This window comes from Mesorhizobium sp. WSM4808, assembly GCF_055811675.1.
The window spans coordinates 1-54881 of record NZ_JBVVQX010000023.1 but is presented as its reverse complement, the minus strand read 5'-3'; the positions used below and the strand labels follow the sequence as shown (position 1 = coordinate 54881).

Genomic DNA, 54881 nt, shown 5'->3' with positions numbered 1-54881 from the left:
GCCTGCTTCCATATGTTGCCGGCCAGCTTCCTGCTTGATGGTCTCATAGGCGTCGGCGGCGACCTGCTTGGCTTCATCCAGACCCCTGTCGAGCATGGTTCCGGCGGTGTTGCGAAGCTTGTCGCCATAGGCGCCTAGTTGCTCATCCTCCGTTGCGGTATGGGGCAGCATTGCACCTATGGCGGCGCCGATGGCGAGACCGGCGGCCGCTACGGCCAAAGGTTGGTTCTCAAACAGTTCTTGGGCAGAGCGGGCGGTTTTCGCCGCCATGTCGCCGGTCACCGATCTTGCAGTGGCCGTGCTGCCCGTCAAACCCTCGGCGGCGTTGCTTACCGCGCTCGAAACGGTACCGCTGACGCTGGTAGCAGCCGACGACAGCGATGAGGCGGCATCGGAGAGCGTGCCGCCGAAGCCGCCGCGCTCCCCTTCATCATGTCTTCCCGGCGCTGAAGGCAATGGGTAGCCAGCCGAACCGTGGGCCGTGTTTGAGGTACCGCTGCCGAACATCAGCCAAGCAAGACCCGCGCCGACCATGGTGACCGGCAAAGGATTGTCTCGGACCTGCGTTCTGAGATTGCTGAGCATGGCCGAGCTCTCCCCTCCCGAGAACAGCCCGGTGAACTCATCAAGCAATTGTCCGGGCGTCATCTTGCCTCGAATGGATTCGGCGGTCTCCATCACCCGGGCGCGGGCTGCCTCGGCCTCGCGTTCAAGTTCGGCTGCGGATTTCTCAGTCATCTCACTTGTTCCTTGATCACGCTCGCGTCGCGCTTGAGCTGTTCCTGGGTCCGGTCGGGGGTAAGTTCCGAAGGCGCCATGCTGGCCATCCCGGTCCGCAGCAGGATGACGCCGAGGATCGCCACGACCACACCGACCAGCAGGGAAGACCACCCCGCGCCGAGCCCTGCCCGCGTCAGTGCGATAACGAGTGCCTGCAGCAACACCAATAATGCCGCGAGCAGGCAGATCGCGCCGCCGAGCACTTCAGCGGCACCTGCTCCGGCTTTGGTGAGCTTTTCAGATAGCTCGGCCCGAAACAGCCTGGCTTCGGTTTGCACCAGTGTGGTGACATTCTGGGCCAAGTCGGTGATCAGTCCGGTAAGGCTGGGATTGTCCTGGGTGTTCATCTGTCCTGCTCCGCGTTCTGCGTGGCCCCATCATCGCCGACGAGGCCCGAATCCTGCGAACGATCAACGGACCAACCCTGTGCCTGATCGGTGTGTGATCTGAAGTCTCCAGGATCATCCTGAAATTCGGGCCTTGTCGGCGGAGAAGCCTTGATGAATCGCCCGAGAGCCAATCCGGCCAATACCGACCCGGCAAGCAAGACACCGGGATTTTGCCGGCCAAAGGACTGCACGTCCTCAAGGACCTGGCCGAACGGTTTCTGTTTCAATGACGATGAAAGCCGCTCCAAGCCACCGGCGGCATCCAATGCGAACTTCGATGCGTTCCTTTCATCGTTGTTGGCCAGATGGTCACTGGCCGCGCGCAGTGCGCCGCCCAGCGCCGCCAGACTCGATCCGATGTCGCGCTGAGCTTCCTCCGCCTTGTCGGAAATGACCTCCTTGGCTTCAGATGCATAATCGCCAGCCTTACGGGTCACCGTGTCACGCGCGTCGTGAAGCAACTCGCTGGCACGTTCTTGTTCCTGGCGAAGCCTGTCGGAAACGTCGCTTTTCGCCTTGTCGAAATCGGTGGGCTGTCCGCCCTGATCGTTCTCATGCTGCATGGGCCACCTAGTGAAGACCGAGGAAGGAGAGGACCGCGAGCACGACAACGATAAGGCCGATAAGATAGATGACACTGTTCATGTGCACGTCCTCCGTGGCTTCCCAACTTCGTGGAACCTCCGATGTTCCACTAGGTGAAAGCATTTATGATCAGGCTGAAACGGAGAGCTCGTCCGGGACGCAACAATCACGAATGAGCTGAGCTGCCCCTCGTGCGGAGCTTCAGTGGCTCGAGTACAAACCTTGTGCTCCCGACTGCGCACGGGTCGAGCGGAAGGCCGCCGGTTGCCTCGGCTTTGGCTGACCTTTGTCTATTCGGCTGTCCGCCTGTCGATCATCTGCTCGCTCTGGACGCCCGGCACGTCCCTGCGCTGTTGGACGCCTTCAACGAAGCGAGGATGAAGGCATAGAATACGTGCTGATGCTTCATTCTCCTGCGGGAAGGAGCAGAGATATTCAGTTCGCCCATGTCTTCGAACGCCGCGACTGCTGCATGGTGTCGTGTGCACGCGCTCCGACGGATTGTTCCGTCCGAGCAACACCTAATTCATGCAACCTTGGAAAACAGGGCGACGTCGCATCTGGCCAAGCCGTAGCGCCACCGATGATCGGTCGTGGCGACCCGGCTTTGGTAAAACAGCGAAAGTTGGCCCCCTTCGATCATCACGGTCGAGTGGCCGTTCTCTCCCGGCTGGCCTGGTTCCAGCACCGGTCCCATCGACACATAAGGTCCAGCAACATCATCGGCGATGGCAAAAAACACGCGTTGCCGGTTTCCCCGAAGGCCATTCGGGAGAAAGCAAGTGGCATTGAGAAGCACGCGGCCATCCGGCAATTCGACCAGTTGTGCGCCCTCTATCCCCCATTCGTAGTCGGGATCCTCTCTCGTGTTGTGGTGAGGAACTTCATTATGGTCGAGGATCTTGCCGATCCGCTTCCAGGGACCGAACCATGAATCGGATTGGCTACGCGCGAGATAGATGTCGGGCTGTGGCACCCTGGTGAATTTTGGCATGGCGGAATAGACGAGGTAGCGCCTGCCGCCAATAACTGCGGGATGCGGATCGTAAATGCCATCTTCCTCCGTGTCCGGGATGGCGAGGATTGCCGGGCTAAGAACCACCCAATGGAACCCGTCATTGGAAACCGCATGCTCGCAGCGGCCACCAGACTTCATGAACTCGGTCTGGATGAACATGTGAAAGACGCCACTTTCGTGAATGACCCCCGGAGCCGCAACACCACTCCCATTGATAGGAAGCTCGATCGACTGATGCTCGGTCCACGGCCCATAAAGTTCCGGCGCCGTGGCATGCAGGATCCTCCACGTCTCGCTGGTCACCGTGCCGCTCGAGCCGAAGACGTGCCACAGGCTGCCATCAAAGACGGGGCAAGGGTCTTTGAGATCATCCACGCTTTGCGGATGAAACAGCGGAAAAACATTGGTTGAAAAGTCGATCTTCATATCAGCCCCGGAATTCGCCTGGCACGGACTCGCCAGTGATGCGGGCGAATCAACTTGATGTCCTGCACATTTTATAACCAGCGACTTAAACGCAAATACGGCAGGTCAGTTCTCCACCGACATTCCCCCGTCGCTCACGCTTTCAAAGCCCGGCGACGCGTGGTGGCCATTCTCAGCTCCGCGGAAATATCGTCGCATCCGTCATCCGAGCGGTGACTGAGAGCTCTTCACTTCACCTTGGAACAACTCACGCGATGGAAAGTTAGGAGCTGGTACCGAAGTCTATTTCTCCTCCATCTGCGATTAACAAATGTTAGTCGCAGCATAAATTAAAGATTACAGGAAGGAAAATCTCAATGGAAGCAGCCTTGGGCAGGGTGTCCGCCAGTAAACACGCTGGCAGGGAAAATCTACTGGTTTGCTTCTCCCACTTGCGTTGGAATTTCGTCCATCAACGCCCGCAGCATATTCTCACTCTTGCATCCATGCAGCAGAGAGTGATCTACTTTGAAGAGCCTGTTTTTGAAGAACTGCCACAGCCGCTGATGCGGACGAGCGAGGCATCGCCAAACATTCTAATTGTGACACCAGTGCTTCCGCTCGGCGCGTCGGCCGCGAAATCAGATGCCGTCCAGCGGAGATTTGTTCAGCGGATTATAGCTTCAATGCCGCACAGCCGGCTGATCGCCTGGTACTACACGCCGATGGCTCTTCGCTTCACGGAGTTCCTTGACCCAGACATATGCGTCTACGACTGCATGGACGAACTCTCCGCCTTCAAGAATGCGCCGCCCGAACTGGCGCAGATGGAAAAGGAACTTCTGCGCCGCGCCGATCTCGTTTTCACCGGTGGCCTGAGCCTGTTCGAGACCAAGCGCCGCCTGCATCAGGCCATTTACCCCTTTCCGAGCAGCATCGATGTGAAACACTTTCACAAGGCAAGGCTGCCAGGAAAGGACCCCATCGATCAGGCCGGCATTCCTCACCCGAGGGTGGGGTATTTCGGCGTCATCGACGAGCGGCTGGACGTCGACCTCGTGGCGCTAGCAGCGCGGACCATGCCGGACGTGCATTTCGTCATGATCGGCCCCGTTGTCAAAATCGATCCTGCAATCCTGCCGAAGGCCGACAACCTGCATTGGTTGGACGCGAAGGCCTACTGCGACCTGCCCGATTATCTTCGCCATTGGGATGCCGGGTGGATGCCGTTTGCGCTCAACGAAGCGACCCGGTTCATCAGCCCAACCAAGACGCCAGAGTTTCTGGCGGCGGGTCTGCCGGTGATCTCGACGGCAATCGTTGACGTTGTGCGCAGCTACGGCGCTGCTGGGCTGGTGGAGATCGCCGACGGTGACGACTTGGACAGCAAGCTGCGCTCCCTGCTTTTGCGACCGCGCGAGATGCTGCTGCCGCAAGTCGATGCCTATCTGGCTGACATGTCGTGGGAAAGAACATGGAAGGCCATGGCCGCTCACATTGAGGGCGCCTACCGACGCAAGAAGGTCGTCCCGCTCCGCAGGAGCGCATAGCCATGTTCGATTGGCTGATCGTGGGCGCGGGGTTTGCCGGCAGCGTTCTTGCTGAAAGGATAGCCTCCCAGCGTCATGAAAGCGTTCTCCTGGTCGACCGCCGCAGCCATGTCGGCGGCAACGCCTACGATTGCTACAATGAAGCCGGCATCCTCATCCATCGTTACGGGCCTCATATTTTTCACACCAACAGCCAGTCGATCGTGGACTACCTCTCGCAGTTCACCCAATGGCGCACATACGAGCACAGGGTTCTGGCGGCGGTCGACGGGAAACTGCTTCCCATCCCGATCAATCTCGACACGATAAACCGCCTTTATGGCCTCGAGTTGAATTCCGCACAGTTGGAGGAGTTCTTCGCATCGCGGCGCGAGACGGTAGAGGACGTGCGAACGGCCGAGGATGTTGTCGTCAGCACCGTGGGACGCGAGCTCTACGAGAAGTTCTTCCGTGGCTATACAAGGAAGCAATGGGGCGTCGATCCGAACCAGCTGAGCAAATCAGTGACGGCACGAGTGCCGACCAGGACCAACCGCGATGACCGCTATTTCAGCGACAGCTTCCAGAAGATGCCTGCCGGCGGATACACGAGGATGTTCGAGCGCATGCTCGATCACCCGAACATCAAGGTCATGCTGCAGACCGACTTCCGCGAAATTCGTGACAAGATACCATTCAACCGCCTGATCTATACCGGCCCGATCGACGAATATTTCGGCTGGCAGCTAGGGTGTCTTCCTTATCGTTCGCTCCGTTTCGAGCACGTCACCCTCGACCAAGAGCAGTTTCAGCCGGTTGCCGTCGTCAACTACCCCCAGACGGAAGATTACACCCGCATCACCGAATACAAACATTTGACCGGCCAACGGAGCGTGCGGACCAGCCTGACATACGAATATCCCACCGATATCGGGGACCCGTACTATCCGGTGCCGCGGGCCGAAAACGAAGAGCTCTACAAGCGCTACGAAGCGCTCGCCGCAACCTGTCCCGACGTGTGGTTTGTCGGCCGCCTGGCAACCTACCGCTACTACAACATGGATCAGGTGGTCGGGCAGGCCCTGGCAACCTTCGCACGCATTCAAAAGAGCGTCCCGGAATGGGCGGGCGTGGGGAATGCGTCGTTGGCCGAAGGGGCGCTGTAGCTCCCCCACCTGGACCCGGGAGCATCGGCGCGGGGCCGACAGGCGCTCGCGCAGTCCCTCGTGCAGCTCATGTATTTAACGCGTCGGGTTCGCCGCGAACAAAGCTTGCTGGCGGGCCAATTCGTCCGCGACGGGCTTGTGGACGTGTCGGCTGCCGTCCGCCTGGACGACTGAAAACAATCCCACCTCCGCATGCCGCGAATTGTCCCAGCCCGGATAGGCGGTTACCGGGTAAAGGCAAATACCTTCGATCGGGGCTTTGAGGCTTTCTGCGGCACGCACCTCGTCGCAGACATAGTGGAGCCAAGCCGGCCCGCCAGACCCCTCGGAGCCGGTCTCGGCGATGAACATAGGCTTGCTGTATCGATGCGCGACTTCGATCAGCATCTCCGATAGGGCACGGTACTCGTGATGCCCCATCGGAATCGTCGGCCCGTTTAGGTACCACTGATTGTGTGGATAAAAATTCAAGCCAACGACGTCGACGACATCTTCGCTCCCACCCAGCTCAGGTTCGGCCCGGCCCAGCAGCATGTCGTAAGCTTCGAACTGTCCCTGACGGGCATTTTCGGCCCGGCGCCGTTCGGTGCGGGTCCGGTCGCGAGGAGCGATGTGGATAAGCGGCTCGGCCCAGACAAATGTGCAAGCGGGATCGACCTCCCGCATCGCGCGAACGCCGGCTATTGCTGCTTTCACGAGGTGCCGCTTGAACCATCCCCGCTTCTTCGGGCCGACGCGCGGGAAATAGCCGACCTCAACAGCCCAGGCGAAAAACGAAATTTCGTTGATCGGGCACAACAGAGGCGCTGTACCGGCGATTGAACGATGAACCCTCACAGCTTCCGCGGCGAACGAGGCATAGGCATCGATGAAATGCATCGATCCCTGATCAACATGGTCGGGAGATCCGTAGTGGAAGATGTCCCAGATGATCCGGACACCTGCCGATTGCGCTGCTTCGACCATCGGCGTCCAGCTTGACCAGTCATAGGTTCCAGGAGCGGTTTCGATGAGGTGCCAGCGCAAGCCGTCGCGGATGGTACGAAGACCGAGTTCGGCGCAACTGCGGTAGTCGCCCAGGGCATGCAAATAATGCGACGTCGCGCGGATAAGATCGAGGCGAACGCCGTCCTTGCGCCGGTGCGACGAGCACTCGAAGCCAGCCATGAAAAAACTGGCGAACGGCGACGTGCCCGCAATCGAAGTCACCTCATTGCCTGCGCTGTGTCCTGCTTCGCTCATGCGAAGTCTCCTTAGGGCATTTGGGCTCAATCTCGGCTGCCGAATGCAGATCGGGAACAGCCATAGCAATCCGGCAGCCGTCTCTCATCCGCCAGGCTGCACATTGGTCCTGTGCTTAACGGGATGGTTCCAAACCGGGTGGTCGAGCCTTTGTTCCCGATCGAACCCACCGGAGGGCAGACAGCAGCCAGGGAAGAAGCTGCGCAAGGCAAGTCGGGGGCGAGGCACACAGCCGTCATCGGATCTTCCACCCCTCCGACGAAGGCAGGGAACAGTACGTTCAAATACGACTTCCCGACATCGATCATGCCAGGCGAGAGGATCGCAGCGACGTCGCCTGGAGTATCGCATGAGCCGCTCCGCCGATCTTTCCCGGTAAGCCCGTCATTCGCTTCAAGCGGGAACATTGGTTGCCTCAACAAGTTTGATCGCCATAGCAATGGGCCGCAGCGGGCGGGCGCACAGATGAGACATCTGGTCAAAGATATCCTGATCGAGATCGCTGAAATGCTTCCGGCCATCACTCAAAAGGGCGAAAATTCGGCCGAAGCACTGCCCGTCCATGCGCCGAACTTCCCCCACGATCTGGAGCCGGTGATCCGGGCAGACCCTTCCTACCAAGTGCCATCGCAACGCACCGACGATCGGCATGAATCAGTCGCAGTCCCGAGCAAGCTGCAAGCTGTATGGGGGGATATGGCGCCGGAGGTGATGATCGTACCTTTGCCAGTCACTGTAGATGAAGGCGCGGTCAACGCTCACGCCTCCGACGGGCAGCATGCACGGCGTCGAGTGTCGAGCGAACGGCTTCAACGTTTGAGGCGTGAGGCTGGGCTCACGGCCTGAAGATCAGCGGCCGTTGGCCCTGCGCCACTTCATCGCGCATTGCTTCGGCGCCGACATGAACTTTGCTCACACCCTCTAACCTAGCACTGCAATTGCACTGGTTCTTTTCAGCACCGCCGCGTTGGTGATCGCTATCTTTGACTATGCTGATTTGCGGCTTTTGGCCTTTGGCCGGTCTTGGCCGATGCCTTCCTTGGCGAGGCTCTTTCGAAGAACCGAGGCCAGGTCGACCACGTTCTCCTGGGGCTTTGGCGCCGGTTTCGGGGGTTTTTTGCCCTTGCGTTTGGCGTCGATCATGGCAATCAGCGCATCCTCGTAGGTATCCTCGAATTTCGAAGGATCGAACTTTGTCACCTTCTTGTCGATGAGAAGCCCCGCGATTTCGAGCAGATCCGCATCATACTTTGGGCTTTTCACATCGTCGAAGACGGTGTCTTCCGACGTCATCTCATTGTGGGTCCGTAGCTCGGTCAGCAACATCCCTTTTCCAAGGGGCTGTATCAACACTTCGCGCCCGCGCTGATAGAGTACGACGCAGGAGCGTGCCGCAACGCGCTTCTTGGCCATCGCATCGCGCAGGACGGCAAAGGCCTCCAGAGAGGCACCGTCTGCCGGGATCAAATAGTATGGTTTCTCCAGAAAACGTGTGTCGATCTCGGCAACCGGAACGAAGGAATCGACGTCAAGTGTATGCTGCGACGTCAGTTTCAGTTTCTTTATCTCGTCCGGCTCGACGTGAATGAAATCACCCTTGTCCGCCTCATACCCTTTGATCTGATCCTCGGCTTCGACAACATCGCCGGTCTCTTCATCGACATAGGCGCTTTTGACGGGTAAACCGTCCTTGCGGTTCAAAATCTTGAAGTGGATCTTGGATGCCTCACTTGTGGCACCAACTATCTTCACCCCGCATGACACGGAACCGACCCTCAGAAAGCCCTTCCACACCGCGCGTGGCGCAACCATGCCGTTTCTCCTAGACCTCGATCTCGGCACAACGTCAGGCACACGGTTCTGTTCCGCGACGTGCGCCGGCATCTTTCCACCCGATCGCAGGAGCAGACGTCGCTTTCGCAAGCACACGAGGTGCTTAAGGGTGCTTCAAATGCATCGGAGCTCTGGCTCAGTGCGACAAAAAGCGTTCGCGTAAGGGAGTCGGCAGGATCAAGCGGACCAAGCTCGGGTTGAGTGACCGTGCCGACCTTAACTGGACACAAGCGTGGGCCGAATGACCTGACGCATACGCTACCGGCACAAGGGAAATGCTACAATTAAGACTGGAGGACTTGTTGTGAACATGGCGCTATTTATACCCGAGTTGCAACGGTAATCACGTTCCGGACCGAATAGTATCACGGCGAAGCCGTGCTACTCTGGCGTCCCAAGCCCTGCCAACTATTCCACGTAGGCCATCGGCCGATTCCTCCAAGACATAGCAACTCAGTCGACATTCCGCCCGCAGGATCTCCCCTTGGGCAGAAAGCTCCTTGTGCTGGCGAATAAGATCATCCAGGCGGTCCAGATAAGGTGCGCGGCTCATCAGCCTTCACCCCGCAGCATCTCTTCGAAAGTAGCTTCATCGAAGTAGGCTCCGGAGTGCTGGAACAGCCACATCAGACGGGCGCTCAGTGCCTCGGCCTCGACGCTGCCTTCTGCTAGCGCACGCTCTTTGCAGGCCCGCTGAAACACCTGCTGTAGGAGGGCGAGTTCTTCGGGATTTGCAACGCCGATGGTAGCGGGAGCGGTCATGGCTTCCTCCGTTGGGGCGGAAGCATGTTCTTCGCTCACAGCCGGCGGTGCCCTGAAACTACCGCCGATGAGAGTAGACTACGCTCATATTGGCGAGAGTCGATTGAATAATAATTTAGTCACGACAGGCAGGAGCATTCTAATGCCGCTCTTTCAAAAAACGGGCTTCACGAAGCAGCGAATTCCAATCCGTGCCGATAAGCTTGATCAGACCGCGCGCATCCGGCTCCGAAATGCCGACTTCTTCAGACAAACGTCGGGCAAGCAATTGCTCATTGCCCTTCTTCACACGGCCGTCGCCATCCTTTTTCATTGGTTCCTCCCTGGGAAGCCAACTTACGGAATGACCTTTCGTTTCATGGAATAAGAAAAAAGCCCGCCGTCCCATTAGCGGCAGCGGCGGGCCGTCCCTGGGATAACGGGACTCGCTGGGGTGTTGGTTTCCCCTGCTGTCGCGGGCGGTGCAAAGCAGGTGCCACCTAGGGTGAACCAACACGGCACACCTCGCGTGCGACTCGCCGCGAAACGACAAGACCTTGGTCTGGTATCGACCCGCCGTGCCGACCTAGCACGACGGGCGTTCGAGAGCGGCTACACCCTGAGAGTCGACCCCTTTGCATCAATCTGGAACAGGGCAACAGTTCCAAGACACGTCAGCAGCCTTCCGTGGTCTTTTTCATCTGGCCAGGAGCAGCCGAGTTAGCATCGGTATCCTGTTGACCTGGCGCGGCCTGCTTGGCGCTGCCAGTTTGTTGACCTGGAGCGCAGTCCTTGGCGGAGTTCGAGTTAGAGTTCGTTCCACTCGTGGTGGTCGAATCCGTTCCCTGATCGGTCGTAGTGCTCGGCGTTGTCTGGGTCGTCGAGGTCGACGATCCGCCTGTGGTCGTGGTGGTCGATTGCGCAACAGCGAGGCCAGTTGACAGTACCATAATGGCTGAAGCCAAAAGAACCTGTTTCATGATCAACTCCATATTGGAATGTCCCTTCGGTACCGAACTTCGCTGCGAAAAGACGGTTCCAAGAAAAAATTCGCAATCGCATGCACCTCACGTTTGGACGGGCCCGCACCACTTGCGCGCGTCGGGGCGAGCGTCAGCGGGTAAGCGACCTAGCCCTTGGATCGACCTTTCTTGAATGATTGCGAAGCCTTGGCTTCGGCAGCAAGGCGTTGTTCTCGAAGTCGCGCAGTTTTTGTATCTCGCGCCTCTCTCTCGGCCGCGTTAGCAATCTTTGCCTCACGGTCTGCGCGCTCCAATCGGTCTTTGTCGACGCTTCGCCGGGACACATTGGCCTCCTACCAGAAGACCGTTGAATTTACAGTTTGCTAAAATGTTCCCCGCGATACGGCATGTTCCACGCAATGTGGCGGACTTCCCGGCCCTTCCGGGGATTGCAAAAGCCCGCTACCGAGAGCCAGGGGCCTTGAGAGACAGGCAACTTGGAGAAGGGCCGGCCCCAACAAGCTTCTTTTTGTAGTTCCAATCAGTACGGCCTTTAGTCAGTCGGCCCCGAGCTGAGGGGCGATGAGCTGGGCGAAGCCCTCGCCGCCGACAGTCGCTCACGCTTGTCAAAATGAGCCTCCTGATAGGTCTTCTTTCATTCGATATCTCCCTTCGGCTATCGCATAATCACATACCGCGTCGCCTCGGCTTGGGTGCGCGTCAATCGCATGCCAAACGCGATGGCCAAGGGATTATCACCCCTTTCTGGCCTGCCGCTTTCTTTCTTGCGGCTTGTGCGGAATTCGGGCGGGCTCAACGGAGCTTGAGCCCCTGATGTGACGTCAAAATTCGAACCCAGCCTATGTCATAGGTTGCTGCACGGCCTAGGCGGCTCCCTTAAGGGTGCGGCTTATTCACGTCGGGAGCGTTGCCGCACCCCAAGCGAGCAACCCAACGTGGCCTCTTCTACCGCTGGGCACTGAGGTCCCAACCAGGGGTCCTGGGTGCGTTCGCGTCTTTCCCAACTGCCGACCCATCAGTCCGGCGCCTCTTTACGGCTACCCGGAACTTTTGAAGCGAATGCAAGTTCGATAATCAACATCAGCTAGGTAGCCAATTTGTCACCCACCTCATCCTTGGATGTCCTTATTCGCAAGCTCCAGAGCATCTCGGATCTCCGAGAGGCCGATGTCGAGGTTTTGAAAGGCATCCAAATTCAGGAGAAGGATTTTTTGGCCAACTACGACCTGGTGCGTGAGGGTGACCGCCCTGTCAATTCGTTCGTGGTTTTGGATGGCCTGCTCGGTTCCACCAAACTTACCGGCGACGGCAAACGGCAGATTACATCCTTCTTTGTGGCTGGGGATATTCCCGATCTGCACGGACTGCATCTGTCGGTCATGGATTGCAATTTTACGACCCTGACAGCAGCCAGACTGGGCTTCATGCGACATGACGCTCTTCGCACCATTTGCGAACAGCATCCTCGAATCGCGACGGCTTTTTGGCGGTCGACGCTGATCGATGCAGCGATTTACAGAGAATGGGTAACGAATGTGGGAAGACGCGAGGCATACACGCGCATGGCTCACATCTTGTGCGAACTGATCTTTCGCTTGCGCTCGGTTGGACGCATCCAGGATCACGTCGCGGATCTTCCGATTACCCAGGCAGCACTTGGCGATGCATTGGGCTTGTCTACAGTCCACGTCAACCGAATGCTTCAGGAACTTCGACGCAGGGGCCTCATCGCCACGACGGGGTCAAGAGTGCATGTTCTTGATTGGCCCGGCCTCACTCGTGCAGGTGATTTCGACACGACCTACCTGCACCAAAGGAACCCCGCAGCTTAGTGGTGACGGAAGCTCTCGGATGGCACGATTTTTCTTTGATAGTGGCGATCACGACGTGGTCGTCGAGGACGTAATCGGCATCGAATGTGCCGATCTGGAGGAGGTGCGCCGCGCGGGCTTCGAGGGCCTTATCGACCTTACGAGAGATGTGCTTACTGAGGTGGACGGGCAGCAAGTATTTGTTGAAGTGCGGAACGAAAACGGCGACAGGATTCTGAGGCTGAGCATCTCGCTTCAGATCAAGTTGATGAGATAACGTGCCTGACTTGCTGCGTCAGAATGCTGCCGAGTGCCGGCACATCGAATGGCATGAGCGGCGAGGAACGCCGCGTGATCGGACTATCGCCCGAAGATGCCGCCGCCATTTCGACCGGCGAACAAGCTCGGGTTCCCCCACATGGAAAAAAAACGGTAAGGCACAGCAGCAGGTCATGGCCAGTCTCATACATGTCCCATCCGACCGATTTTTAATCGATGTCGCGTATTTTTGTATGAAGTTCTGGAACGCGCATTCTCAGCGCTCGTTCATGTTGTCTCAGCAGTGGGTGTCGACGTGCAAAGAAAAGCGAACAAAGCAAGCCGGGTTGCGAAAGGCCAGGAGCTTGAGGTCGAACATCTTGTCGAGGTCACGGAAATTGACCCCGAGCAGGCCCGAACGCTGCTTCGCAAGCATGGAGCCGATTGGCCGAAGCTCAAAGACGAGGCTGAAGCTCTGAAGAAGGAAGACTAGTCGTCACCTTCCCAGCGGTTGGCGAGAAAGCTGTTCCAGCTCATCCTCATCCGTGATTCCCGCCTGGTAGTAAGCCAGAATACGTGATGCGCGCCGTTCCCTCTCGGTTGCGGTTTCGTTTTTAATTTTGCTGCGTGCGAAGACGCGGGTGAGCAGGGCAAGTTCTGATGGGGTGAAGGCGTCTCTATGCATCGCATCTCAACTCCCGTGCGTCACCGTCTCTGGAGGGGCCGAGGCGCGCTGAAGCTTGATTGCAGCGCCGGCCAGCAAGAGATCGCAGAACGGGTCGTCCGGCGCGCGCTAACGCTGGACCAGAAAGAATGTTCCGCGCGTTTTTCGGACACTGAACAAAAAGGCCCATCCGGCCCGAGCCAGCAACGGCCTTTTACCGGTCTACGTGTGATCTCCTTCAACCATATCCGGAAAGCCTCTTCCTTAACGGGAATTTCTGGGCTTGCTGTACGTTTAAAGTTGAGGCTGGCAGTTATGATCTTGGACAGAAACAATGGCTTGGCAAGCCGAGTTGCGACAGCCACGAAAGCCCGCCCCGGACAAGCCGAGACGGGCCGAAGCTGCTTCGGCAGCCTCAAGGCCCAGACAATGAGGGAGGATTGTAGGCCGGCAACCAAACCTCGTACCGCAGTGAATGTTCCGCGGCTGCAAACTGTCGGCGGGAGTATCAGGACCTTTCGCGATCGACATTCTCGGCCAGTTGCGGCAATTCCTTTGTCGGCCGGGTAAGACGTTCACAGGCGCCATCAAGGCAGCCAAGAGCTCGATCAGCCCCGTGATCTTCATGTCCGTTGAGAAGGCTGATCTGCAAATCCAGTCCGCTCGGCGCTCTCAAGCTCTCTATGGGCATGCGACGCGGCAATGGCAGCCTGTCCAAAAGCGACGGCTATCTGGTTCAACGCTTTGACAACGTCACCAATGGCGTACATGCCCTGGATGGAAGTCTGCTGATGCTCGTCGACTGTGACATAGCCCTCTTCACAACATCTTGCGCCTACCGCCTCGGCGAGTTGAGAACGTACCTTGCATCCCAGTGCCAGATAAATGGCATCGAAGCGGGATGACGTCCCATCTTTCAAAATCGCCTCGCAACCGTCTGCTGTCGGGCAGAGCGTATCGAGAGCGTCACCGATGACTATGCCTCTTGCCCTCGCCGCACGACGAGTGCTGGGCGAAAAGTCGGATGCGTCGCTCCCAAGCATCGTTATGAGCGATGTAAACCGACTGAGGAAAATGGCCTCTTTAAAGGCTCTCTCGTCGTGCCCGACGACCGCAATCTTCTGGTCGATCGCCTCATACCCGTCGCATACAGGGCAGAGTCGAACGACACCTGCGGCAATTGCCTCGCGCAGACGCGGAATGACAGGTGTCGTATCGATGATCCCTGTCGCCAAAAACACCTTGCGTGTCCGGATTGCGCCGATCGAGGTCTCAGCGACGAACCCCCGATAGGCAGCGGCGAGGGAATGGACCTGCCCTCCAACCAGAGTGGCTCCATACAAGGTGGCGTGACGTCGAAGGCGATCCAGAATATCGGCTCCACTTATCCCTTCGGGAAAGCCAGGACAGTTATGGCTCGTTGGGATCAAGGCGGCACGAGGATCGCCGGCATCGATCACCAGCACGCGATGGCGAAAACGGGCGAGATATTGAGCGGCGGTCAATCCCGCCGGCCCGCCTCCGACGATCAGGACATCTTCGGTCTCGGCGGTCGGTCGGCTGACGTGGCTGTCGTGCATGGTGCGACGCATCACCGGCGAACGATTTGGTTCGTGCAATGTTCAAAGGGCGGTCTTCGGGACATCTGCTCGATGGCAACAGCGTAGAAACCAGGCTTCAACCCGATCGCAGGACGCCAGGCTCCTCTGTTTCCTTGAGCTCTTCCGTATCCTTGGGCGCGGAGACCAGATCCTGGAATCCGAGAGTAGCGACGAGATAGCCTGCCTCATCATAAACCTTCGTCACCCAACTGGTCGGGTCCACGCCCTCGACAATTCCGTCGAGCATGGCCTCCTTGGCGGTGCGCTTCGCCTCTCTGACAGCCTCATCTCGATCAGCCATATCGGCAAAGATTGCAGGCTGCGACATGCCCTCGATAAACTCGAAGCGAAATTTCGGCATTAGCCGCTCCAGTCATTGTGCCAGCGGATCAAACATTTCTGGCAGGTTTGACCTCAACGAGGCGGTGTCGAAAAGGATGCAGCGGGTGTGCGCGTGACCATCAAACCTCAGGCAGCGTTGCTGCCTCCCATCTCCCACTCGTGCTACTTTGCCAGCACGCTACGCTCGCAGCTCTGACGATGGCGAGGTGGCGGAGATGCAGAAGTCTCCGCGAGATCGTGCGGCATCGTACGCTGAAGACGCTCGCAAGTCGCCGTTGAACGCCGCGCCGTGGATCGTGGACTGACGGTAAGAAGGACTAGCCGACCGCCAAGACCGGCCTCTTTCGCAGCCGCGCCCGCATGATGACAAGCAGAACCGTTTCGTCTTTCATGCCACTCTGGAATAATTTTATAAGCTCGGCCGCAATCTGCTCGGCGTTGTAAGAGATCAGTTGAATCTCCGCTTCCTTGCAAAGCTTCTTGAGGACCGATTCCAGCAATCTCAACCCTTCAGGATAGATAGGTTGATCACCGGCGGTGTCGTAGGTCATGTACGCCCCTTTGACTCGACTTAATTCAAGGCCGCAGATGCTGGGCGGCAAGCCCATGCATGACTCGTTTCAGGGAAGAGGTCATTAACCTATGCAAGTTCGAACAGGGCGCCGGATTCACCAACTGCAGGGGGATGTACAACAAAGGGAGCATGTGCACGGATCGAGCTGGGCAAGTCGTGAAAGCCCCTGCCGCCAGGCCTGTTAAGTCCCGACGGTGTTCCTGCATGGTGCTGTAGGCGAGCGAGAGAGCCTAAAAGAATTCACTCACCTTACGGCTTCTCTTTTTGAGAGCCGGGATGGGTTCGCGATGCATTTGCGGCTGCGCCGGCGGTGACTTCACCGGATGCTGTGCAAGCCTTGCTTGTCTCAGCCGCGCCGTCTTCTCAGCGCGTTCGGCTCGTTCAGCGTCCAGCATCTCTTGGCTGATACGTTTGGCGCGGTCGTATCTTTCCTAGTCGTGATTGCGAGTCACGGACACCTCCTAGCCAGCAACAAAAATCCTGCGAACCTTTTTGGTGACACGCGGCTTGCGTTGGCTGGGACCGGGCGTGATGGCTTGTGCGAGGCGAGCCTCCTTCAACCGCGCCGTCTTGGCGGCGCGCTCAGCACGTTCCTTGTCGATAATGATTGCTGCAGCTGATGTGGTATTCTCGTTGCGACCGTCATCATTGATCCGCGGCATCTCAGTGCCTCGCCCCGATTCTTGTCGCCCATAGTGCCATTTTGCACCTGCGTCCCGCCCTGAACTGGTCTATTGCCGCTTTGAGTGAGAATTCGGTTGCATGTTCCGGTTTCTCGCCCGGCTGGTGGTTGTCGTTGGCAGCTTGTGTGATGGCCATCTTTGTTCTCCTACGAGGCCGAACTTCGATATGACACAAGTGTTCCAAGGCAACTCGCAAGCTGCAGGGCTATTTTCGATGTAGGGGCACGCGCGGATGCTCAGGCGCGTGATCGGAGCATTGTGTTGGAGGGCCGTAGCTGGAACTATGAGAGCGCAGATAGCGTGGTCGCCTGAACATGAACGGCGGCCTTCCCCCCCTCTCGCAAAAAGCTGTCAGCGCGATATTGTTACCAGGAGCAAAGGAGCCTGGTGTCGACGAGAACTTTTCTCGCGACGAGATCGTTCAGACTTTGCTGCAGCACAGGGCCCCCGCAAGCGCATCAGCTCGGTATTGTAGGGAATTCGGGCGTTAGGGCCGTTGAACCGCTACGGGTGTGTCAGTAGCAAACTTACAGACAGCCGCAGGTCCAAACGAGCAGCACCGTTCCAAGCGCATACGGGACCAGAAGCAAACCTATCGTCACCCAGAAAGCTGGCTCTGCCAAGGCGGCCATGTCCTTGCGAAACTGCTCCCTAGGGCTACCCCGGCAACTTCGACAAACGAATAGAGCTAATCTGGTAAGGCCTACGGCCCGCTTTTGGCATCTTCGACCTCCAGCGCATCCATGAGGGCTGCCACGTCGGTGGGTTCGCCATCGGCGTCACCATGCACGCCAGTCCGGGCGTTCTTTAGCGCTTGCTCGATCGCATCTTCAATGTTTCCGAGCTCGTCCTCACGCACCTCGCGACCATAACCGGCCGCTTCGGCATCCTGCTCGAATTGCTGGACCAGCACGGCGAAGCTCACTTCCTCTTTGCCAGCAAGAGTGCCGACATTCTCCTGCAGCCAGGTTTCAAAAAACTCTTTGGTCGCGTTCATCGGATCACTCCTTCGCCGGATTAAGCGCGGCGGCGATCCGAAGTTCCGCAATGCCGTCACTTTCCCAATCAGCAAGGGGATATGCTCATGGTGGGCTTGGCCGATAATCCCGAAAATTCGTCTGCGCGGTGCTGGCTCCGTACCGGGAGCAAGGCCGCCGGATGAGTTCACGCCCACCGAGCGCTCGTCGATCCGCATGCTCTTCGATCGGTCTGCATGGAACTATTGCCCGCTCGGTTGCGCAAGGCTGCCCCGGCGGTGGTTGTTCGCCTTCCCGCTATTCTATCCCGACATTCCGGATCGAATCACCTCATCGGCTGACAACCGGTCGGACATCGCTGCACTGTTGGTCTGGTCCATCCCGAACTGAGCGACCTGAATCATCATAGCCTTGGCCTTTGCAATGAGTTGGTCGTCGGGAAGAGTATGCCCGGCCTGCAGGGTGACTGTAATACACTCGCCTCCCTCTCCGCGGAATTCCACGATCGGAGCCTGGTCTCGGCTGACGACAATTCCCATCATCTGCATAAGAACCTCCTTCGACTGCAGCGGGCAGCCGAAACTCAACCCAGCTCGGCCGTCTAATCCTTGACATAAGCCCCAGGCTGACGACCGCCTCTGGGCGCCTTGGCGTCTTTCGAATGCTCGGCCATCGCAGGGCCTGCTCCGGAGACTTTCTCTGCGGCCGGTGACGGTGTCGCCGGCTTAGACGAGGTCCTGCCGCCCGATTTTTCGGGGCGTGGTGATATGCCAGTTGAAGAATTGTCTGAAGAAGTCATGGCTCGTTTCCTTAGCTGCGAAACTTCCTTACCAACCTCCGAAATGCCCTGACGTTCCATTGCGATCCCTTCGTGAGATAAGATCTCCGCAGGTGAACATGCCTCGTCCCTGGACGCGCATCAGGTAGGGGTTGATTTCGCAAGCGAACGGTAAAATGCGAAGCCGCTCCGGCGAGATACAGCTTAGCCCTACATGGCAGCGCGGGCATCGGAATACGAGCCGAGGCGAAACAGAGGTCCATCCGTCGCCGAACCCGCGACAGGCAGCAGGTTCGGTCATTTCTGCAGAAATGCGTTTGCCAGCTTGGACACAGCGGCAGTGCCCGTACCGCGCTATTCTCTCCTGGTGCCGAGAGCCTGATTGCAGCGCCGACTGGGAAAAGCCTGCGACACAGGCTGACTCCGCAGGTCAAACTATGAGGAACAATATCTCCCTTTGAAAGTTCTGGCCGACCCATGAAGGAGATATGAAATGTCAGAATCGCGCGAATGGCTTGTCCAATGGCTCAGGGATGCTCACGCCATGGAAGAGCAGGCCGAGACCATGTTGAATGGGCAGTTGAACCGAATTGAGAACTATCCTGAGCTCAGCGAACGGATTCGCCAGCACGTCCAGGAGACCAGGCAGCAGGCTGCTCGGCTGAAAACCTGTCTCGACCGCATCGGACAAGGATCTTCCACACTGAAGGATGCCGGCGGCAAGCTGACGGCAATGGCGCAGTCGCTCAGCGGTGTCTTCGCCGGTGACGAAGTGATGAAAGGATCGCTTGCAAGCTACACGTTCGAGCACATGGAAATCGCCTCCTACACAATCCTTATCGCCGCTGCCAAATCGCTGGGTGAAGCAGAGGTCGCCCAGGTCTGCGAAGAGAACCTGCGTGAGGAAGTCGCAATGGCGGACTGGTTGAAAAGCCATATTCCAACGACAACCGAGCAGTTCCTGGCGCGGGCCGACTCGGAGAGTGAAAACGCCAAGCGTTGATCAGCCGGTAGCGTATCGCTAAACAAGCTCGCCCCTTGCGCCGAAGCTCGGCGCAAGGCGCATCGAGGTTGAGCCGTTACCGCTGAAAGGCACTTCAAAGTAGGCAGTGCGTGAGTAAGTTTCCGATTAGCTCTCCGTGCCGCGATAGTATCCTTGACGCCAATTGAACTTGAAATTCCGGACGGAATTCTCTGCCATGTGCCGCTCCTTGAGAGCCCGCCGAACTGCCCATCATACGGATGTTGCTATCGCCCACTTTTTGGCGACAGTTCCCCATCCCCAACCATCTCCGCCAGCCGGCTGAGGAAGTCCACCAAAGCAGCTTGCGGCTCGTCGATTTCGCCGACCACGACCGAAATGCCCCAACGTCCAAGCACGGCCTCCTCCACAGGGTTTCGGCTGGTCATGAAGATGAACGAGGGCGGGCGATCTTTCTCATAGCCGGACCGATGCCACGTCTGCCAGAGACGGTGCAGCAACAACCGAATGTTTGGGTCGGAAAGGCTATAGCCAATGAAGAGGATCGTGCTGCCGAGCGCATCCGAGCGAAAACGCACGTCCAGCGGAGAATTGAAGGAGAGACGATCGAGGTAGTCCGTTTCGGTGAGGACGAGGGACGAATCCTCGTCGAAATCACCATGGAACTTGACGATGTGGGTAATGCCTTGGCGGGCCTGCGCCACATCGCGTGCATTGGCCACTTTCACGTAGTCCCGACCGTATATCTCATAAGCCAGTTCCAGATTCCGATCATAGTTAGTTGTGTAGATGACAGGGAAGTCGAGCCTCACGATGAGACGATGCAACTCGGATTTCTCGATCCGGTCCTTGGGGACGGACCAGTTTCTGTCCATCCAACTGCGAAGTGGCCCGATGCTGCCATGCTTGATGCGATAGTACTCGGCCAGGGTTTGAAAACGATCGCGTCTCGTGGAAAATTCGTCGTCGACGCCGAGCTCCTTTGCCATTCGCTCTATCAGCTTCTCCCAGGAGGGTAATCCAACGCTGATCGAAACCCCTGCCCCAACAAACAGAATTGCGCTGCGATGCCGAATTGCGTTGGCGAGCGAATCTACAGGGTCATCGTTCATCACGTCTTTCGAGGCCACCCGCGCAGGTCGACCTTCCTCCCTCACATCTGGTCGTTATTAGGCTCCTTGGTGATCCCCACCTGCCTGGCCAGCTCGGAAAACGGTGGCACACTCGCTTCGAACTGCTCGGTGTTAGCCAGCCGCAAAAGCCGCAAAGGGAAACACACTGCGTCGCGGTTAGCCGGCGACATATCCTCGAAGAGGCGCTCATCAACCGTGAAGGAGGCTTCCGCGTTTTTCAACGCCGTGTCGATATCATCGACCGAGAGAAGGCCTCTGCGGACCAAGGCGTTATTGACGGCCGCGACCGCCATAAGCAAACCTTCCAATTGCAGGTTGGCGACGTTCATGGGCCATTGTCCTTCATACCATTGGGAGCCCGTCGATAGATAATCCTGCTCCGGAGGCCTTGTGCCGTGCCGGTGATGGAGTTGCCGGCTTGCTAGAGCGTTTCGGCTGCGCGGCGACGCCGGGATTGGCATCTGGTGGCGCCATGGCTTGAATCTCCGCTGGGCTGCTGGACAACTCTCCACATGCCTCGAGGTTCCGGATCGCCATGGCAACCTTGCAAAGGCATAGGCAAGGCTTCTCGCTGTCCTACCGTCGGGCGCACCAGGTGATCGCAGTTGGGTCTTCAGACTGCGATTCAAAAAGCGCGTTGCATGGTTCCTCCGCGAGCGCGAGCCGCCTTCGGCAGTAGATGCCTGCCGCGCCCGCTCGTAGCCAAAAGCAACCGCCGCAAAGCGTTCGGCAACTTTAGAGCTCCGACAGTGCCTCCCAGACGGGCCACATAGAAACGACCAAGCTGATGCCTGCTACAGGTCTCGGGATCTCGTTTATCGGCGACATCAGGCAGCGGCGCTCCGCAGGTCAGCAGATCCGATGGATGGGAACAACCCGGCACCGTGATGGTTCGGTGGCATCAAAAGGTGATAGAGAACGATGGGTGAAAAGCTTAAACAGCACACAGAAGCCACAGATCGTGAAAAGGCGATCGAAGCTCTCTACTTTGCGCGCAAGTGCGGCCTCACCAAGGAAGAGGCACTCAAGATGCTCAGGGAAGCCCAAATCAGGATCGATGATGGACCCAAAAGCCGCTCCGGCAACCGAACTTAAAAGCGTCCGTTGAGCGCTCATCTCAGCCAGCGGCGGCGCATGATCTTCTTCACCTCCGACACGCATTTCAACGATCCCCGCATTCTGCGGCTCGACCCCCGCCCCTTCAGTTCATTGGTGGCGCACGACCAGGCACTGACTGAACTTTGGAACGAGACTGTTGCTCCAAATGACGAGGTTTGGCACCTCGGCGACTTCGCCAAGGGATCGGCCGAGACAGTGTCTTCGCTGCTGTCCTGCCTCCACGGCACCAAACACCTGATCATCGGCAACAACGACGGCATGGTAACGCTCCGCGCTTCGGCTTGGGCTAGCGTGCAACACTACAAGGAGCTAACTGTCGAGGGCAGTTTCTTGGTTCTTTGCCACTACCCGTTCCGCACCTGGAACAAGATCGGCAAGAAATCGATAAACCTGCACGGCCATTCTCATGGCCGGCTGAAGCCAATGACGCGCCAGCACGACGTCGGCGTCGACGCCTGGGATTTTCGCCCAGTCACCTTTGCTGCCATACAGGCCAGGCGCCGCCGAGATTGAGGTTAGCGCAGCAGATGGCGAACGATCGATGTCTTCACGTGGTGATGCTAGCCGCAAACAGGATTCCAGAATCCTGCCCCTGGAGTATTGCAGCCATGCTGGAACGCACCGCGAGTAAACTGGGACCGAGGAGCGCCCCACCCATCTGCACAGCCGTGGGACAGGCGCCGACCCCCGTCGTCAACACGGCGCTCCACTGGCGCCCCAATCGTTCATCCACCTCGCTTGAAACGAGCTTCAATCGCCGTCCTTGGCGACCTCAGTGCCACACACTCTCTCTAAGCCACTTAAGAAACCTGTTCCCTCCGATTGCCCGGCGGACTCTAGCGGCAGCCCACTGCCCTCTGAACGTGGTTCCGACATGGCAACTGCAGACGATGTCATGCAACTCCCCGTCAGACAGTTCGAAGAAGCGCTTTGCTGCCCCATAGGTGTCATCCTTCAGGCCTAACGCACGCAGTAGCGGGTCCTCGAAGGCCACAGTAATTGGCGAGCCCTCACCGCGCGCTGCGTCGCGAGCTTCCCGCTTCAGATACTCAGTGCCGGTAAGCGCTGTCAGGCGTCGCTCGGGATGTTGTTCCAGCAACTCTGCCCAGCGCTCAATGCGCTGTTGCCGGGTCATGATCGGGTATGTCGACAGGGGTTCTACTTCTGCAATTGTCTGCAGTTGGCTTAAAGTTTGGTGTTCCATCGTCGGCTCCTTTGGTCGAAGTCCCTTCCCCTCAAAAATTATCGCGCGCCGACGCGCTGACAAGAGCTGGCAAGGCGGCCACTTGCCCGACAATGATTGCGAAACAGCGCATTGCTCCGCCGGCGCGCGAAACGATATCTCATCCCAAATCAGACCGAAGCCGTTCAGAACGAACAGCTCGCCACCCGCCTGCAACAACAAATTAAATTAGTAATGCCTTATGGAACTTTGAGGCTGGCGTTTCATTTGATCGGCATGGAGGCCTCTGTAATCCAAAGTGCCGGGATGAGAGCGAACGTGTCGCTGCGCTACTCGCTGGTTCTGCCGATATACAACGAGGAACAAGTGCTGCCTCGTCTGATCGAGCGGATCAGGTTGCTAATCCACCAGCTGGACGGTGAGACAGAGGCTATTTTCGTCGATGACGGAAGCAGCGATGGCAGCGTCACTTACCTTCGGCGTGTGGTCGCCGCCGAGCCTCGTTTTCGGCTAATCGAGCTTTCCCGCAATTTTGGGCACCAGATAGCAATCACAGCCGGTATGGACGCCGCCCAGGGGGATGCCGTCATCGTCATGGATGCCGATCTCCAAGACCCACCCGAGGTGGTTCTCGATCTGGTGGCGAAGTGGAAAGAAGGTTTCGAAATTGTCTATGCCCGGCGCGTCAAACGCGAGGGCGAATCCTGGTTCAAGCGCTTCACGGCAAGTCTCTTCTATCGCTTGCTGGAAAGGATGACGACCGTTGACATTCCGCGCGATGTTGGAGATTTCCGGTTGGTCGGTCCCAAAGCGCTGAGAACTTTTAGGCAGATGCCCGAACACGATCGCTTCGTCAGGGGCATGTTTGGCTGGATGGGATTCAAGCAGGCGTCGGTGCCTTTCGAGCGCCCGGCACGAACCCATGGCCAGACCAAATACCCATTCTGGAAGATGGTGCATCTTGCTGCGCACGCCATCGTCAGCTTCTCGGAACAGCCGCTGCGCCTGGCGCTCTGGGGTGGCTTGGCCATTTCTGCGCTGGCCGTAGCCTTCGGTGCCTACGCCATCTACGCCTGGGCCTTTGAAACAGGCATTGTTGCCGGCTGGACATCCACCGTGATGATCGTGTCGCTCCTGTGCGGCATCAACCTCTTCATGACCGGCGTTGTCGGATTGTATGTCGGCAGCATCCACGCCGAAGTAAAACGGCGCCCGCTTTACGTGATCGATCGCCTCACCGGCTTCGACCGGCCGATGCCAGCCGTCCCGGGCAAGAGCCGCCGCTCGCCTCGAAAATCCCGGCTTGGAGTCCCGGCCAATGTCCGAACCCTTCGACAGCTATAGATTCAATTATGGTGAGACGGTCCAGGGATCGATCCGCTTTTCAGGGCTTAAGCACGACTTCTTTCTCATGGCGAAGGCCGAGTTGCTGCGACGCGTTGTGGTCGAGCGGGGGCTTCGTCATGCCGGTCCGGATTTGCGGGTGCTTGATGTCGGCTGCGGCGTAGGTGTGCTCCATCCCTATCTCAAAGGCGCCTTCGAGTGCCTGGAGGGCTGTGACATCTCGCAGGAATCCATCTTGCGTGCCAGCCAGGAGAATCCGAGCGTCACCTACACGGTCTGCACCACGCCGAACCTGCCATACGACAATGGCGTCTTCGATCTGGCCTTCGCCAGCTGCGTCGTCCATCATGTTCCGCCCGCTTCCTGGCTCGGGTTCGTTCGCGAGATGCGGCGCGTCGTACGCCCAGGCGGTGCCGCCTGCATCATCGAGCACAATCCCTATAATCCGCTGACGCGTCTGGCTGTGTTCCGGTGTCCCTTCGACCATGACGCGGTGCTGCTCAGCGCAGCCAAAACAGCGTCCCTCCTTCAAGAAGCAGGCTTCAGCAACATCCGATCCGAGCACTTCCTGCTGCTGCCGTCGGGCGGGCCCTTGGCCCGAAAAGTCGAGCGCGCGCTCGCCCCCCTGCCGCTGGGGGCACAGTATGCGTGTAGTGCGCATGCATGAGCATCGGCCTGCCGGCGACGACGCCCTGAAGCTACTGGCACGCTTCGGCCTGGTCGGCATCGCTGCCACACTTCTGTATGCCGCTTTGGTTGCTGTTTTTTCCAAATCGGAATGGCTCGGTTTAACGCCCATCCATGCCTCGCTTGGGGCATATGCCGCAGCCACCCTGTTTTCGTATCTGGCTCACAAATCCCTGACGTTCGTGTCGAGCCGATCGCATCGAACTGAAGCTCCGCGTTTTCTCCTGCTGGCGGCAACAGGCTTGGCCATTGCCTATGGGGCGCCGGCGTTGCTGACGGTAAAGCTGGGCTTGCCGCTCATCATTCCCGTGCTGATTACGTGCTTGCTTGTCCCCGGCATCAATTTCTTCGTGCTTGACCGGTGGGTTTTTGCCGGACGCATTCCCGGTCGGCACGGCAATCGCTCCCGCCAGAGGCAATAATGCTCTAAATGGCGTCCAGTCGAAACGACACCAATTTGATGGAGCGCTTATAAATGTCGCTGGCGGCCTGGCTGGGCGGGATCCCGTCAAGATAGTCAAAGGTCATTTCGAACGTGCTGGCGTCCGAAAAAGCTGCGTGCGGAATGACGAACGAGACGGTTATCGGTTGCTTGCCCGACAGTGTGACCTTATGCACGGACACGCCATGCACCGAGATTATCACCCTCTGCGTCATCTGTGGCGGACGAATGACAGCGGCCATTTGTAGCGTTGCCTTAAGGCCGTCGCGAAGTGGCGGTATCTGCAGGCGAAGCCGCGAGGTCTCGCCCAGCGAATGCGTGCCGTCGGCTACCGGCCCCGACCAGCCACAAACTTTCATGCCGGCTACCCGTTTGGCGCCATCGGACCGGAAGGACACTGTCTGGCCGAGTGAGTAGCTGCCAATAGCATCGCGGTTGAGGCATGTCGTCGTGCGGTCGATGTAATAGGCACGATAGTCGGCGTGGACATTCGGATGGAGGGCCAGCGCAAGGATGGCGAGTTCGGACACGGCCAGAACCGCGGCGAGCGCGTAAGCGCCAAGCGAGATAGCGCGTCCATGGGGGTTGAGGGTGTCAGACCAAAGCAAGGTAGCCCCCAATCCATGCCACCGTCATGAAATAGCAGGCGACCAGGAAGAGAACCAAAGCGGCCAGCCAGGTCAGTTTCGACGCCGACAACAGGACGGCCATCAACATTATCAGAGGCGCCAGCCCAATGACGTATCTGACCATGGAGGCCAGATTCGTTATCAATGGCACGAGAATGCAGATCGCGCAGAAGACCCCAGCGCCATATTGCTTGCGAGCCACCAGCACGACTGATAGCGCCAGCCCGATGATCGCTGCGAGCGCACTCCATTGCGGCGCCGTGGGCAGCCACCCGGTCTTGGGAAATGCTGAGAGTCCGTCCCATAGAAACAGGAGCGGGTTCCCAGCCACTCGTCCAAAGGCGCGTTGGACGTGCAGAAATGCAAAGCCGTCGCCGACAGTGACATACAAAAACAGGATGTAGGCAAACAAGCCGGCAGGCGAGATAAAGATAGCGACGAGCAGATCCGGTCGACCGAGCACCCAACGCGGAAAGGAGAGTGGTGAGCCGCCCCGTTCGCGATGCTGCTGGAACATTTGAATGACGGTCGCAAAGACGACGAGGACCCCAACGAGCCTCGTTGCCGAGAGGAGCGCTGACGAGATGCCAGCGACGGGATAGCTGGAACGTTTGAGTGCCAGGAAGACAATCGAGGTCAGGAGCACGAAAAGAGATTCGGAAAGGAAAGTTGTGAAGTGGAAGGATAACGGGCCGCTAAGCAGAAAAGCGCAGTACAGTACATAGGCCCGCATGTTCTTCTCCAGCAGCGGCCATGCCACCAGACACGCGGTGTAGCTGCATGCAATCGAAGTGATCGTCGCGACCAGTATCGTGGCGAAGGGGAAAATCGCCCGGATCACCGCTACCAGCATCGGATAGAATGGAAAGAAGCCCCATCGTCCGACGTTGCTTTGGTTTGGGATGGGAAAGCGCTCGTAGCCGCGTTCGGAAATATCCAGATACCAGTGGCAATCCCATCGGCAGAGCGCACGAGCATAAGACTCGAAGCCTGGTTCCGCCAACGTTGAAGCAACAGCGGCATAACGAATAGCAAGGCCAGTGAAACCGAACAGGAGCGGGACTGTCACGACCGCTGCCGCTACCATGTGGCGCTTGTTGATCGTCGGGCCGTAGTCGGGGAAAATCTCGAACTGCTCTGCGCCCTTCATCGACGGCGCATCGCCGGGGCTCTTGATGGCCGGGACGAGATTGTCAGTCCCGGATTTTCTCATCGCGGAGCACCGGCGCGGCGAGTTTCCACCCCCTGATGGGAGCCCGCTTCGACTGTGACCAAACCGCCGACCGTGGCCTTGCCAGCTTCATAATCGACCGCCGTGGCGTGGCCGATGAGGTTCAACTTGTCCGGCGCCTTTGCCTTCTTCGGCGTGTCGATCGAGAAGAGGAAGTTGTAGGTCGCAACGCTGACGCTGGCCCGACGGTCGTCGAGCAGTTCCAGATGGGTGACGCCTATCGTCACCTCGTGGCCAAAGCCGATGCCAGTCTGTTCCCGCACCATGTGAGGGATTCTGGAGCGCGGCTGGCGATCGTCAAGAGGTTGCTAATATTCGAGCGGCGAAGGGCAACAAATCTTTGGCCCTGCTTCTAAGCGAGCGTTTGGAGAATACCCGCGGTGCGTGGAAGGCGCCTTTGAAGCGCGTCGAGAACACGATAATCATGCATGCCTCGGCGGCCGGACGAGCTATTGCGCAGCCTTGACACCGGGATGGTCGCCCGACAAATCAAAGGTCCGTACCGAATGCTCCTTCTGTGCGACGTCGAATGCCCACGGGCGGAGGCGCAAAGACCGAGATCGCCTTTGCGTGGACCTTGAAATGAGCTGGTGTCGAGGTGACGATCTCACCATCGGTGTTGACCGGCATCGGCTTCTCCGTCTCGATGTCGAACTCGACGCACCTAGCCGTCCGAACCTCTCGCCAGGCGCCATGCGTTCCAGAACGGAAGGAGCGGAGCATCAGCGCCAGTTTCCAGAGGTTCGTCATTTCCAAGCTATAGAGATCGAGATGTCCGTCATCGATCTCGGCCGTCTCTTCCACCACGTTGCCGCCCCCGTAGTGACGACCGTTTCCCACCAAAAATTCCATAGCGTTGTTCGCCTGCGCCGCTGCATCTCCATCAACCCTGTGGGGGAAGTCTGCCAGCGCGATGACATAAAGAGCGGCTGCGAGAACGAGGACGCAGCCAACGGCAATCATCTTGGCGAGTGGGCGAGAAGTGCTGCAAGATGGCAAACGGAACGGTTCGCGCACAGCGAACACAATCACGATGGCGAGAATATGCATCGCCAACCGCTATTGCGGGAGCACCCGCCGGGTTCAAGTGAACGGAAACTTGCCCGATGACCAGGCATGCTAACGCTCCAACTACCCCGCTGGCACTAAGATTCATCGCCTGACGGGCGGCCGTGTTGTGTCGAGCAAAGCGCCTGCGCTTGCCATCCGCGGGCCCCCCCAACGCCATCGTCACCCTCTCAAAAAGTCCGACTGCCCAGTTTGTCACCCGCCGGATACGCAAGAAGGCCGTTCGCCGCGCAATGACGCCACCATTCTCGAGGCGCAAAGCCTATCATGGCTCGAACCGAACTGTCGTTACGCGAAGGTCCGGAAAAGCGATTGAGTGCGGGCATTTGAAGCGGTCCAAGCATTCCAGCCGCTTTGCGCCCGCGCGCGGTGCGATGATTCGGCGCGCCTGCATTTGATCAGCTTGAGGAAGTAGCGCCGGTCGGTTTGCTCTCAGATGGGGAGGAGGTGGACGTGGTTTGACCCACTCTGCATAGTCGTCGGGCAGCATGTCTTCCAGCTATATGAGATTGTACTTTTCCGGGGAGAGGACCAAGGTATCGGGAAAGGGCGTGGTCGGCTATCGAATCAGTGCTCAAACTGCGATGGAGATCCCGCAACTTCAGATGCCGATGATCAGACCTCTCAAACGTTCTACGCAATCCCAACAAGTGCTGGTTACGGGAGGTTCCGGCTTCCTCGGTATGTACTGTATTTTGCAGCTGCTCGATCTTGGATACCGGGTTAGATGCACTGTACGCTCGCTGACACGCGAACCAGAAGTTCGTCGTACACTCGAGCAGATGGGCGCATCATCAATTGGCGCTTCTCTTTCCTTCATCGAGGCAGATTTGAGTGCCGATCCCGGTTGGGATGATGCCGCCGCCGGTAGCTCCTACGTGCTACATGTCGCCTCTCCATTTTCCGTTGGACAAAAGGATGGCAATATTGACACCATCGGCATCGCCAGATCTGGCACACTACGAGGGTTGCGAGCAGCACATGAAGCGAAGGTTAAACGGCTGGTGATCACATCGTCATTCGTTACCATGAGTTACGCTCGCGAAATGGACACCGCTGAATTCACTGAGGCCGATTGGAGTGACTTGAGCATTCCCACTCTTACCGCCTACGTCAGATCGAAGACGTTAGCCGAAAAAGATGCTTGGGATTTTGTGAGGCGAAAAGGTGGGCCAGAGCTTACAGCAGTAAACCCGACGGTGATATTGGGGCCGGTCATGTGCCCCGACTATTCTCCGTCAATTTCACTCATCCAACGTATGCTGGACGGAAATCTGCCGTTAGCTCCGAAGCTTTCCTACGGGATCGTGGACGTCCGCGACGTCGCCGATCTACACATTCGCGCTATGACCGATCCTGCAGCAAATGGCGAGCGGTTCGTTGCAATAGCGGGTGAAACAATGAGCATATACGAGATAGCCCGGGTGCTCAGGTCGCGGCTGGGTGCTCATGGAGCAAAAGCGCCGCGATTTGAGATGCCAAACTGGGCGATGCGACTTCTCGCTTTGGTCAGTCCTGCGGCAAGTGCTATCGCCGGCATGTCTGCTTTACGGGGACAAAGCTGCCTACGGCCTCCGATGACAAGCAAAACTGCTGCCACCTACGACTCGTCCCTCTCATCGCGCAAATTAGACACAACGCGGCGGTTCTGCGACCTGCAGGCGGCGTCGGGGCAGTCGCGGACGAGCCTGTCCTTGCCGTAGCCCTTGGCCCACATGCGATTGCGGTCTATGCCGCCGGCGGCGAGGTAGTCCATCACCGCATCGGCGCGCTGCTGCGACAGCGCCGTTTCACTTGCGCCGGGATCGTCGGCGAAACCCTGCAGCTTGAGCAGCCAGCGCGGATGCTTTGCTAACCAGGCGATCTGGGTGTCGAGGGTGGCCTTGGCGACAGAATCGAGCGCAACCGAACCTTGCGTGAAATAGGTGCGGCGGCCGACATTGAGGATAAAATCCTCCTCGCTGCCCGGCTGCACGTTCTGGAAGCCGGCAATCTCGGCGTTGGTGACGTCTGGCGTGGAAGGGGCCAGCGTGTTGCTGGTCGAGCAGGATGCGACAAACACCAGCAGGCTGGCAGCGAGCAGCCGGCGCGTGTTTTCAATCATGCGGTTCATGAGGCGCCAATCATTCGACAGTTGTGGAAGCGGGCGCCTGGTCGGCGATGTGCGGCAGCACCTCCACCGCGGTGCCGATCGGGCACCGCTGGTAGAGGTCGATGATGTCTTCCGGGAACATGCGGATGCAGCCGCTGGAAGCGTCGGTGCCGATGCTCCATGGCTCCAGGGTGCCATGCAGGCGGTAGCCGATGTCGGCGCCGTCGCGGTACAGATAGAGCGCGCGCGGCCCGAGCGGATTGTTGGACGCGCCGCCTGCGACCATCGGCGGTAGGTCCGGCTTGCGCTTACGCATTTCGGGGGGCGGGACCCATTGCGGCCACAGCGCGCGGCGGTCGATCGTCGCGCGGCCGTACCATTTGAAGCCGTCCTTGCCTACGCCGACGCCGTAGCGGATGGCGGTCTTGTTTTCCATGATGAGGTAGAGGAAGTGGTGGCGGGTATCGACCACGACGGTGCCGACCGGCTCGCTGCTGAAATACTTCACGATCTGGCGATGCCATCTCTTGTCGATCTTGGCGAAGTTGGTCTTGCGATAGACAAAATTGTTGTCGCTGGCGTCACCGGCGAAAAAGGATTTTGCCGTCGCGGCTAGAACAATATTGCCGGTTGCACCGACCGCGACCAGCGCCAGGCCGCCGATGACGACTCCCCTGCGTGATAAAACCATCGGCAATCCCCCATGCCTTAAGTCTGGCAGACCATAGTCGAGAATGATTTCGCCTCAAAGTGGAAAATGCTGCAGCGGGCCGGATGCGACCCGAAGCCGGACCTTCGATACGCCTCGGATTCACGGGCCGAAGCCAATCCTTGCGACCTCGAGCCTCGAACCTGCCACGCATTCAGAAGCCGTATAAAGCGATGGCGATTCCGAAGACGATGACGACCAAAATGCCGATGAAGGTCGGTGCTGTTACGATGAAAGCTGCCGGGACCAGGTATAGGTTGCGCCAAGCTAGCGTTGCCGTAACGATCGCGATGATGGGGGAGACCACGAAATAGACCGGGGTACCCCAGTCGTCACCGCCAAAGTCGAGCCCTTGCTCAGCGACCGAAGGCAGCATCGAAAACCAGCCCAGCATGATGCTGCCGGCTAACGCCAGGTTAGTGCCGCGAAGATCGCCTCGAACAGCCAGCACAAAGGCCGCCATGGCCGCAATCGTCTGGAGCCCGCCTGTCATGGCCGCTGTCCATCCGGCAATCCCGGAGCCCGGGTTTGACACGCCCATGAACACATAGGCTACCAACGACAGACCCAGATACGCCTGCAGCGCCGCCGTTAGAAAGAGAAGCGGCCATACTGCCTTTTCCGCCGCTGATTTGTCTTGCTGCTCCCCGCTTGCCATATTCTGGTCTCCAAATTCTGGGGCTGCCTCGCCTATCCTGCGGCTTGGTCGGAGCCTGTCTGAAGAAGCGGCTTTCTGCGGGGAGTTGTCACCCGGAGGAGGCGTTTTGCAACCTCACTCCCACGCGAGTCTGGTTCACAGCGCCACGGCGTCTTCAGCAACTATGTCCACATATGGGATCGCAGGAGTTCGCCTCAACGACCGAAACAAGGCGCTTAGCATACGCGGCTCCACTCGGAAATGGAGCCGCATCTGTAGGTTTCCGTAGCCTCAGCAGTTCCAGGCCGCGTCGCTCCAGCCATGCGAGAAGGCTGGAGCGTGGGTCGCTCATCAACTCGAACTGAACAGGTCGGCCGGTGTTCTGTTGGACGACCGCTGCGCGCCGGCAGACGGTTGATGAGCGTGGGGCCGCAAATAGAATGGCAGCTTTCAGGAATAGATGGACTACTTTCAGCTCCGGTATTTTGCGGCCGCCCAAATTGGCCTAATCCTGCAGGCGTGCGAGACGCCCGCCGTCAAAAACAACGGCTGCGCAGGCCGGATGCCGCCTGATGGCACCTAGGCCTCCCCAGCGGTCTTAGTTCACGATGCAGGACGGCACCACTGCGATCGGCTGAATCCGGTCAGCGTGTGCTTCGGGTTGGGGGCGCAACATCAGGCGGTGTCATTTGCTCGGATGGCGCCGAACCAACCACCGCGCCAGGGGCGCCAGATTGTTGGATCTCTACTTCGCGGCTCACACCTTGGTGAGCAGCTTGCATCTCCGGAACAGTGAAAACCGGCACCTCGCCCTTGAAACCCTGGAGCTCAAAGGCGCCCGCCTGGACGACCGGCATCGATGCTCCTGCCGCAAAGCCGGGTCCGAGCACCAGCTCGATGCCCAGCTTCTTGGTCGTGGACTCGAGACGTGCCACGCGGTTCACCGGGGAGCCGATTGCGGTGTAATCGAAGCGTCGTTCGGAGCCGAAATTGCCTACTGAGCAGATGCCGGTCTCGATGGCGACGCCGATTTCGATCGAGCGATGGCCATCCGCAGTGAAGGCGGCATCTTCGCGCTTCACCCGCTCGATCAGGGCAAGACCCGCGTCGAGCGCACGCTCGCGATGATCGGGTTGATCAAGCGGCGCGTTCCAGAAGGCCAGCACCGCATCGCCCATGAACTTGTCGATGGTGCCGTCGCGCTTGAGTATCTCATCGGTCGCAATACCAAGGAAATGGTTTACTACCTTGGCGATCTCATGGGTATCGAGCTGTTCGCTCATCGTCGTGAAGCCGCGTATGTCGCTGATCAGGATTGTGATCTCGCGCTTCTCGCCAGACAGGATTGCCTCGGTGTCCGAGCTTGCGAGGCGCTGCACCACGGAGGGCGACAGATATTGGGAGAACTGTCGCGCCAAGGTGGACCGGCGCTGCTCGCTGCGCCTGTAGAGGACATAGCCTTCGAAGCCCGCAACCATGATCGTTGCAAGCGCCGGCTGCAGCGGGTCATAGAGTGCACCCTGAATGCTGTACTCGAGAGCGCCGAACACAAACGGCGTGACGGCCAGCAGCGCCAGTGCGAGGGCGCCAAGCACGACACGCCCGGCGAGCACTCCGGACAGCCCGATGAAAACGACGGCACTGAGGAGAAACCAGAGCCGCTCGAGCATACGTGCGTGCGTTGGCTCGGCCAGGTGGCTCCCGGCAAGCATCTGGCCAACCGCATCGGCGTGGATGTCCACTCCTGATCGTGCTGGACTCCTTGGCGTGGGCAGGTACTGCGTCAGTCCCACAGCCGACAGGTCGACAATGGCGATGGCGTCGCGCAGCCGCGGATCGCCATGGCGCGAAAGGATAGTGCTGGCAGACAGGCGGGGCGCATCGGTGGCGGTTTGCCAGAGGCGGATGCTCCCCTCCGGCTCGAGCGGCACAATGGCCCCGGCCATCCTGAGTGCGTCGAACCCGGCTGCATTCATCCGGGCTATGTACCCGTCCTGTCCAGCGTAGAGGCGCAGGAGCTCGAGTGCGAAGGACGGCCACAGCTGCACGCCTTGAGCGGTGTTGCGAAGCCAGAGCAGCGGCACATGGCGCAGTACGCCGTCGGGATCGGGCAAGGTGCGAATTACGCCAAGGCCCGCGGCAGTGTTCGAGAATTCGGCAAGCGAGCCGGTCAAGCCGGTGAAGCCGGGAAGTGTATCGGGTACTTGCCCGACGATCGACCAGCCGGCTTTGGGTTCTGCTTCTGAAACTGTCGCCTCATTGCCTAGGCTGACGGCAAGCGCCGTTCGATTTTTGGCCAGCGCCGCTGCTAAGTGCTTGTCTCCGGCGATGCCTTCAGGCGAGTTGTCGGCCTCGGGGAGTACCAGCGCAAGCCCGACCACTGCCGCGCCGGATTCGGTGATGCCATCGACCAGATCGGCCAAGAGGCCACGATTCCAAGGCCATCGCCCATGTGCCTTGAGGCTGGCGTCATCTATCGAGACGACCACGACAGGATTGCTCGTCGTCTGGCGTGGGGCGAGAAACTGATAGAAGTCGTACGTCCGCTCACGCAGACGCGACAACGGTGCGTCAAAAGCCAAATGGCAAGCGAGCAGCAGGAGCACGACCACAAGGCCGGATATTTTGCGCCTGCCAGCTTGCCGCCAATCAGCCCAGGGACTACCGACCAAGCGGCTCATCGTGGGGCCAGTCTAATCGCAGTAGTAACAGCAACGCTCACCCTCACACTCGCCCCTCCGCCCCCCGCTGCCCGCAGGTGGCATTGGGCTGTCAGGGAATTCCAAGACCACTCCTGGCAATGCGCCGTCCGTGGACCCGCAGACTTCGAGCGAGCCGCCGAGTGCCGATGCACAAATTGCGCTTACGTCCAACCCAGGACCCGGAGCCCCTGGCAGGCCGGTGCCCGCTATCCGGTCAATACTGTCCAATATCGGGAAGGTGTCGATGCCACCGTAGCCGGTCAGCAGCTTGCCATCTTCCGACGTGCAGGCGTAGCCCGGGTTTGTGATGACCAGCCGTTTGCCATTGATCGTGCAGGTCATGCGGCCGGCGCGCAATATGCCGACAGTCTGGCTGGCTGCCACCAGCACTTCGATGATGCCGCCTCTCGCCCCGAGCACCATGTGCGGCGTCGCAACCTGCATGACGCCCCCTTTAGAAACTTGGCCGCCATAAAAACGTGCCAGGCCGCTGTTCATCCCGATATCGATCTTTCCGGAACCGGAGCCCGGATTGTAGACGAATTCATCGATTGTCAGGCTGGTGTTCGGACCAATCTTGGCGCTCGATTCATCCCGGAACACCAGCATTCCAAGACCGGTGGGGTCACTGCGCAACTGGTCGCCGAGTTCGACGCCAGCACCAACGTTCATTGTCCCACCGTTGTTGCGGACGATGTTGGTCTGATAGGCTGTCATCGACCCGACTGTCTCAGCGGCGGATGGTACCGTGAAAGCAAGGCAGGCGATAAAAAGAGCGATCTGACGGTACCTCATCGAGGCCTCTTTCAATTGAGCGTCAACGTATAGCTGATGAGCATTTCGAACGATTTTCGGTCGCGGTTGGCGATGGCGAAGGTGGTTTCTCGACAGGCGAGATCAACGCTGATCTTCTGGGCTTCCGTCAGCTGAAAATCGCTTTCCGAGGCAATGCGCCAGAAGTCGCTCTTAATATTTGTGCCGATTCCGACCGAGAGATCGGGAATGTCGCTGTGGCCGGCCGAGAAGGCGATCTGGTGTGACCATGCGAAAAGATCCGGTACGTTCATCAACAGGCCGCCATAGCGGACCTCGCCTGAGTAGCTGCGGCCGATTTCTCCAGATCCGGAAGCGAAGTCATTCGAGCCGACAAAGCGCAGTCCGAGCGCCTGGCCATTGCGGAAGCGGTAGCTGCCGCCTGCCTCATAGAAGACCCTGCTGTCGGCGAAAATGCCTTGCGAGGCGCTTAGATCGATGTAGCCGCCACCGGCGAAGAGCGTCGTTTCGACCGTCGGTCGAACGAGGAAACGTCCACCAAGGCCAATGCCGGTTTCCTGAATATCGCTGTCGAAACGGTCTGTAACGGTAAACGCGGAGAGCAGCAGGCGAAGCGAATCGATCCCACTATTGGGCAGCCCCTTGTCCCAGGTAATCGCTGCGTTGCCGTGGACAAAAGTCTTATCGCTACCCGGAACCGACAGGTCTTCCGTGAAAAAACGCTCTGTCGCCGTCAACGACCCTGAAAGCACCAGCGCGTCGGCACTTGGCGTGCCGAGGTCCCACCGGACAAAGCCTTCCGCCCGCCCGTAGGGCGAGACGAAGCTTTCCTCGTCCTGCGCCCCGCCCGGCGCAAAATTGGTGAATGCGCTGAATACGCCGCCGGTCAGGGCGAGTTCCCAGGTGACGCCACGCAACGCACGATCGATCCGGCCGAGGAGGCGAACAGCTTCCTGCTGCTCACCCGCGGTCAGACCGCCGACTTCGATGCCGTACTGCACCTGCCGCCGGGCCAATTCATAGGAGCCGACATGATAGTACAACCGGCTGGCGGCAAGCCTGGCGCGCGCATCGCGGGGGTATTGGATCAGATACTGCTCGATTGAGGAGATCGCCTGATCGTATTGGCCCGCGTTGACCGCAACCGTGACGAATTGGGCGAGCGTTCCATTGTCGGCCGGACTGGCGATGCGGGCCGAAAACGCATCGTCATAGGCCGTAAAAAGACCTTGTGCGCCGGCCGGCAATACCCCGCTAAAAAGCAGCGCTGCGGCGAAGCCGAAAATCGTGCGAGACGAAGATTGCATGCCGAGAACCCACCCCGACCGGACTAGTGCGAAGGAATCGCATGACTACAAGAAAAAAGGCGACTGAACTGCCACCAGATCATGCGAGCCTCAGCAGCTGTTGCAGCTGCGCAACAAGCTAACAGGCTTATTCCTATTTTTGGCTGCGCTGGTCGCAAAAACGTCTGCTTGGAGTTGCTGGACGTAATTGAAGGATTCGGCACCAGTGGCAAACAACCAGATCCTGAGTGGCGGATCGCAAACCGACGAGGTTAATATTGCTTGCGCGATTCTGCGCGTGTTCTGGTCACTGAATAGGCTTCAAGGTCATCCACGGCCTATCCAAAGGTCTTCCGGCGCGTTGCGCAAGGGGTCAGAGAGCTGCCGGAGGGTGCTTCTCACGATGCGTGCGCGATGCGGCCTGGCTCTCGCAATTCGCTGAACGCGACGAGATCAGCTTGTTGCCCCAATTTCCCAGGAACGTACCTCGCTACAGCACGAGTATGGTGGCCAGCCCCAGCATCAGGCCCATGCCTACAATATCGGTCAAGGTGGTGAGGAAGATCGCCGAAGCGACCGCCGGGTCGGCGCCGCCCCGGCGCAGGCCCAACGGGATCAGCACGCCGGAGATTCCAGACATGAGGCACGATCCGGACATAGCAAGCAGGATCACAAGTGCTAACATGGGCGCTTGGGCGGCCGACTCCGGTTGCCTCGAGGCGTAGAACCACATCGCCGCAGCCGCAAGAAGGCCGACAAGCAAGCCGTTGGCGATCCCGAGCGCGCCCTCTCTCACCACCAAGTGCAGCTTCGGTCGTTTGTCCACATCCCCCAGCGCAAGGCCACGCAGCGTCATAGCCAGTGCTTGGCAGCCCGTGTTTCCGCTCTGCCCGGCCAAGACCGGGAGGAATGCCGCCAGGGTGACGATCTTCTCGATGGTTCCTGTGAACGAACTGACCACGAATGCGGCCATGAAGGCCGTCAGGAGGTTCAACTGCAGCCACGGATGACGCTTCAAGAAGGCTGAAAACAGCGGCGTGAAAGAGCGCTCCTCCTTCTGGACACCTACCATCTGGCCAGACTGAGCGGAAATCTCAATGACTTGCTGCTCGAACAAGCGCCAGCCGCGAACCTGCCCGAGCAGCCGGTTCTCCGCGTCCACCACCGGATAGACAGGGTAGTGACGCCGTACCGCTGCCTTGCAGGCGTTGCTCAAAGAGAGACCGACATGAAGAGCGAACGGCTTGGGCAGCATGATCTGGTCGACAATGGCGTCCGGTTCGCTCAGCATCAGATCGCGCAGGACCACCAGGCCAACCAGTTTATTGCCCTCGTCCGTGACGTAGAGATAAGTGAGTTCGGTCGGCACCTGGGCGCGTCTGACAGCTTCCACCGAGGCAGCAACCGTCGTCCCGACAGGAACGCTGGCGGAAATCGGGTCCATTACCTCGACAAGCGACTCGGGGATCGCGAAATCCTCGCCATCGTCAGGGGGCCTGATGGGCCGCATATGCGATGGCAAATGCTCGGCCACCTTGCGGGCGTGCCCCTCTGGCAACAGCTCTAGTGTGTCGCGGATGAACTCGGGAGACTCTCTGGCCAGCAATTCAGCTGCGTCGTCGGGTGCCCGGGCACGCAGTGTGCGCACCAACTTCTGAACGCCGGTCTCATCTTTCATTCGCTATAACCCCCAGTTGAAGGTCACATAATATGTTAAGTATCGGATCTCACCAGTGTGGAAATACCCCAGCTTCTTTCTGCCCCAGCAGTCCGCCTTGGCTCTCGAATTTATTGCGGTCAAAACGAGTTGACGTAGGCCGCCTGACGCAAGCGTCGACCCGGCAGACGCTATCTCACCTGGGTGATCCGGGCCGGTCCGGAATTCCTGCCTGAGCAATCAATGGCCGTCGTGGGAAATGCATGTGGGCAATGGCGGGTTGGAGAGTCTGATATCGTTGCGCATCGAGAGCTATGGCGCGGTCACTGTGATGTCTGCTTCTTGGAAGCGGCTGCTAATATCTCAATGACCGAGACGAAGCGCAAAGACGCCATTCGCAAAAGTCTGGTCAGACTGAATGTCTGAGATACGCTTAAGCCAACATCAGGATTCGGCGTGCCGAACGCTCGGCGGTAAGCTGCCGTTCTAGCTTGGCGTCCTCGGGCAAAGTTTCTCTCGTCAGCTCACGACTCCATCCCCCGTCGTTCGCGAGCGAACGGCACTATTCTGATACCCGCCGTCCACCAGGCGGACGACGAACTGGGCTCGAAGTCGACCTGGGACCTGTGCTGCGGTTAAGCATCCCACGTGATGATCGCGGTCGACAACTAGGTCGGCGAATTGGAAACGACCGCCACTCCAGCAAATCTGCTTTAGAGCAAAATTGCACGCCGGCTTACAGGCTGTGCGCAGCAGAGCCAATTCTCTTGCGATGCCGCCCCGCTTACGACAGGATTGCCGCAACTGGAGGTTAGCCTATGACGCCAGACCCCTTGCGGCCCGACCAGCTGCCACTCGACACTCCGCCTGTGCAATACCTGAACCTGGACCCGTCGCTTTATGTACGCGATGATATCTGGCAGCAGGAACGGTGCAGCATCTTCGCGCACACCTGGCAGTTCATGGGGCCTGTCGCCTCGGTCGCGACGTCCGGTCAATACCTTGCCATCGACATCGCCGGCACGCCGATCTTCGCCATCCGGGGCCGGGACGGGACCTTGCGCGGATTTAAGAACGTCTGCCGCCACCGGGGGGCGAAACTTCTGGCCGATGGCGCGGGCAAATGTGGGCTGATCGTTTGCCCCTATCACAAATGGTCCTTTGCCGACACCGGACGCCTGGTGCAGGCCCCATGGTATGGCAAGGATCCCGCGATCATCGCCGAAGACTGGCCGCTGGAGACGGTGCAGTTGTCGGAATGGCGCGGGCTGCTCTTCGCGGCACTCGACCCGAAGGAAAGTCTTCTGGATCAACTTGGCTCTCTGCCCGACGAACTGGCGGACGAGCCGTTGGAGACCTATGCCGCCACCGATCAGGCCACCGTCAGCTTTACGGCGAACTGGAAGATCTACACCGACAATTTCGTCGAAGGCTACCACATTCCTGGCACACATCCCTCGTTCTACGCTGCCATCGACTTCGAAGCTTTCCAGACCACCGCCCATCCCGGTTATGTCCGGATGACCGCACCGCCGAAAGACGGTCTGTTCTATCGCGGCAAATGGCTTTGGATGTGGCCGAACTGGACGCTGTCGCTTTTCGATGGCGGCATGAACGTTAGCCGGATCAATCCGACCTCACCGCATCACACAGACCAGCATTACCATTTCTTCTTTGCCGATATCGCTGCAGAAACATCCGAGAGCAGGGCGAAATCTGTGCAAGGCACTCTGGCCGTGGTACGCGAGGACTACGCCATCTGCGCCGATACGCATCGCAACTATGCCGCAGGGGCCTATAGCTCCGGCCCGCTCTCGGGGCGGCATGAGCGGGGAGTGCAGTATTTCCAGGAACGGGTCGCTGCGGCACTGGGGCTGTGAGCGCCCCTGGCGTCCTTGTCCGCCGGATAGCTCGGCGCCGGCACGAGAGCCCTCCGGCCGGTCGAATAGGGCGGGCACGGTAAGACGAGTTACGAGCGTCGTGGCAATCGGAGCTCGCTCAATGCGGAGAGCAGATCGGCGCACGCGGCTTTGACGACCAAGTTTAGCGGGCTGGAGCTGATTGCCCCGATCGGCACCGATCGCAGGTTCTCTGCCCGTGAGGCGCGGCTGCTGCTCCGGCAATGCCTGCGTCAGCCCAGTCGCACGGCCGGCCGAGCACAGCTATCCGGTCATCTTCTGGCCCCGGGCGATCAAGGTTTCGTGGTAAGCGACCAAGGACTTGGCATGAAGTCGCGTGCGATAGCGTTCCGGGAATAGGTCGTCCTTCGATTGCATTCATTTGATAGGATGCAAGATGCCCGGCACTGCTCTTGTTCTGACCCCTAATAGGCGCCATCACGAGACCTCATACTGCTGCGCCAGCGAAGCGGAAAGCTGGTCGGCGAAACGTGCAGCGGCCACCGGTAGGGTGCGGCCCTTGAGTTGGCCGACATAGAGCATGCCAGCGGGCACGTCGCGCAAGTCGAGCGGCCGGGAGATCATGTCACCGGTCATCGTCTGGTGGGATAGGCCAATCGGGAAATGGAAGGTGATGATATCCTCTGAGATAGCGTGGTTGCGCAGGAATTCGAAGCTGTCTGACTGAATCACCGGCTCCAGCTGCAGCGATGACGATTGCGCCCCGATGTCGAGCAGGTAGCGCACACCGTAACTTGATGTGGGAAGCGCGATTGGATAGTCGAGGCAAGCGCGCAAGCGCACCGTCTCGTGAGAAGCCAGCGGATGATGGGGCCGCATAACCGCATGCACCGGCTGGTGCACCCGTATTAGTGTCATGAAGGCAGCCAGCCGGGTTGGCTCGTAGACGATGGCAATGTCGGCCGTGTGATCGACCAAGGCACGCTCGGCCTCCTCCCGGTCGCGCAGGTGCACTCCGAAGGTCACATTCGGATGTTCCTTGCGGTAGAGTGAGATCTGCATCGGCAGATGGTAGGGCAATAGCGCCTGGCTGCAGGCGATCGCCACATGGCCGCGCCGGGCGCCAGCAAGGTCTGCAATCTGCGATTTCACGTGCTCCATATCGGATAACTGGTTGCGCATGTGCTGCACTAGAAGTTCGCCGGCGCTGGACAATCGCACGCCGTGAGGCAGTCGCTCGAAAATGGCAACGCCGAGTTCGGCCTCCATCGCCAATATACGCCGATTGAGCGCCGTCGAGGTTATGGCGAGCAATTCCGCGGCGGCGCGGATCGAACCGGTCTTGGCCACCACATCGATATAGTGAGCGGAGTTCAGGTAACGCATCGGCAGCCCCCGGCATCACCGCTGCAATTCTTGCAGCAGGCTGAACAAAACATAGCACAAGACAGCAGCGCCGTCATCGAGGATAATTAATCCTGTCGAAGAAGCACCTTCAAGCGACATTGATTTTTTAAAGACAATGAAAGATGGAATAATGTTTGTTCCACTTTCTTCAACTAATTCATCGATCGAATGGAGCAATCATGCGCCACATATCAATTGTAATATTAGCTTCTCTCGGTCTTGTCGCCCTTGCAAATGTATCGGCGATCGCCGTCGAACAATGTGGCGACGCGACCGCGTCATCTGGCCTGCCAGGTTATAATCATCAATGTGGTGTGACCTCTAAGGACAGCATCGATGAAAGCGCTCTAGCGGACGTAGGCGAGCATAAAAGCTGCGGTTCGGATTGTGCGCAAGTCTACAGTCTTTGTAATACCAGCAGGGGTAGAGACTGTCGCCAAGAGTACAAAATCTGTTCTTGGAACTGCGTCTTTGGTGCGGCAATGACGATTCGCTAGTAAAGAAAACCCGACATTTGAAATTGCGCCGGAGTAGGTACCAACCCGCATACGTGCGCTGGAGATATCGTAGGGCCACACCCTTACGCTGAGGCCCCGGCGCCTGGCCCCCATTGAGGTGGCTCCTTGTGTCAAACGCGCCAACACGTTTCGTTTCAAAGAAGGTTAGCAAGCAGGCGCGCGGCTGCACCATGGTAACTAACGCAGACCTGTTTAGCCATCGGTAGCGAACACCAAGCAGTAAGTTCGGCAACGAGAATGTCGTCGTTCCCATTCACCGGCGTGGTGCTAAGTTGTCCCTGCTTGTTCATCATGATCGCTACGGTTCCGTTTGCGCCATAACCGATAGCTGCCATCCTTTGAATGCGAGTGTCGTCCTCGACGCGAATATCGAACAGAACAGAGCCACCAGTCTTTTCCGCGACGTCAGCCACTCGATCGGCAAACGGCCGATTGATATTGGCGAAAGACTGCTCGAACAAAACCAGTTCAACATACTCCGCCTTCATTGCGTGAGAGTGCGCGGCATGACGCGCAGAACCAATAGGCCATGCACGTCTTATCCACACAAAAACGACCGCCACTGAGGGTGGCCTCTTCCACAGAAAACAACATAATCACCACCCAAACACCTTCGCGCGACAACGCGTTTAGGCCAGAGATGAGACGTCCTCTTCATTAGGCCTGGAACCACTGGTTTCAGCGCCAGGGTTTCTGTATTGCGGAAATTGTACCCTGAATCGGCTGCGACATCAGAGCTATCTGGTCCAGCCTCGTTCCCGAGGCCAGTTGGGGCGCAATCAGTCGCAGACAACCGTGGGCGAGATTTGGTTCGGTCAGCGCTGGAATGACGCTGCTGTCACTGTTCCCGCTTTAGAGGAAATGTGGCGTCGCCATCCTTCTCGCCTGATAAAACGCGCGGATTGGCGCTTGAGACACCGTCGTTCTTTCCGCCTTTGTGGTGCTCTTCTGATTGGCCTCGCGCGTCTGCTTCAAGCTCCTTGCCGGGGCGCTTGCCAACTTTCTTGTCGACCGATTTTTCCACCATCAGCCTCTCCTTTGTGAAGCAATGGCAACTCTTCGATCGGCCTGAGGTTCCGGGACAATCGGCCATCGGACCGCTGCCGCCCAAAGGCGATTTCGGTCTTCGCGTCCTCCGACCCTGGGCATTTCAGGTCGTGGCAAAGTTGGACTTCAACGGCCGACATGAGGCGCATTGGAGTCCGGCAGCTTTGGGGCCGTCTGCTGTCCTTCCGGTTTTGGGCGCGATGGGCTAGAAGGCTGGCGTTCCCCTTGCGACCCGAGTCGGTCATGTGATGTGGGCGCCAGAACCCCCAAAGGCGGACGGTCGACAGCCTTTGAGGTGAGCGTAACGAGATTCCGTCAACGGGTGGATGCCGAAAGACGGCACCGACCCGAGATCAGTAGCTTTATCATTTTTTGAATTCTGCGCGGTAAGTTCCGCGCATGTGGTTGAAGACTTACTTGATCATCACCGGCGTCGGCGCGTTCGTGGCGCTGACAATGCCATGGCTGGTCATCATCGGCAGTTTCCTGATCATCCCGGGGCTCATCCTCGGGTGGATGCCAACGGGCTTCATGTATGGCATCGCTTTCGCGCTGTTCTGCTTGCTGCTCGGAAGTTTCCTTTCAGGCGTTCCTCTGAACGTCATGTCGGGCGCCGCGACGCTGGCACTGTTTTGGACCATCCCCCAGCCAGGCCTCACCTGGGCGAGGGGCATGCTGGCCAGCCTGGAGGAGCCGGACATTCAGTCGAACGCACCGATTGCGCTCAAGGGCGATATTCTCCTCGCCCGCCCGTTCGAGGGCCGTTGCGATGCATTGTGCGCTGCCTTGCTCAAGACCCCGGGCGTAACTTCGGTCCGCGTCCAGACCCTTCGCGGTCAATCCTATACCTATCGCGTCGTGCCGGACTCGACGCCCGGCAAACGAAGCACCGTCATCGGGCATGGCCTGCTGGAAGAGCGCCGCTACGATGCCTCCGATCCGCTCGCCCCTCAGCGCGCGCTGGAAGCCGAATGGAACCTGATGATGTCAGAGGGCAAGGCGCTGCTGCAAAGCGACGACGCCCCCGAACCCGACTTCACCATCGCTATCGAGGACGGCCCTGCCGCGCCCGATTCCAAGCCCCGATCGGGACGGTTGGATTGGTCGCTCGAACCATCCGCACCCCACCGCAAGGCGCTCACCATCACCGACGCCGGTGAACAGGTGCTGCTGCGGCAGTCGATCCTGTCGATCTTTGCCCCGGCGGCGCCGTTGCTGATCGGGACTTCGGGCGGGATCGAGAACTTCCGGTTCGGCTGGGCGCGTCTGCGGCTCGGTGACGGAAGGATGTACGCCGAGGTTCCGGTCAACCGGCTGCTGCTCGACCACACCAGCGTTTCGCGCGGCGTGAATATGGAAGCGGCGAAAGCGAGAACGCGCGAGGAACTTGCCAGAGCGCTCGACGATCCGCGTAAGCCGGTGAGCGGTCCCGTGTTCGCGCTCGCCAATCAATGGATGGACTCGTTCCGCGCGAACGACCAGCCGCTCGGCGAAAGCGACCGGCGCCTGCTGGTTCGCGTCTTGGAGGACCCACGGGTGCGATCCCCAGACGGGCTGTGGGCGATCATCAAACAGGTCGATGGCGACTCCGCCGATTTGCGGCGGCTCGCCGCCCGCCGCTACCTCGCGGCCACCGACAAGAAGGAGGCGCGCCACTGGATCAATGCCCTGGCCGGCCTCCCTGTGGGTGCATACACCGATCCTCTGCCCGAAGAGCGCGCGATTCTCGCAGATCCGGCGGTCAGCCGCTTTGCCACCGACCTGATCAAGCGCCAGGGGGACCGCGGCGTCGATGCCGTGCCCGACCTGTTGCGGCTGCTGCGCGAGTACTCCGTCTACGATCCGGGCAAGTATGGCTTCAGCGACCTGACCGCGGCTACCGATGCCGTGCGTAGCGGCTTTCGCCGCATTGGCCCTGCGGCCTCTTTCGCGCGGCCTGAGATCGAGCAGCTCTTGGCTTCGCCGGGTCTGAAGTACCGCTACAAGACGCTCGGCCAGGAAGAATGGGACACGCTGCTGGTCGTCCTCGGGAAGCCTGTCGAAACGCTTACCAAGCCGGAAAACCGAAGTGGAACCGACGCGAGGTACCGCGAGCGCGTCGCTCAACGGGCCGCCAAGCCTTACGACCCACGCCGGGATTGATCGCCGAAACGGGACGAAGAATCTTCGCGGGCAGAGCTAGCCGCTTCGTCCTACCGGTCTTTCCGATATTCCATGGTGTGCGACCGTGTGGCGGGATCAAATCGAGTAACCCATCGTGTTACTCCTCCGGTTTTGATTGGCCACTCGAGAAACGAGAGATGAAGGCAGAAGCGGGGCCGATAGCGAAACGGCAGCTTCCGGCTTCGCGATCAAGGATATCACAAGTTTAACCGCCGCGGGCGGTGTCGCCACCTGCTCTTGCCTCCGCATATTCCGTTGACGAAGTGTTCAAGCGGGAACGATCTGACAGAAAGCGGCGCCAGCCCCCAAATGACGAGATATCAAAAGCGCCCAGCAAGCCCACAGATTCCACTAGAAAACCTTTGGCGGTGCTGCCGTCATCAAGCTCTATATTGCCAATGCCCAGGGGCGACGGGATGGCGGCCACAAAGTGGCCGAATGCGTCGGCAGGTAGCCGCCAAACCTCTACCTCGATCGCAGTGCCGCCGTTTTCAACACGGACCAGTCCCGGCTTAGGCGTGGTCTGGCCCGCGAGCTCATATAGCTTGTATGAAGATGCCGTCCTCATCGCCCGGCAGAACCGGGCACCAGCCTCCTTGAGATGGCCATTGAGCGGCATTCCCGAGAGGTGAGCGCCGACCACCACCAACTCGATAGTGCCATCTTCGACTGATGCGCCGACAGGCTGCGCGCTCGGCTGCCGCCAGCCAGTCGCGCCGAGGGTGGGACTGCTCGCGGCATGGAGATCGCGCGCGACGGATGCTACAAGGCCGTCCGCTCCGGCGGCCGCAAGCAGCGTCACGCTCATCGGCAGCCCGTCGTCGCGCTTGCCGGTCGGCACGGCGATGCCGCACATGTCCAGAAGATTGACGAAATTGGTGTAGGTGCCGAGCCGGCTGTTGGTCTCGACGGGATCGGTGAGCACGGTAGCAGTGGTATAGTGCGTTGGGGCGGTCGGCACGCAGAACAGGTCGACCGAGGCGATGACCGGGGCGAGCTTCGCCTTGTAGGCCTGCAAGGCGTAGAGGCCGCAAAAGGCGTCTGCCGCCGACAGGTTACTGGCGCCGCCGATGATCTTGCGCGTCACCGGATGCAAGGCGGCTTCGTTGGCTTCCATGAAATCGCGGATCGCCGCATAGCGCTCGGCCACCCAGGCACCCTCATAGAGTAGGTTGGCGGTGGCGTAGAAATCGCCGAAGGGGATTTCGACCAGCCGGCAGCCAAGCCGCGACAGAATGGCAAGCGAAGCTTCGAAACCAGTCTGCATGGCCGTATCGCCGAAGAATTTGAGCTCCGCTTTTACAGGCACGCCGACGGTCAGCACCGGTTGGCGCGCGGCGAGCGGCTGGACGGCGATGTCACGCGAATAAGGATCGGCAGCGTCGCGCGCGGCGGCAACGGAGAACACCCCATACGCATCATCGACGGTCAGCGCGAACACCGAGACGCAATCGAGCGTGCGGCAGGCCGGCACGACGCCGGCGGCCGACAACGCGCCGACCGTCGGCTTCAGCCCGACGATGTTGTTGAGGCCGGCCGGAATGCGGCCGGAGCCGGCGGTGTCGGTGCCAAGCGCGAAGGAGACGATGCCGCGCGCCGTCGCCACCGCCGACCCCGAGGAGGAGCCGCCTGGCACAAGCGCCTCGTCGATGGCATTGCGCGGGATCGGCCAGGGCGTGCGCACGCCGACGAGGCCGGTGGCGAACTGGTCGAGATTGGTCTTGCCGACGACCAACGCACCGGCCGCTTTCAGCCGCGCCACAACGGTGGCGTCTTTCTCGGGCCAATAGGTGTATTCGGCGCAGGCGGCCGTCGTGGGCATGCCGGCGACGTCGATGTTGTCCTTGACGGCGAAGGGAATGCCCCAGAGCGGCTTTGTCGCCGGGTCGAACGGACCGAGTGCCGCGGCCTGGGCTAGGAGATCCGCCTTGGCGGTGAGATGGATGAAGATGCCCGGGTCGTCGGCCGCTTCGATGCGGGTGAAGATCGTCGCGATCACATCGCCAACGGCGAGGCCTCCCCGATAGGCTGCGTGAAGGCTCGCTATGTCGAAATGGATATCGCTCATTTCGTCTTCTCCAGAATGATCACCGGCAGGTCCCACTGGATCAGCACGACGCAACCGTCCTTCGTCCACACCGAATGCTCGGTGCCGACCGGGTTCAGGATGACGCTGCCAACGGGATAGTCGCCGTTCTCGTCGCTCTGGGTGCCTTCCAGCACGACGATGGTTTCCAGCCCGACATGTCGGTGTCGCGGCACGCTGGCGCCGGACCGGTATTTCAGGATCGCGACCGACGGCTCGACCGGCCCGCCCTTCAGCAGCCAGTGCACGCTGATGCCGTCGCGGAAATATTCGAACGCGAGATCGCGCCAGCCGCCGTCGAGCAGGCCGGCAAAGGCAAAATTAGGCATTGGCAATTCCCTCGAGCACCTGGTCGGTCGTTGCCGTCCAGCCGACGATGGCGCCCTGCGCCCGGATCATGGCTAGTGCCGCCGCCTTGAATTCGGGAAAATAGCTTTCCGTCGCGTCTTCGGCGAGCAGGCACTCATAGCCGCGATCGTTGGCCTCGCGCATCGTCGTCTGCACGCAGACCTCGGTGGTGACGCCGGCGAAAACCAGCTGCTGTGCGCCGAGCCGCTTCAGCTCGCCACCGAAGCTGGTCGCGTAGAAGGCGCCCTTGCCGGGCTTTTCGATGACGATCTCGCCCGGCAGCGGCGCAAGCTCGTCGAGGATTGCGGTGCCCGGCTCGCCGACGATCAGCACGCGGCCCATCGGCCCGACATCGCCGATGCGGATCGCCGGATTGCCGCGATTGCGCTTGGCCGGCGGCAGGTCCGACAGGTCGGCGCGGTGGCACTCCATGGTGTGGATCACCGGCAGGCCGGCGGCGCGAAAACCTTCGATCAGTTTCTTCACCGTCGGCACGATCGCGGCCACCCGGCTGACGTCGTTGCCAAGGCTGGCGCCGAAGCCGCCGGGCTCGGCGAAATCGCGCTGCATGTCGATGACGACCAGCGCCATCGTCTGCGGCTTGAAGGAGAAGGCGAACGGCTGCGCATCAATCTCCGCCATCAGTGATGTCCCGCCATATGCTCGCCGATGGTCTGCACGCTCGCTTGCGCGATCGGCGTCTCGTAGACCAGCGCGCCGTCCGACATGACGAAAATGCGGTCGGACAGTTCCAAAAGCTCGTCGAGGTCCTCCGACATCAGCAGCACTGCCGCACCCGCATTGCGCGCCTTCATGATGCGGGCGCGGATTTCGGCCACCGCCGAGAAGTCGAGGCCGAAGCACGGGTTGGAGACGATCAGCAGGTCGACCTCGCCGGTCAGTTCGCGCGCCAGCACGGCGCGCTGCACATTGCCGCCCGACAGCGAGGCGATGGGCGAGGATAGCGAGGCGGTCTTGACCTTGAACTGCTCGACCAGCTTGGCGCTGAACGCGCGTATGGCGCTGGCGCTGATCCAGTTCACCGGCCTGCCGTTGCCGTCGATGTCGAAGGTGCGGAAGGAGATGTTCTCGGCCACCGTCATTTTTGGCGCGCAGGCATTCTTCAGCGGCTCTTCCGGGATGAGCCGCACATTGAGCGCGCGCGCCTCGGCCCGCGTCGCCGCATAGGCGGAGCCGCGTACCAGCACCTCGCCACCGTCGCGCGGCCGCTGGCCGGCCAGGACCTCGAGGAATTCCTTCTGGCCATTGCCGGAAATGCCGGCGATGCCGACGATCTCGCCCGAACGCACGCCGAGATTCTCGATGCGGATCGACTTCAGCCCGGTGCGGTCCGGCGCCTTCAGCGATTTGACCTTGAGCACGATCTCGGCATCGGGTTTCGGCGCCGCGCGACTGTCGAGCGCGGCGATCGGCTGGTCGCCGATCATCATCGCCGCCATCGCCTTGTGGTCGAGGTCGGCGACGCGGCCGGTTCCCGTCAGCCTGCCCTTGCGCAGCACGCTGACATCGTCGGCGAAGGCGGTGACCTCATGGAATTTGTGCGAAATCATCAGCACGGTGAGGTCGCCGGCCTTGGTCATGTCGCGCACCAGCCCCAGCACCTCCTGCGCCTCACCGGGCGTCAGCACCGAGGTTGGCTCGTCCAGCACTAGAAAGCTGCGGCCAAGATAGAGCTGCTTGATGATTTCGAGCTTCTGCTTTTCGCCGGCGGCGAGTTCCGCCACCTTAACGTCGAGCGGCAGCTTGAACGGCATGCGCTCCATGAACACGGCAAGGTCGGCTCGTTCCCTACGCCAATCGATAATGCCCGGAACCTTCTCGCGCGAGATGACGAGGTTTTCCGCACCGGTCAGCGACGGCACCAGCGTAAAATGCTGATAGACCATACCGAGCCCGAGCGCCGAGGCGTCGCGCGGACTAGCGATCGCCACCTCGCGGCCATCGACCAGCAGGTCGCCTGATGTCGGGTGATAAAAACCCATCATGCATTTGACCAGCGTCGACTTGCCGGCGCCGTTCTCGCCGAGCAGCGCGTGGAAGGAGCCCGCCGGCACCTTCACCGACACGGCATCCAGCGCCGTGAAGGCGCCGAAGCGCATGGTCATGCCGATGGTCTCGACGCCGACCGCTTTCCTGTCATTCATCGCGGCCTCCTCATGGCAACTGCGCGACAAGCGCCTTGGAATTCGACACCGTGCCGAAGACGCCGCCCTGCATCTTGATCATCTTGATCGCCGCCAGATGGTTGTCGTAGTCGGTCGCCCCGCAGCAATCCTCCAGCATCATGCATTCATAGCCGCGGTCGTTGGCCTCGCGCATGGTGGTGTGCACGCAGACATCCGTGGTGATGCCGGTCAGCACGATGTTCTCGATGCCGCGCTGATTGAGGATGAGCTCCAGGTCGGTGGCGCAGAACGAGCCCTTGCCGGGCTTATCGATGATCGGCTCGCCCTCGGTCGGGTAAAGGTCGGGGATGATGTCCCAGCCCGGCTCGCCGCGCACCAGGATGCGCCCGCACGGGCCAGGGTCGCCGATGCCGGCATTGATGCGGCGCGAGCGCCAGCGCTTGTTGGCCGGCAGGTCGGCGAGATCGGGCCTGTGCCCCTCGCGCGTGTGGATGATGGTGTAGCCCTTGGCTCGCATCGTCGACAGCACCAACTTGATCGGCTCGATCGGTGCGCGCACCAGCGACAGATCGTAGCCCATATGGTCGACATAGCCGCCCGGCCCGCAGAAATCGGTCTGCATGTCGATGATGATCAGCGCCGTGTTGTCGGGCCGCAGGTCGCCATTGTAGGGCCAAGGATAAGGCTCGGCGTCGATCGTATGCTGAGTGACTTCGGCTCTGGCGTTCATCGGCAAAACTCCAGTCATTTGGTGATCGACAATTCGCCCGGCGCGCCCGCAAGCGTTCGTGTCGGCGACGAGGTGGCGATCATGATGATGAGGGTGAGGATGTAGGGAGCGGCGTAGAACATGTAGTAGCCCTGCGTGACGCCGACCGATTGAAGCGCCGGGCCGAGAGCTCCCGCCCCGCCGAACAAAAGCGCTGCAGCAAAGCAGCCGAGCGGGTTCCAGCGCGCGAAGATGACCAGCGCCACCGCCATCAGGCCCTGGCCCGACGAGATGCGTTCGGTCCAGCTGCCGGGATAGTAGAGCGACAGGTAGGCGCCGCCGATGCCGGCCAGCGCGCCACCGACACCGGTGGCGAGCAGCCGCACCGTATCGGGGTTGAGGCCCATGGCGCGTGCCGCGTCCGAACTGTCGCCGACGACGCGCACGATGAGGCCGGCGCGGGTGTTGCGGAACGCCCACCACAGGATGACCGACAGCACCGCGCCGATCAGGAACAGCACGTTGACGTCGAGTGCGGCTTGCACCTGCGGAATGTCGGACCAGCCGCCGAAGGGAATGGCCGGCAGATTGGGCGCCTTCGGCTTGATAAACGGCTTGCCGAAGAAGAAGGCGAGACCCGAGCCGAACAGCATCAGCGCGATGCCGACGGCGATGTCGTTGACTTTCGGGAATCTGCAGATCCAGCCATGGAACAGGCCGAAGCACAGGCCGGCGAAGGCGGCGGCGATGAGGCCGAGCCATGGCGAGCCCGTCATCACCGCCACCGCATAGGCGGTCATCGCACCGAAGACCAGCGTGCCTTCGAGCCCCAAATTGATGCGACCCGAACGCTCGGTGATCGCCTCGCCCAGCGAGACGAAGATGAAGGGCGTCGACACGCGGATGGCGCCGCCGAGCACGGCCAGCGGCACGCCCCAGAGGCCGATCTCGGTCGCGTCCATCAGGCGGCTCCCTTCACGAGATCGGGTCTTTTCCAAAGATCGGGATTGAAGGCCTTGAAGCGGCCGTAGAGGGTTTCGCTGAACAGGATGACGATGAAGATCATGCCTTGCAGCACCAGCACCGTGGCGTCGGGCAGGTCCATGCGGCGCTGTATCAGCCCGCCCGAGGCGTCGATGCCGCCAAGCAGGATGGCGAACGGAATGATGGCCAGCGGATTGTGGCGGGCCAGGAAGGCGACAAGGATGCCGGTGTAACCATAGCCGGCGGAAAGCGAGGCGTTGGCGCTCCCCTGCACGGCGGCGACCTCCAGCATGCCGGCAAGCCCGGCAAAGCCGCCAGCGAGCGCGGTGAAGCCGACGATCAGCGGCCCGACGGCCAGCCCCTGTACCTGTGCTGCCCGCACATTGCCGCCGGCGATGCGCGCGGCAAAACCCCAGCGGGTCTTTTCGATGAGCAACCAGGAGAGGATGCAAGCGACGACACCGACAACCAGCCCCCAATGCACGTCCATGCCCGGAATGTTGCCGATGCGGTAGATGTCCGCCAGCGGCTGCGTTGACGGCTTGTTGAGCGAGGCCGGGTCGCGCAACGGCCCTTCCACCAGCTGGTTCATCAGCGCGATGGCGATGTAGGCCATCAGCAGGCTGGAAATGGTTTCGTTGACGGCCCGGTAATGGCGCAGCGCGCCGACGGCACCGATCCAGATGCCGCCGGCGGCCATGCCCGCCACGCCCATGGCAAGAATGACGATTGACGATGGCCCGCCGCTGAGCGCAGTGCCGGCTGCCGCAGCGGCGACGCCGCCGAGCACGATTGCACCCTCGCCGCCGATGACGACGAGGCCGAGCCGGGCCGGCAGGGCCACGCAGAGCGCGGCCAGCAGCAGGGGAGCGGCGCGCGACAGCGAGTTCTGGACCGAGAACCAGGAGCCGAAGCCGCCGCGCCACATGGTCTGGTAGAGCAGGATCGGCGACTTGCCGACGAGCACAATGAACAGGCTGAACAGCGCCATGCCGACGATCAGCGCCGCGAGCGGAATGACCAAAGCCTCCGCCCGCCGCGCAATCCATTCCACCGCCGCCGAATAGGCCTTGGCGCTGAAGAGTGCCGGAATGCCGGCCCCTGTCATCGTGTCCGTCATCGCCCCACCCCCTCAGATCAGGCGGTCGAACCGACGACGCCCTCGACCAGATAATCCATGCTTTCGAGCTCGATCGCGGTCTCCGGGAATGCTTGGCTCGCGGTGGCGACGACAGCCCCCTTGTTGCTCTTCAGCGGTCCCTTGATGACGGCGAAGCCGCCGTTCATCATTTCGGCCAGCGTGGCGTCGAACTGCTTGCGCGTCGGCTCGCCGACGGCGGGACCGAGCGGGCTCATCTTGACGAAGCCGTCGGCCAGGCCACCGCGCGTGAAGTTGGGCAGTGGCGTGCCGGCGACGAGGTCGTCGACGAACATCTTGTAGACCTTGGCCCAGTTCCACTCGGCCCCGGTGAGGTATTTTTCCGGCGCCAGCGGGCTCTGGTTGGCGTGATAGCCGCACACGAAGGCCCCACGGCCGGCGGTCGTCTCGACCACCACTTTCGGGCTATCGACATGGCAGCTAATAACGTCGGCGCCCTGGTCGACCAGTGCGTTGGTGGCTTCCGCTTCCTTGACCGCCAGCGACCATTCGCCGGTGAAAATGACCTGGCAAGTGATGGTCGGATCAACCGAGCGCGCGCCGAGCAGGAAGGAATTGATGTTGAGCAGCACCTGCGGGATCGGCTTGGCGGCGACGAAGCCGAGCTTCTTCGTCTTGGAAGTGTGGCCGGCGACAACGCCGTTGAGATACTGGCCCATACCGATATAGCCGAAATAGGAGCCGGCATTCATCGGGTGCTTGGCCTTGTCCCACATGCCACCGCAATGGCGGAACTGCACGTCGGGGAATTTCGTGCACATGGCCAGCATGTGGGGGTCGAAATAGCCGAACGAGGTCGGGAAGATCAGCGAGGCGCCGTCGAGATTGATCATCGATTCCATCGTCTTCTGGACGTCGACCGTCTCCGGCACGTTCTCCTCCTCGACGATGGAGATGCCCTCGATACCCTTCAACGCCGCCGCCCCTTCGGCATGCGCCTGGTTGTAGCCGTAGTCGTCCTTCGGCCCGACATAGATGAAGCCGACGGTGGCGGCAGCGGCAAAGGCCCTGCTGATGGGGAAGGCAGCGGACGCAAGCCCGAGTGCGGCTCCAGCGGCGGAGGTCTTGAGTAGCTCGCGGCGGTTAAGCGTGAATCTCGCGGTCATTGTGAATGCTCCCCTGTAGGACCCTTTCCGGGCCGGTTAACATGCCGTCAACAAAGTGCATGCAATCGCCATGCCAGTTTCTTTGGCGAAATTAATGAATGGAATCAGTCGTACATTTAAAAGAGCCTGCTTATGTAGCGGGCAATTGCATGCACTTCTTGCCTTGAAAACAGCCAATTTGACAGGCAGATTAAAATAGAGGCATACAGGGGTATGTTGAGTCGATGGGCCGCTGCGTCGACCCTCCACAAGAAGACGGGCGGAGGAGATTTGTCGGGGAAGCGCAACTTGATCAGGTCGGGCAAGACCGTGGATCAGATGGTGAGGGCGATCGGGGACCGGATCGTCACCGGCTACCTACGCCCCGGCGAAAAGCTCGACGAGACCTCCCTCGCCGCCCGCTTCGACGTATCACGCACCCCGGTCAGGGAGGCGCTCGGCCACCTCAGCGCCATGGGGCTGGTCGAAAGGCGGCCCAACCGGGGTGCTATCGTGGCTGTCGTGACGCAAGAGCATCTCGCCTCGATGTTCGAGAGCATGGCCGAACTGGAGGCGATCTGCGCGCGCTTCTCGGCCGAGCGCATGACCAGTGCCGAGCGCCGCTCGCTCGAAATCGAGCATCAGGCTTCGGCGCGGATGGTGCAACTGGGCGCCGAGGAGGACTACGAGTATTTCAATACCGAGTTCCACACCCGGCTCTATCGTGGTGCCCACAACCCGCATATCCACGATCTCACCGTGATGACCCGCAGCCGGTTGGCACCCTTCCGGCGCGCTCAGTTCATGCTGCCCGGACGGTTGGCCAAATCCTGGCAGGAACACGAGTTAATCGTCACCGCAATCATGCGCGGAGACGGCGCTGCTGCGGGCAAGGCCGCCAGGGATCATGTCTCTATCGTCAGCGAGGCGAGCGCGGTGTTCGCGGCTGATGGCGGCAAGCCAGTTCGGCGGGACGTGGCCTGAAAATTCCGAACATCCCGAATCTCGGGACGATGTCTGCTTCCAGGCGGCGCACAGTATCGCGCAACGGCTGATATGAGGCGCTACGCTGCTCGGCAGCAAGGCTTTGAAGCAGCATGGTCAACCAGACCGATATACGTGCCCCAGTTGGTATTCTACGTCGAGGCGTGAGCGATGAGGGACTAGATGTTTGATCCCAGATTTTGATGGGCATCCTTGTCCTCCGAATCAAGGGATGCGCTATGGGCCAGGTTCTTCATGGGAGCGCCACGACGACAGGCGGTCCGTCGAGCGATACAGCATAGTCAAGAGAGCCTGAGGGCGCTGGCGAAGCGCTACGGGGTCAACCAAAAG

58 protein-coding genes and 1 pseudogene (1 of these 59 running past the window's edge) are annotated in these 54881 nt (G+C 59.9%); 17 read left to right on the top strand and 42 right to left on the bottom strand.

Annotated elements, in window-relative coordinates:
- The 4 genes from AC0L2U_RS30105 to AC0L2U_RS30090 all read right to left on the bottom strand — a co-directional run.
- A protein-coding gene (locus AC0L2U_RS30105; RefSeq protein ID WP_128289052.1) for a DUF3618 domain-containing protein crosses the window boundary here: on the bottom strand, positions 1 to 738 show its 5' portion. Its footprint begins 102 nt before the window's first position; 738 of the gene's 840 nt are visible here — the first part of the coding sequence; it begins with the start codon at positions 736 to 738; its stop codon lies beyond the left edge, outside the window.
- Entirely contained in the window at positions 735 to 1127 is a 393-nt protein-coding gene (locus AC0L2U_RS30100) for a phage holin family protein (protein ID WP_127396344.1), read from the bottom strand. Before AC0L2U_RS30100 ends, AC0L2U_RS30105 begins: the two co-directional genes overlap by 4 nt.
- Positions 1124 to 1732: a DUF1206 domain-containing protein gene (locus tag AC0L2U_RS30095; protein ID WP_127396345.1), complete on the bottom strand. Its 609-nt coding sequence runs from the start codon at positions 1730 to 1732 to the stop codon at positions 1124 to 1126. Before AC0L2U_RS30095 ends, AC0L2U_RS30100 begins: the two co-directional genes overlap by 4 nt.
- A gap of 548 nt (positions 1733 to 2280) precedes the next feature.
- Entirely contained in the window at positions 2281 to 3198 is a 918-nt protein-coding gene (locus AC0L2U_RS30090; protein ID WP_164873692.1) for a glycoside hydrolase family protein, read from the bottom strand.
- A 356-nt stretch (positions 3199 to 3554) separates the two neighbouring features.
- Here AC0L2U_RS30090 and AC0L2U_RS30085 point away from each other — a divergent pair, with 356 nt between their 5' ends.
- Positions 3555 to 4727 carry a glycosyltransferase family protein gene (locus AC0L2U_RS30085; RefSeq protein ID WP_292633609.1) on the top strand — a complete coding sequence of 391 codons (1173 nt, stop codon included), beginning with the start codon at positions 3555 to 3557 and terminating at the stop codon, positions 4725 to 4727.
- Positions 4728 to 4729: 2 nt separating this feature from the next.
- Positions 4730 to 5872 carry a UDP-galactopyranose mutase gene (glf, locus tag AC0L2U_RS30080; protein ID WP_127397212.1) on the top strand — a complete coding sequence of 381 codons (1143 nt, stop codon included), beginning with the start codon at positions 4730 to 4732 and terminating at the stop codon, positions 5870 to 5872.
- 75 nt (positions 5873 to 5947) lie between these two features.
- Here the strand turns inward: glf and AC0L2U_RS30075 are convergent, their stop codons facing one another.
- The gene (locus AC0L2U_RS30075; RefSeq protein ID WP_473603095.1) at positions 5948 to 7114 is read right to left on the bottom strand and encodes a beta-glucosidase; all 1167 of its coding nucleotides are present in this window, start codon (positions 7112 to 7114) and stop codon (positions 5948 to 5950) included.
- 465 nt (positions 7115 to 7579) lie between these two features.
- On the opposite strand from AC0L2U_RS30075, the gene AC0L2U_RS30070 reads away from it, so the two are divergent.
- A complete protein-coding gene (locus AC0L2U_RS30070; protein ID WP_189526285.1) occupies positions 7580 to 7960 on the top strand; it encodes a hypothetical protein in 381 nt (126 codons plus the stop codon).
- A gap of 141 nt (positions 7961 to 8101) precedes the next feature.
- On the opposite strand, the gene ku is transcribed toward AC0L2U_RS30070, so the two are convergent.
- The 4 genes from ku to AC0L2U_RS30050 form a co-directional block, all read right to left on the bottom strand.
- Positions 8102 to 8926 (bottom strand): non-homologous end joining protein Ku, encoded by an 825-nt coding sequence (ku, locus tag AC0L2U_RS30065; protein WP_292633607.1) that lies wholly within the window; start codon positions 8924 to 8926, stop codon positions 8102 to 8104.
- Between the two features lie 573 nt (positions 8927 to 9499).
- Complete coding sequence (locus tag AC0L2U_RS30060; RefSeq protein ID WP_127266476.1) at positions 9500 to 9709, bottom strand: hypothetical protein; 210 nt, start codon at positions 9707 to 9709, stop codon at positions 9500 to 9502.
- A 139-nt stretch (positions 9710 to 9848) separates the two neighbouring features.
- The gene (locus AC0L2U_RS30055; protein WP_127266475.1) at positions 9849 to 10022 is read right to left on the bottom strand and encodes a hypothetical protein; all 174 of its coding nucleotides are present in this window, start codon (positions 10020 to 10022) and stop codon (positions 9849 to 9851) included.
- 340 nt (positions 10023 to 10362) lie between these two features.
- Positions 10363 to 10668 (bottom strand): hypothetical protein, encoded by a 306-nt coding sequence (locus AC0L2U_RS30050; protein ID WP_128289054.1) that lies wholly within the window; start codon positions 10666 to 10668, stop codon positions 10363 to 10365.
- Between the two features lie 1100 nt (positions 10669 to 11768).
- On the opposite strand from AC0L2U_RS30050, the gene AC0L2U_RS30045 reads away from it, so the two are divergent.
- The 3 genes from AC0L2U_RS30045 to AC0L2U_RS30035 all read left to right on the top strand — a co-directional run bounded on the left by AC0L2U_RS30045 (position 11769) and on the right by AC0L2U_RS30035 (position 13233).
- Entirely contained in the window at positions 11769 to 12503 is a 735-nt protein-coding gene (locus AC0L2U_RS30045; RefSeq protein ID WP_127807734.1) for a Crp/Fnr family transcriptional regulator, read from the top strand.
- A gap of 19 nt (positions 12504 to 12522) precedes the next feature.
- Positions 12523 to 12759: a DUF6894 family protein gene (locus AC0L2U_RS30040; protein ID WP_127395628.1), complete on the top strand. Its 237-nt coding sequence runs from the start codon at positions 12523 to 12525 to the stop codon at positions 12757 to 12759.
- 231 nt (positions 12760 to 12990) lie between these two features.
- Positions 12991 to 13233: a hypothetical protein gene (locus AC0L2U_RS30035; protein WP_164895691.1), complete on the top strand. Its 243-nt coding sequence runs from the start codon at positions 12991 to 12993 to the stop codon at positions 13231 to 13233.
- 3 nt (positions 13234 to 13236) lie between these two features.
- On the opposite strand, the gene AC0L2U_RS30030 is transcribed toward AC0L2U_RS30035, so the two are convergent.
- From AC0L2U_RS30030 to AC0L2U_RS30000, 7 genes are all read right to left on the bottom strand, one after another.
- Entirely contained in the window at positions 13237 to 13425 is a 189-nt protein-coding gene (locus tag AC0L2U_RS30030; protein WP_128289055.1) for a hypothetical protein, read from the bottom strand.
- Between the two features lie 602 nt (positions 13426 to 14027).
- Positions 14028 to 14984 carry an NAD(P)/FAD-dependent oxidoreductase gene (locus AC0L2U_RS30025; RefSeq protein ID WP_245486676.1) on the bottom strand — a complete coding sequence of 319 codons (957 nt, stop codon included), beginning with the start codon at positions 14982 to 14984 and terminating at the stop codon, positions 14028 to 14030.
- A gap of 97 nt (positions 14985 to 15081) precedes the next feature.
- Positions 15082 to 15366: a DUF6894 family protein gene (locus tag AC0L2U_RS30020; protein ID WP_127395629.1), complete on the bottom strand. Its 285-nt coding sequence runs from the start codon at positions 15364 to 15366 to the stop codon at positions 15082 to 15084.
- Positions 15367 to 15664: 298 nt separating this feature from the next.
- Positions 15665 to 15898: a hypothetical protein gene (locus AC0L2U_RS30015; RefSeq protein WP_127395630.1), complete on the bottom strand. Its 234-nt coding sequence runs from the start codon at positions 15896 to 15898 to the stop codon at positions 15665 to 15667.
- A gap of 484 nt (positions 15899 to 16382) precedes the next feature.
- Positions 16383 to 16583: a hypothetical protein gene (locus AC0L2U_RS30010; RefSeq protein ID WP_127395631.1), complete on the bottom strand. Its 201-nt coding sequence runs from the start codon at positions 16581 to 16583 to the stop codon at positions 16383 to 16385.
- Between the two features lie 724 nt (positions 16584 to 17307).
- The gene (locus AC0L2U_RS30005; protein WP_473603094.1) at positions 17308 to 17799 is read right to left on the bottom strand and encodes a hypothetical protein; all 492 of its coding nucleotides are present in this window, start codon (positions 17797 to 17799) and stop codon (positions 17308 to 17310) included.
- Between the two features lie 84 nt (positions 17800 to 17883).
- Positions 17884 to 18129 (bottom strand): hypothetical protein, encoded by a 246-nt coding sequence (locus AC0L2U_RS30000; protein WP_473603093.1) that lies wholly within the window; start codon positions 18127 to 18129, stop codon positions 17884 to 17886.
- A gap of 723 nt (positions 18130 to 18852) precedes the next feature.
- Here AC0L2U_RS30000 and AC0L2U_RS29995 point away from each other — a divergent pair.
- Complete coding sequence (locus tag AC0L2U_RS29995; protein WP_127395633.1) at positions 18853 to 19362, top strand: ferritin-like domain-containing protein; 510 nt, start codon at positions 18853 to 18855, stop codon at positions 19360 to 19362.
- 245 nt (positions 19363 to 19607) lie between these two features.
- Here AC0L2U_RS29995 and AC0L2U_RS29990 read toward each other — a convergent pair whose 3' ends face one another.
- On the bottom strand, positions 19608 to 20453 hold the full coding sequence (locus tag AC0L2U_RS29990; RefSeq protein ID WP_127266463.1) for an SIR2 family NAD-dependent protein deacylase: 846 nt from the start codon (positions 20451 to 20453) through the stop codon (positions 19608 to 19610).
- Positions 20454 to 20494: 41 nt separating this feature from the next.
- On the bottom strand, positions 20495 to 20803 hold the full coding sequence (locus tag AC0L2U_RS29985) for a hypothetical protein (RefSeq protein ID WP_127266462.1): 309 nt from the start codon (positions 20801 to 20803) through the stop codon (positions 20495 to 20497).
- 592 nt (positions 20804 to 21395) lie between these two features.
- Between AC0L2U_RS29985 and AC0L2U_RS29980 the strand changes: the two genes are divergently transcribed.
- Positions 21396 to 21569 (top strand): hypothetical protein, encoded by a 174-nt coding sequence (locus AC0L2U_RS29980; RefSeq protein WP_127395634.1) that lies wholly within the window; start codon positions 21396 to 21398, stop codon positions 21567 to 21569.
- 39 nt (positions 21570 to 21608) lie between these two features.
- The gene (locus AC0L2U_RS29975; protein ID WP_127266460.1) at positions 21609 to 22106 is read left to right on the top strand and encodes a metallophosphoesterase family protein; all 498 of its coding nucleotides are present in this window, start codon (positions 21609 to 21611) and stop codon (positions 22104 to 22106) included.
- A 259-nt stretch (positions 22107 to 22365) separates the two neighbouring features.
- Here the strand turns inward: AC0L2U_RS29975 and AC0L2U_RS29970 are convergent, their stop codons facing one another.
- Complete coding sequence (locus AC0L2U_RS29970; RefSeq protein WP_127807737.1) at positions 22366 to 22797, bottom strand: hypothetical protein; 432 nt, start codon at positions 22795 to 22797, stop codon at positions 22366 to 22368.
- Between the two features lie 285 nt (positions 22798 to 23082).
- Between AC0L2U_RS29970 and AC0L2U_RS29965 the strand changes: the two genes are divergently transcribed.
- The 3 genes from AC0L2U_RS29965 to AC0L2U_RS29955 are packed head-to-tail and all read left to right on the top strand — an operon-like array spanning position 23083 to position 25229.
- The gene (locus tag AC0L2U_RS29965) at positions 23083 to 24120 is read left to right on the top strand and encodes a glycosyltransferase family 2 protein (RefSeq protein ID WP_164873906.1); all 1038 of its coding nucleotides are present in this window, start codon (positions 23083 to 23085) and stop codon (positions 24118 to 24120) included.
- Positions 24095 to 24787 carry a class I SAM-dependent methyltransferase gene (locus AC0L2U_RS29960; protein ID WP_127396519.1) on the top strand — a complete coding sequence of 231 codons (693 nt, stop codon included), beginning with the start codon at positions 24095 to 24097 and terminating at the stop codon, positions 24785 to 24787. Before AC0L2U_RS29965 ends, AC0L2U_RS29960 begins: the two co-directional genes overlap by 26 nt.
- Entirely contained in the window at positions 24765 to 25229 is a 465-nt protein-coding gene (locus AC0L2U_RS29955; RefSeq protein ID WP_128289057.1) for a GtrA family protein, read from the top strand. Before AC0L2U_RS29960 ends, AC0L2U_RS29955 begins: the two co-directional genes overlap by 23 nt.
- 4 nt (positions 25230 to 25233) lie before the next feature.
- On the opposite strand, the gene AC0L2U_RS29950 is transcribed toward AC0L2U_RS29955, so the two are convergent.
- The 4 genes from AC0L2U_RS29950 to AC0L2U_RS29935 all read right to left on the bottom strand — a co-directional run bounded on the left by AC0L2U_RS29950 (position 25234) and on the right by AC0L2U_RS29935 (position 28159).
- The gene (locus tag AC0L2U_RS29950; protein ID WP_245481777.1) at positions 25234 to 25779 is read right to left on the bottom strand and encodes a hypothetical protein; all 546 of its coding nucleotides are present in this window, start codon (positions 25777 to 25779) and stop codon (positions 25234 to 25236) included.
- A 64-nt stretch (positions 25780 to 25843) separates the two neighbouring features.
- Complete coding sequence (locus AC0L2U_RS29945; protein ID WP_127396516.1) at positions 25844 to 27091, bottom strand: hypothetical protein; 1248 nt, start codon at positions 27089 to 27091, stop codon at positions 25844 to 25846.
- On the bottom strand, positions 27088 to 27375 hold the full coding sequence (locus AC0L2U_RS29940) for a hypothetical protein (protein WP_127396515.1): 288 nt from the start codon (positions 27373 to 27375) through the stop codon (positions 27088 to 27090). Before AC0L2U_RS29940 ends, AC0L2U_RS29945 begins: the two co-directional genes overlap by 4 nt.
- A 223-nt stretch (positions 27376 to 27598) precedes the next feature.
- The gene (locus tag AC0L2U_RS29935) at positions 27599 to 28159 is read right to left on the bottom strand and encodes a hypothetical protein (RefSeq protein ID WP_245481778.1); all 561 of its coding nucleotides are present in this window, start codon (positions 28157 to 28159) and stop codon (positions 27599 to 27601) included.
- A gap of 569 nt (positions 28160 to 28728) precedes the next feature.
- Here AC0L2U_RS29935 and AC0L2U_RS29930 point away from each other — a divergent pair.
- The gene (locus AC0L2U_RS29930) at positions 28729 to 29880 is read left to right on the top strand and encodes an NAD-dependent epimerase/dehydratase family protein (protein ID WP_292137978.1); all 1152 of its coding nucleotides are present in this window, start codon (positions 28729 to 28731) and stop codon (positions 29878 to 29880) included.
- Here the strand turns inward: AC0L2U_RS29930 and AC0L2U_RS29925 are convergent.
- The 7 genes from AC0L2U_RS29925 to AC0L2U_RS29895 all read right to left on the bottom strand — a co-directional run bounded on the left by AC0L2U_RS29925 (position 29778) and on the right by AC0L2U_RS29895 (position 38055).
- Positions 29778 to 30290 (bottom strand): OmpA family protein, encoded by a 513-nt coding sequence (locus tag AC0L2U_RS29925; protein ID WP_127332134.1) that lies wholly within the window; start codon positions 30288 to 30290, stop codon positions 29778 to 29780. The genes AC0L2U_RS29930 and AC0L2U_RS29925 overlap by 103 nt on opposite strands.
- Before the next feature lie 10 nt (positions 30291 to 30300).
- Complete coding sequence (locus AC0L2U_RS29920) at positions 30301 to 30960, bottom strand: L,D-transpeptidase (protein WP_128362430.1); 660 nt, start codon at positions 30958 to 30960, stop codon at positions 30301 to 30303.
- A 172-nt stretch (positions 30961 to 31132) separates the two neighbouring features.
- A complete protein-coding gene (locus tag AC0L2U_RS29915; RefSeq protein ID WP_127318164.1) occupies positions 31133 to 31636 on the bottom strand; it encodes a hypothetical protein in 504 nt (167 codons plus the stop codon).
- A 623-nt stretch (positions 31637 to 32259) separates the two neighbouring features.
- Positions 32260 to 34221: a CHASE2 domain-containing protein gene (locus tag AC0L2U_RS29910; protein ID WP_473603092.1), complete on the bottom strand. Its 1962-nt coding sequence runs from the start codon at positions 34219 to 34221 to the stop codon at positions 32260 to 32262.
- 87 nt (positions 34222 to 34308) lie between these two features.
- On the bottom strand, positions 34309 to 35112 hold the full coding sequence (locus AC0L2U_RS29905) for a FecR family protein (protein WP_473603091.1): 804 nt from the start codon (positions 35110 to 35112) through the stop codon (positions 34309 to 34311).
- A gap of 11 nt (positions 35113 to 35123) precedes the next feature.
- Complete coding sequence (locus AC0L2U_RS29900; RefSeq protein WP_473603090.1) at positions 35124 to 36338, bottom strand: tetratricopeptide repeat protein; 1215 nt, start codon at positions 36336 to 36338, stop codon at positions 35124 to 35126.
- Positions 36339 to 36867: 529 nt separating this feature from the next.
- Positions 36868 to 38055, bottom strand: coding sequence for a magnesium transporter (locus AC0L2U_RS29895; protein WP_473603088.1), 1188 nt, complete (start codon positions 38053 to 38055; stop codon positions 36868 to 36870).
- A gap of 812 nt (positions 38056 to 38867) precedes the next feature.
- Between AC0L2U_RS29895 and AC0L2U_RS29890 the strand changes: the two genes are divergently transcribed.
- Positions 38868 to 39914 (top strand): aromatic ring-hydroxylating oxygenase subunit alpha, encoded by a 1047-nt coding sequence (locus tag AC0L2U_RS29890; protein WP_473603087.1) that lies wholly within the window; start codon positions 38868 to 38870, stop codon positions 39912 to 39914.
- Between the two features lie 456 nt (positions 39915 to 40370).
- Here the strand turns inward: AC0L2U_RS29890 and AC0L2U_RS29885 are convergent, their stop codons facing one another.
- The 4 genes from AC0L2U_RS29885 to AC0L2U_RS29870 all read right to left on the bottom strand — a co-directional run bounded on the left by AC0L2U_RS29885 (position 40371) and on the right by AC0L2U_RS29870 (position 42845).
- Positions 40371 to 41279: a LysR family transcriptional regulator gene (locus AC0L2U_RS29885; protein WP_127322614.1), complete on the bottom strand. Its 909-nt coding sequence runs from the start codon at positions 41277 to 41279 to the stop codon at positions 40371 to 40373.
- Positions 41280 to 41294: 15 nt separating this feature from the next.
- Entirely contained in the window at positions 41295 to 41477 is a 183-nt protein-coding gene (locus AC0L2U_RS29880; protein ID WP_473603086.1) for a hypothetical protein, read from the bottom strand.
- A 475-nt stretch (positions 41478 to 41952) separates the two neighbouring features.
- Positions 41953 to 42381 carry a hypothetical protein gene (locus tag AC0L2U_RS29875; protein WP_245466439.1) on the bottom strand — a complete coding sequence of 143 codons (429 nt, stop codon included), beginning with the start codon at positions 42379 to 42381 and terminating at the stop codon, positions 41953 to 41955.
- Between the two features lie 275 nt (positions 42382 to 42656).
- Positions 42657 to 42845, bottom strand: a complete 189-nt coding sequence (locus tag AC0L2U_RS29870; protein ID WP_127322616.1) for a hypothetical protein — start codon at positions 42843 to 42845, stop codon at positions 42657 to 42659.
- A 437-nt stretch (positions 42846 to 43282) separates the two neighbouring features.
- On the opposite strand from AC0L2U_RS29870, the gene AC0L2U_RS29865 reads away from it, so the two are divergent.
- Positions 43283 to 45007, top strand: a complete 1725-nt coding sequence (locus AC0L2U_RS29865; RefSeq protein WP_473603085.1) for a hypothetical protein — start codon at positions 43283 to 43285, stop codon at positions 45005 to 45007.
- A 226-nt stretch (positions 45008 to 45233) separates the two neighbouring features.
- Here the strand turns inward: AC0L2U_RS29865 and atzF are convergent, their stop codons facing one another.
- From atzF to AC0L2U_RS29825, 8 genes are read right to left on the bottom strand one after another with little or no spacing between them, the layout of a single operon-like run.
- Positions 45234 to 47096, bottom strand: a complete 1863-nt coding sequence (gene atzF / locus AC0L2U_RS29860) for an allophanate hydrolase (RefSeq protein WP_127807748.1) — start codon at positions 47094 to 47096, stop codon at positions 45234 to 45236.
- The gene (locus AC0L2U_RS29855) at positions 47093 to 47443 is read right to left on the bottom strand and encodes a cupin domain-containing protein (RefSeq protein WP_127399298.1); all 351 of its coding nucleotides are present in this window, start codon (positions 47441 to 47443) and stop codon (positions 47093 to 47095) included. Before AC0L2U_RS29855 ends, atzF begins: the two co-directional genes overlap by 4 nt.
- Complete coding sequence (locus AC0L2U_RS29850; protein WP_127807749.1) at positions 47436 to 48104, bottom strand: cysteine hydrolase family protein; 669 nt, start codon at positions 48102 to 48104, stop codon at positions 47436 to 47438. The genes AC0L2U_RS29855 and AC0L2U_RS29850 overlap by 8 nt, the downstream gene beginning before the upstream one ends.
- The gene (locus tag AC0L2U_RS29845; protein ID WP_127321990.1) at positions 48104 to 49627 is read right to left on the bottom strand and encodes an ABC transporter ATP-binding protein; all 1524 of its coding nucleotides are present in this window, start codon (positions 49625 to 49627) and stop codon (positions 48104 to 48106) included. Before AC0L2U_RS29845 ends, AC0L2U_RS29850 begins: the two co-directional genes overlap by 1 nt.
- Positions 49628 to 49637: 10 nt before the next feature.
- A complete protein-coding gene (gene biuH / locus AC0L2U_RS29840) occupies positions 49638 to 50339 on the bottom strand; it encodes a biuret amidohydrolase (RefSeq protein WP_127321989.1) in 702 nt (233 codons plus the stop codon).
- Between the two features lie 14 nt (positions 50340 to 50353).
- A complete protein-coding gene (locus AC0L2U_RS29835; RefSeq protein WP_127321988.1) occupies positions 50354 to 51280 on the bottom strand; it encodes an ABC transporter permease in 927 nt (308 codons plus the stop codon).
- Entirely contained in the window at positions 51280 to 52410 is a 1131-nt protein-coding gene (locus AC0L2U_RS29830; RefSeq protein ID WP_473603100.1) for an ABC transporter permease, read from the bottom strand. The genes AC0L2U_RS29835 and AC0L2U_RS29830 overlap by 1 nt, the downstream gene beginning before the upstream one ends.
- 29 nt (positions 52411 to 52439) lie before the next feature.
- The gene (locus AC0L2U_RS29825) at positions 52440 to 53567 is read right to left on the bottom strand and encodes a BMP family ABC transporter substrate-binding protein (protein WP_127807751.1); all 1128 of its coding nucleotides are present in this window, start codon (positions 53565 to 53567) and stop codon (positions 52440 to 52442) included.
- A gap of 288 nt (positions 53568 to 53855) precedes the next feature.
- Between AC0L2U_RS29825 and AC0L2U_RS29820 the strand changes: the two genes are divergently transcribed.
- Both AC0L2U_RS29820 and AC0L2U_RS29815 read left to right on the top strand, forming a co-directional pair.
- Positions 53856 to 54530 carry a GntR family transcriptional regulator gene (locus AC0L2U_RS29820; protein WP_127323185.1) on the top strand — a complete coding sequence of 225 codons (675 nt, stop codon included), beginning with the start codon at positions 53856 to 53858 and terminating at the stop codon, positions 54528 to 54530.
- A gap of 239 nt (positions 54531 to 54769) precedes the next feature.
- Positions 54770 to 54881, top strand: a pseudogene (locus AC0L2U_RS29815) (IS481 family transposase); the annotation flags it as partial.

Excerpts from the sequence above, each read along its gene's own strand:
- AC0L2U_RS30100 (WP_127396344.1), bottom strand. The coding sequence starts at position 1,127 with ATGAACACCCAGGACAATCCCAGCCTTACCGGACTGATCACCGACTTG.
- AC0L2U_RS30095 (WP_127396345.1), bottom strand. The coding sequence starts at position 1,732 with ATGCAGCATGAGAACGATCAGGGCGGACAGCCCACCGATTTCGACAAG.
- AC0L2U_RS30090 (WP_164873692.1), bottom strand. The coding sequence starts at position 3,198 with ATGAAGATCGACTTTTCAACCAATGTTTTTCCGCTGTTTCATCCGCAA.
- AC0L2U_RS30085 (WP_292633609.1), top strand. The coding sequence starts at position 3,555 with ATGGAAGCAGCCTTGGGCAGGGTGTCCGCCAGTAAACACGCTGGCAGG.
- glf (WP_127397212.1), top strand. The coding sequence starts at position 4,730 with ATGTTCGATTGGCTGATCGTGGGCGCGGGGTTTGCCGGCAGCGTTCTT.
- AC0L2U_RS30075 (WP_473603095.1), bottom strand. The coding sequence starts at position 7,114 with ATGAGCGAAGCAGGACACAGCGCAGGCAATGAGGTGACTTCGATTGCG.
- AC0L2U_RS30070 (WP_189526285.1), top strand. The coding sequence starts at position 7,580 with ATGAGACATCTGGTCAAAGATATCCTGATCGAGATCGCTGAAATGCTT.
- ku (WP_292633607.1), bottom strand. The coding sequence starts at position 8,926 with ATGGTTGCGCCACGCGCGGTGTGGAAGGGCTTTCTGAGGGTCGGTTCC.
- AC0L2U_RS30060 (WP_127266476.1), bottom strand. The coding sequence starts at position 9,709 with ATGACCGCTCCCGCTACCATCGGCGTTGCAAATCCCGAAGAACTCGCC.
- AC0L2U_RS30055 (WP_127266475.1), bottom strand. The coding sequence starts at position 10,022 with ATGAAAAAGGATGGCGACGGCCGTGTGAAGAAGGGCAATGAGCAATTG.
- AC0L2U_RS30050 (WP_128289054.1), bottom strand. The coding sequence starts at position 10,668 with ATGAAACAGGTTCTTTTGGCTTCAGCCATTATGGTACTGTCAACTGGC.
- AC0L2U_RS30040 (WP_127395628.1), top strand. The coding sequence starts at position 12,523 with ATGGCACGATTTTTCTTTGATAGTGGCGATCACGACGTGGTCGTCGAG.
- AC0L2U_RS30030 (WP_128289055.1), bottom strand. The coding sequence starts at position 13,425 with ATGCATAGAGACGCCTTCACCCCATCAGAACTTGCCCTGCTCACCCGC.
- AC0L2U_RS30025 (WP_245486676.1), bottom strand. The coding sequence starts at position 14,984 with ATGCACGACAGCCACGTCAGCCGACCGACCGCCGAGACCGAAGATGTC.
- AC0L2U_RS30020 (WP_127395629.1), bottom strand. The coding sequence starts at position 15,366 with ATGCCGAAATTTCGCTTCGAGTTTATCGAGGGCATGTCGCAGCCTGCA.
- AC0L2U_RS30015 (WP_127395630.1), bottom strand. The coding sequence starts at position 15,898 with ATGACCTACGACACCGCCGGTGATCAACCTATCTATCCTGAAGGGTTG.
- AC0L2U_RS30010 (WP_127395631.1), bottom strand. The coding sequence starts at position 16,583 with ATGCCGCGGATCAATGATGACGGTCGCAACGAGAATACCACATCAGCT.
- AC0L2U_RS30005 (WP_473603094.1), bottom strand. The coding sequence starts at position 17,799 with ATGCGGATCGACGAGCGCTCGGTGGGCGTGAACTCATCCGGCGGCCTT.
- AC0L2U_RS30000 (WP_473603093.1), bottom strand. The coding sequence starts at position 18,129 with ATGCAGATGATGGGAATTGTCGTCAGCCGAGACCAGGCTCCGATCGTG.
- AC0L2U_RS29995 (WP_127395633.1), top strand. The coding sequence starts at position 18,853 with ATGTCAGAATCGCGCGAATGGCTTGTCCAATGGCTCAGGGATGCTCAC.
- AC0L2U_RS29990 (WP_127266463.1), bottom strand. The coding sequence starts at position 20,453 with ATGAACGATGACCCTGTAGATTCGCTCGCCAACGCAATTCGGCATCGC.
- AC0L2U_RS29985 (WP_127266462.1), bottom strand. The coding sequence starts at position 20,803 with ATGAACGTCGCCAACCTGCAATTGGAAGGTTTGCTTATGGCGGTCGCG.
- AC0L2U_RS29980 (WP_127395634.1), top strand. The coding sequence starts at position 21,396 with ATGGGTGAAAAGCTTAAACAGCACACAGAAGCCACAGATCGTGAAAAG.
- AC0L2U_RS29975 (WP_127266460.1), top strand. The coding sequence starts at position 21,609 with ATGATCTTCTTCACCTCCGACACGCATTTCAACGATCCCCGCATTCTG.
- AC0L2U_RS29970 (WP_127807737.1), bottom strand. The coding sequence starts at position 22,797 with ATGGAACACCAAACTTTAAGCCAACTGCAGACAATTGCAGAAGTAGAA.
- AC0L2U_RS29965 (WP_164873906.1), top strand. The coding sequence starts at position 23,083 with ATGAGAGCGAACGTGTCGCTGCGCTACTCGCTGGTTCTGCCGATATAC.
- AC0L2U_RS29960 (WP_127396519.1), top strand. The coding sequence starts at position 24,095 with ATGTCCGAACCCTTCGACAGCTATAGATTCAATTATGGTGAGACGGTC.
- AC0L2U_RS29955 (WP_128289057.1), top strand. The coding sequence starts at position 24,765 with ATGCGTGTAGTGCGCATGCATGAGCATCGGCCTGCCGGCGACGACGCC.
- AC0L2U_RS29945 (WP_127396516.1), bottom strand. The coding sequence starts at position 27,091 with ATGAGAAAATCCGGGACTGACAATCTCGTCCCGGCCATCAAGAGCCCC.
- AC0L2U_RS29940 (WP_127396515.1), bottom strand. The coding sequence starts at position 27,375 with ATGGTGCGGGAACAGACTGGCATCGGCTTTGGCCACGAGGTGACGATA.
- AC0L2U_RS29935 (WP_245481778.1), bottom strand. The coding sequence starts at position 28,159 with ATGCATATTCTCGCCATCGTGATTGTGTTCGCTGTGCGCGAACCGTTC.
- AC0L2U_RS29925 (WP_127332134.1), bottom strand. The coding sequence starts at position 30,290 with ATGAACCGCATGATTGAAAACACGCGCCGGCTGCTCGCTGCCAGCCTG.
- AC0L2U_RS29920 (WP_128362430.1), bottom strand. The coding sequence starts at position 30,960 with ATGGTTTTATCACGCAGGGGAGTCGTCATCGGCGGCCTGGCGCTGGTC.
- AC0L2U_RS29915 (WP_127318164.1), bottom strand. The coding sequence starts at position 31,636 with ATGGCAAGCGGGGAGCAGCAAGACAAATCAGCGGCGGAAAAGGCAGTA.
- AC0L2U_RS29905 (WP_473603091.1), bottom strand. The coding sequence starts at position 35,112 with ATGAGGTACCGTCAGATCGCTCTTTTTATCGCCTGCCTTGCTTTCACG.
- AC0L2U_RS29895 (WP_473603088.1), bottom strand. The coding sequence starts at position 38,055 with ATGAAAGATGAGACCGGCGTTCAGAAGTTGGTGCGCACACTGCGTGCC.
- AC0L2U_RS29885 (WP_127322614.1), bottom strand. The coding sequence starts at position 41,279 with ATGCGTTACCTGAACTCCGCTCACTATATCGATGTGGTGGCCAAGACC.
- AC0L2U_RS29870 (WP_127322616.1), bottom strand. The coding sequence starts at position 42,845 with ATGGTGGAAAAATCGGTCGACAAGAAAGTTGGCAAGCGCCCCGGCAAG.
- atzF (WP_127807748.1), bottom strand. The coding sequence starts at position 47,096 with ATGAGCGATATCCATTTCGACATAGCGAGCCTTCACGCAGCCTATCGG.
- AC0L2U_RS29855 (WP_127399298.1), bottom strand. The coding sequence starts at position 47,443 with ATGCCTAATTTTGCCTTTGCCGGCCTGCTCGACGGCGGCTGGCGCGAT.
- AC0L2U_RS29850 (WP_127807749.1), bottom strand. The coding sequence starts at position 48,104 with ATGGCGGAGATTGATGCGCAGCCGTTCGCCTTCTCCTTCAAGCCGCAG.
- AC0L2U_RS29845 (WP_127321990.1), bottom strand. The coding sequence starts at position 49,627 with ATGAATGACAGGAAAGCGGTCGGCGTCGAGACCATCGGCATGACCATG.
- biuH (WP_127321989.1), bottom strand. The coding sequence starts at position 50,339 with ATGAACGCCAGAGCCGAAGTCACTCAGCATACGATCGACGCCGAGCCT.
- AC0L2U_RS29835 (WP_127321988.1), bottom strand. The coding sequence starts at position 51,280 with ATGGACGCGACCGAGATCGGCCTCTGGGGCGTGCCGCTGGCCGTGCTC.
- AC0L2U_RS29830 (WP_473603100.1), bottom strand. The coding sequence starts at position 52,410 with ATGACAGGGGCCGGCATTCCGGCACTCTTCAGCGCCAAGGCCTATTCG.
- AC0L2U_RS29825 (WP_127807751.1), bottom strand. The coding sequence starts at position 53,567 with ATGACCGCGAGATTCACGCTTAACCGCCGCGAGCTACTCAAGACCTCC.